We start from the raw sequence: 55,605 nt of genomic DNA, 5'->3' as shown, positions 1-55,605 counted from the left end.
TGCCGGCTTGGTGAAGGACGGCCGTGTCTATGGCCGCGGCGCCTGCGACATGAAAGGCGGGCTCGCGGCCTCGATCATCGCTGTCGAGGCGTTCATGGAGATCTATCCCGATTTCCCCGGCGCCATCGAGATTTCGGGCACTGCGGACGAGGAGTCCGGCGGGTTCGGTGGCGTCGCCCACCTGGCCAGGCTCGGCTATTTCTCCAAGCCGAAAGTCGATCATGTCATCATCCCGGAACCGCTGAACAAGGACCGTATCTGCCTTGGCCATCGCGGCGTGTGGTGGGCCGAGATCGAGACCAAGGGCGAGATCGCGCATGGCTCGATGCCGTTCCTCGGCGACAATGCGGTGCGCCACATGGGCGCTGTTCTGCAGGCCTTCGAGGACGAATTGTTCCCGGCCCTCGACCGCAAAATGACGCGCATGCCGGTGGTGCCTGAAGGGGCCCGGCGCTCGACCATGAACATCAACTCGATCCACGGCGGCCAGACCGAGGATTTCCGGCCGGGCCTGCCCTCGCCCAACGTGCCGGATGCCTGCCGGCTGACCATCGACCGCCGCTTCCTGCTGGAGGAGGATATCGGCACCGTCAAAGGCGAGGTCACTGATATCCTCGAGCGGCTGAAGCGCGAGCGCAAGAAATTCGACTACGAGTTCCGCGACCTGATGGAAGTGCTGCCGCTGATGACCGAGCGCGACGCGCCGGTGGTCAAGGCCGTTGCCAAGGGCATCATGGCGGTCTTCGACCGCGAACCAGACTATGTCATCTCGCCCGGCACCTACGACCAGAAGCACATCGCCCGCATCGGCCACCTCTATGATTGCATCGCCTACGGTCCAGGCATTCTCGACCTGGCTCACCGTCCGGACGAATGGGTGGGCATCGCCGACATGGTGGAAGCGGCCAAGGTGATGGCGATCGGCCTCAATGTGCTGTTGAGGGGGACGACGGACTGATTGACGCGACGGCGGGAAAAACATTTCCCCCGGCGCGGTACGGCAGCACGAAACGCAATTTACTACTGCGCGAAATCACGCTTCTATCCGCCGGGTTTGCGCAAATCTGAACAAATGGGAGTTCAGCGATGAAACTGTGGAAGACCATCCTGGCCGCGGCTGTGCTGTCGCTTGCCGCCGCCACGTCGGCCTTCGCCGCGCGCACCGATCTCACGCTCGGCATAGTGCTTGAGCCGCCGCATCTCGATCCGACCGCCGGCGCGGCCGCAGCCATTGGCGAAATCACCTATGCCAATGTCTTTGAAGGGCTAACGCGCATCGACGAGAACGGCCAGGTTCAGCCTAGTCTTGCCGAGAGCTGGACCGTCTCCGACGACGGCAAGGTCTACACGTTCAAGCTGCATTCCGGCGTGAAGTTCCACGATGGCTCGGCCTTCAGCGCCGAGGATGTGAAGTTCTCGCTGGACCGGGCGCGCGCCAAGGATTCGCTCAATCCGCAAAAGCCGCTGTTTGCCCACATCACCGATGTCACGGCCGTCGATCCGGCGACGGTCAAGGTCACGCTCGACGGTCCGCAGGGCGATTTCCTCTACGACATGGGTCAGGTTGCGGCGGTGATCGTGGGCAAGGGGTCGGCCGACGGCAACAAGGACAAGCCGATCGGCACCGGTCCGTTCAAGCTCGATCACTGGGCCAAGGGTTCCGAGATCACGCTCGTCAAGAACCCGGATTACTGGGGTACGCCCGCCGCGCTCGACAAGGCCACGTTCCGCATCGTTCCCGATGCCGCCGCGGCTGTCCCTGCCTTGCTCTCGGGCGACATCCAGGCCTTCGCCAACATGCCCGCGCAGGACGCGCTCGCGCAGGTCCAGTCCGATCCGCGCTTCAGCGTCGTGATCGGCTCGACCGAGGGCGAGACGATCCTGTCGATCAACAACAAGAAGCCGCCCTTCGACAAGCTTGCGGTGCGGCAGGCCCTCGCCTCGGCGATTGATCGCAGTGCCATCATCGAGGCGGCTTCGAACGGTCTTGGAAAGCCCATCGGCTCTCATTTCTCGCCAGGCGATGCGGGTTATGTCGACCTCACCGGCGTCTATCCGCACGATATCGCCAGGGCCAAGGCGTATCTGAAGGAAGCGGGGCTGGAGAACGGCTTCTCGGCTACGATCAAGCTGCCGCCAGTGCCCTATGCACGCGACGGCGGCCAGGTTATCCAGTCCGAACTGAAGGAAATCGGGGTCGACCTGCAGATCATTCCGGTCGAATGGGCGGAGTGGCTGAGCCAGGTCTTCACCAACAAGGACTACGACCTGACGATCGTTTCCCATGTCGAGCCAAATGACATCGATATCTACTCGCGGCCCGGCTACTATTTCCAGTACGACAATCCGAAATTCAACGACGTCATCAAGGAGCTCGGCGCCACGGTCGACAAGAACAAGAGGCTGGAGCTGCTAGGCGCGGCGCAGAAAATTCTCGCGCACGACGTTCCCGCCGTCTACCTGTTCGAGCTGCCGAAGATCGGCGTCTGGGACGCCAAGCTGCAGGGCATGTGGGCGAACTGGCCGATCGAGGCGGATGATCTGACAAAGGTGAAGTGGACGGATTGAGGCGATGCGATCGCCTGATCGCCTCCCATGACCGCCTACCTTCTGAAGCGCCTCATCATCGCGGCCCTCACCCTGCTGCTGGCCTCGATGGTGGTGTTTGCCGTCATGGAGATCCTGCCCGGAGATCCGGCGCGCCTGATGCTGGGGTTGAACGCCAGCGCCGATCAGGTCGAGTTGCTGCGCAACCAGATGGGGCTGAACGCGCCGCTGGTGCTGCGCTATCTGCACTGGGCGGGCGGGCTGCTCAGCCTCGATTTCGGCCGCTCCTACACTTATTCGGTGCCGGTCATCGACCTGATCCGCGAACGTGTGGTCGTCTCCCTGCCCTTGGCGGTGATCGCGCTGGCGCTGTCGACGGTCATAGCCATTCCGGTCGGCGTGTTTTCCGCCAGCCGGCAAGGCCGCGCCGGCGACACGCTTGCCATGGGAGTGGCCCAGCTCGGCGTCGCGGTGCCGAACTTCTGGTTCGCGCTCATGCTGATCTATCTCTTTGCAGTCTGGCTGCGGCTGGTGCCGGCCGGCGGCTTCCCCGGCTGGAACGCCGGCATCTGGCCGGCGCTGAAGTCGCTGCTCCTGCCGGCAATCGCGCTGGCGCTGCCGCAGGCCGCGATCCTCGCCCGTGTCGCCCGCTCGGCGCTGATCGAGGTGCTCAACGAGGACTACATCCGCACCGCCCGGGCCAAGGGCCTGCCCTATCGCACCGTGCTGTGGCGTCACGCGCTGCGCAACGCCTTGATCCCGGTGCTCACCATCCTCGGCCTGCAATTCGCCTTCCTGGTCGCAGGCACCATCATCATCGAGAACGTCTTCTACCTGCCCGGGCTCGGCCGGCTGGTGTTCCAGGCAATCACCCAGCGCGACCTGATCGTCGTCGAGGGCGTCGTCATGCTGCTGGTCGCCGCCGTCATCGTCATCAACCTCGTCGTCGATTTCTCCTACGCCATAGTCGATCCGCGCTTGCGAGGCCGGCAATGACGATGCGTGTCGAGATCCCTGAGGAAACGCTTGCCGGCGTGCTGGCAAAAGCCTTCGGCAACCGCTCGTTCCTGATCGGATTTGCCGTCACTGTGCTGGTGGTCGCGGTCGCGCTGCTTTCCTTCGCCTGGACGCCTTACGACGTCACGAAACTGGTGATCGCCGACAAGACGCTGGCGCCCTCATGGACACACTGGTTCGGCACCGACCATTTCGGTCGCGACATCCTGTCGATGATCATGGTCGGCGCCCGCAACTCGATTGCCGTGGCGCTGGTCGCCGTCGGCATCGGCATGGGCGTCGGCGTGCCGCTCGGCGCCTTCGCCGCGGCGCGCGGCGGCCTGGCCGACGAGGCGCTGATGCGCGTCAACGATCTCGTCTTCGCCTTCCCGGCGCTGCTCTCGGCAATCATGATCACCGCCATCTTCGGCCCCGGCGCTGTCAACGCCATCATCGCCATCGGCATCTTCAACATCCCGGTGTTTGCGCGCGTGGCGCGGGCGGGCGCGCTGGCGATCTGGCCACGCGAGTTCATCCTTGCAGCCCGCGCCGCCGGCAAGAACGCCGCGCAGATCACGATCGAGCACGTGCTGCCCAACATCGCCACGCTGCTTCTGGTGCAAGGCACCATCCAGTTCGCGCTCGGCATCCTCGCCGAGGCCGGGCTTTCCTATGTCGGTCTTGGCGCCCAGCCGCCAATGCCGAGCTGGGGCCGCATGCTGTTCGACGCGCAGACGCGCATGGTGACAGCACCGTGGATGGCGATTTTCCCAGGCATGGCGATCGTCGTCACCGTGCTCGGGCTGAACCTGCTCGGCGATGGCATCGCCGACATCCTCGATCCGAAATCGCGGCGGCGCCGATGAGCCTGCTCGAGATCGAGAACCTGTCGCTTTCGATCGGCGAGACACCGATCCTGAAAAGCATGGCGCTCACTGTCGCGGCCGGCGAGGTCGTTGGCCTAGTCGGCGAATCCGGCTCCGGCAAGTCGATGACGGCGCTGACCATCATGCGGCTGCTGCCGCATCTGGCGCGCGCCGAGGGTCGCGTCACCTTCGACGGCATCGACATCCTTGCCGCCAGCGAAGACCAGATGTGCGCTCTGCGCGGCGACGACATAGGCATGGTCTTCCAGGAGCCGATGACGGCGCTCAATCCGGTCAAGACGATCGGCGAGCAGGTTGCCGAAGGCATCCGCTGGCACACGAAAGCCGGCCGCGCCGAGGCCGAGGACCGCGCGCGGAAAATGCTCGACCGGGTCGGCCTGCCTGAAGCAAGATTCCCGCTGTCGCGCTACCCGCATGAACTGTCCGGCGGCCAGCGCCAGCGCGTCGTCATCGCCATTGCCTGCGCGCTGAAGCCGAAGCTGTTGATTGCCGACGAGCCGACCACCGCGCTCGATGTCGTGCTGCAGGGACAGATCCTCGACCTGTTGCGCGATCTGGTTAGCGAGAGCCGCATGGGCCTGCTGCTGATCTCGCACGATCTTGCGGTGGTGACCGAGATGGCCGACCGCCTGACCATCCTGCGCCATGGCGAAGTCATGGAGGCCGGCGACACCGCCCTCACCCTGTCGGAGCAACTCCACCCCTACACACGCCAACTGGCGCTGGCTTCCATGCATGTGCCGGCGCACCCGAAGCTTCATGCGGCTGGCTCGGCAAAACCGTTGCTCGAAGTCCAAGGCGTCACACGCGACTATCCAGGAGGCGCAAATCGCTGTTCCGGCCGGCGCAGCCGATCCGTGCCGTCGACGATGTTTCGCTGACCATCGAGCCTGCACAATCGGTGGCTCTCGTTGGCCGCTCCGGCTGCGGCAAGTCCACGCTCGCCCGCATCATCCTGGCGCTGGACAAGCCGACGGCGGGCGCAATCCGCTTTCGGGATGAGACCATCACCGGCAAGCCCGCGTCCGAGCTCAAACCGGCGCGGCGCGACATGCAGGTGGTGTTCCAGGATCCTTACGGTTCCTTCGATCCGCGCCAGAAGGTCGAAAAACTGGTGGCCGAGCCGCTGCATCTCCTCGAAAAACCGCCGTCCAAAAGCGAGCGGCGCGACATGGTCGCCCGTGCCCTGGGCGAAGTCGGCCTCGGTCCGCGCGACATGGACAAATACCCGCACGAGTTCTCGGGCGGCCAGCGCCAGCGCCTGTCGATTGCCCGCGCCATCATCACCCGGCCGAAGCTGGTCGTCGCCGACGAACCGGTCTCGGCGCTGGATGTGTCGATCCGCGCCCAGATCCTCGACCTCTTCGCCGAGCTCAACCAGAAGCTCGGCATCGCCTATCTGTTCATCACCCACGACCTGACCGTTGCCCGCGCCATGGCCGACGAAGTGCTGGTCATGCATGAAGGCAGGATCGTCGAACGCGGCAAGGCGAGTGAAGTGCTCGACCATCCGCGGTCCGAGGCGGCCAAGGCGCTGGTCAGCGCCGCTCCGGACCTGCATCGGGCAATCGCACGGCGCATGCAGGAGCAGGGTTAGCTTAGCCCTCCGGCTTCACCACATCGACCGGGCTGATATCGAGCAGGTCGAGCGTGCGGCGCAACAGCCGCACCTCGCTCTCGGCCAGCTTGGAGTCGGCCTTGGCGATCTCGGCCATATGCTGGGCCAGCAGCTTGCGCCGCTCGACATCGAGGTCGCGAAACAGCGCGATCGCCTGCGAGCCGTTGGTCTCGTAGCCGTAATCGTTGAGATACTCGATGACGCTGTCGATGCTGGCCTCGGCAATGCCGAATGCCTCCTTGCAGATGCGCCGAAAGACGACCATCTCGCTCTCCGAGACCGAGCCGTCGGCCAGGATCATCCGGAACAGCATCAGGAGTTCCGCCGACAACACAGGGTCGTCGGCGACCTTGCGCACGCCCGGGTCGCCGTCGAAGATCGAACGTATCTGGTCGAGCAGCGCCATGGCCATCAGCCTCCCCTTCGCGATTCCAGTTTGATTGTTAGCGTGGAATCGCTCTTGCGCAAACTGGGCGCGCGTGATGGAAGCTGCCGTTCCCCTCACCGCGACTTTTCGATGATCGACCTTACCCTGCAGACCGTCCTTTTTCTCGTCGCCGCCGCCTTCGCGGCGGGCTTTGTCGATTCGATTGCTGGCGGCGGCGGGTTGATCACCATCCCGGCTTTGCTTATCGCCGGCTATTCGCCGGTCGCAGCGCTTGGCACCAACAAATTGCAGGGCATGTTCGGCTCCGGCTCGGCGACCATCCACTATGCGGCGAAAGGCCAGGTCGATCTGCGACGCCAGCTGCCGTCCGCGACGCTGGCGCTCGCCGGCGGCGCCATCGGTGCGCTTTTGGCGACGGTCGTGCCCGGAGACTTCCTACGCGCCATCCTGCCGCTGCTCTTGATCGCGATTGCGCTTTATTTCGCGCTGAAGCCCAACATGGACGATGTCGATCGCGCCGAGCGGCTGTCGCCATTCCTGTTCGGCTTGGTCATCCCGTCGCTGGTCGGCTTCTATGACGGCGTGTTCGGTCCGGGCGCCGGCTCCTTCTATATGCTCGCCTTCGTTACCCTTGCCGGCTACGGCGTGCTTAAGAGCAACGGCGCACACCAAGCTGCTCAATTTCGCCTCCAACATCGGCGGCTTCATCGTCTTTGCCGCTGTCGGCGTCATCGACTGGAAGATCGGCCTGATGATGGGCGTGGCGCAGTTCATCGGCGCCCGCGTCGGCGCCGGCCTGGCGATCCGCATCGGCGCCAAACTGATCAAACCGCTGCTGGTCGTCGTGTGCCTGGCACTGGCGGTGAAGCTTTTGGCCGACCCGGCCAATCCCCTGCGTCAGCTCATTGGTGTGTGACCACGCTGCTGGTAGGATTGCCGCGTGCAGAATCATGTTGGAGGAGCAGACATGAACCTCAGTGCACCTACTCAGATCGTGTTCATTATTTCGTTGGTCATCGCCATCATCGGCGTTCTCGCTGCGCTTGGCGTTCTTGCCTTTATTCCGCTTGCCTCGGTGTGGATCGTCCTCATCGCTTACATTGTACTCGCCGCCGGCTGCCTGATGCGCGGCGCGTGAAGCCTTAAAATCCTGCAATTCGAAAGCGCCCGGTTCTGCCGGGCGCTTTTGATTTGAGGCCACGGTCTGCTAGATTCGCGCCATGTCCGACGAGACGGAGCGCCATCGACACGACAATCGCTCTCCCGCCCTCCATTTCGAAATGGTGCGGCGTGCGGCTCCCGCGTCGCTTGCGGGTATCGTCACCGATATCTGCGGCTATCGCGAGATCTGTCCCGGCCATTTCCGCATCGTCGAATATGCCTCGCTCACCGTGCCGCTGGTGATCAGCTTCGCCGAAGCCTTTGCCATCGGACTGGGTCGCGCTCCGGGCGACAATGACCGCTACGCCAGCTTCGCCGCCGGCCTTTATGCCGGCCCGGTCATGATCGAATCCTTCGGCGGCGCCTGCTGCGTCCAGGTCAATTTCACGCCGCTCGGCGCTCGGAAATTCTTCGGCCTGCCGATGAGCGAGTTGCGCGACCGGATGGTCGGCCTCGACGATGCGCTGGGTTCCGACGGTATCGCGCTGCGCGAAAGACTGGGCGAAGCGCCGGACTGGAACACCCGCTTTGCCATTGCCGAGGGTTTTGTCGCCAGCCGGCTGGCTCGGGCGAACGCGCTTTCGCCCGAGATCGCCTGGGCCTACCGGACCGTCATCGCGTCGGACGGGCGCACGCGCATCGCGGCGCTTGCCGGCGAGCTAGGCTGGAGCCGCAAACATCTGGCGGCAAAATTTTCCGACGCGATCGGCATCGGACCGAAAACGCTGTCGCGCATCGTGCGCTTCAACCGCGCGCTGTCGCTGTCGAAACAGCAGGATGGCGATTGGGCCGGCATCGCCGCCGATTGCGGCTATGCCGACCAGTCGCATCTGGTGCGCGAATTCCGCCAGTTTGCTGGTGAAACGCCGACCGCGCTCGCGGCATTGATGTAGGCCTCTGCCAGGTAACATTTCTTCAAGACGCTGGAATGGCCATGGGCGAGACTGGGTTCATCGACCCAAACAAGGAGATCGCCATGCCCACGGCCAAGGAAGCACCGCGCATTTACCCGGCACTGCGGTACAAAAACGCTGGCACCATGATCGACTGGCTCTGCGAGGCCTTCGGCTTCGAGGTCCGCGCCCGCTACGGCCAAGGCGACGTGATCCACCACGCCGAGCTCATTTTCGGTTCCTCGATGATCATGCTCGGCACGTCTCGCGACGACGATTACGGCAAGATGGTCGGCGATCCAGGCAGTGGTGGCGGCAAGTCGATCTACATCGCCGTCGATGACGCCGATACCGCCTATGCGCGTGCCAAGACTGCCGGCGCGACAATCATCCAGGAGCTGGTCGATCGCGATTACGGCAGCCGCGAGTTCATCTGCCGCGATCCGGAAGGCAATGTCTGGTCGTTCGGTACTTATTGGCCGAAAGCGGGTGAGAAAGCGTAGGCGGGACGCTCGAGGTTGGCGACAACTTCCGAACTTCGTCATCCACGGGCGGAGCAGGAGCGAAGCTCCGTCGCGCAGACCCGAGGATGACGATCCGAGGGGCGTTCTTCGCTAACCACAAACGTATGCCCTTCGACAGGCGAACCTACCGCGCCAGCCCGAAAATCGCGTCACAGTCGAGATGCGTTTCCAGCTCTGCCGCGATCTCGTCCAGCGCCTTTTCCACCTCGGCGCGATAGTCGATACCGCCGCCCTTGACGCCGAGGCTTTCAAGATACGCAGCCCGAAAAGCGTCGGCCGAAAACAACCCATGCAGATAGGTCCCCATGACCTTGCCGTCGGCCGAGATCGCGCCGTCCTCGAGACCATCGATGATGGCCGACGGCCGCGCGGTGTCGGGACCGGTGGTGCGGCCGAGGTGGATCTCATAGCCTTCGAGCGGCAGGTCGAACTGCACCGAGCGGGCGCTTGAGTTGCGCACCGTCTTTTCCGGCTCCATCACCGTTTCGATATCGAGCAGGCCGAGGCCTTCCGCCTCCCGCACGCTGCCCTCGATACCGTCAGGGTCGTGCACCGTGCGGCCAAGCATCTGGTAGCCGCCGCAGATGCCGACGACATGACCACCGCGCTTGCGGTGGGCGGCAAGATCGCGTTCCCAGCCATTCTCGCGGAATTTAATCAGGTCGCCGATCGTCGACTTCGAGCCGGGAATGATCACCAGCCCGGCATCCTCCGGCAGCCGCTTGCCCGGCGGCACGAACACCACCTCGACCTGGGGCTCGGCCTTGAGCGGATCGAGATCGTCGAAATTGGCAATGCGCGCCAGCATCGGCACGGCCACTTTCAGCGCCCGCGTCTCGCCTGACGCCAGGCGCTCGAGCACGACCGAATCCTCCGACGGCAGACGCGAAGCAGCCTTGAGCCACGGCACGACGCCGAAGCAGCGCCATCCGGTGAAGCTGCCGATCGCCTTGATGCCATCGTCGAACAGCGAGACATCGCCACGGAACTTGTTGATGAGATAGCCGGCGATCATGCGCCGGTCGTCTTCCGGCAGGATCAGATGGGTGCCGGCGACCGAAGCGATGACGCCGCCGCGATCGATGTCGCCGACCAGGATCACCGGCACGTTGGCGCGCGTGGCAAAACCCATATTGGCGATGTCGCGGGGACGCAGATTGATCTCGGCCGGCGATCCAGCGCCCTCGACGATGACGAGATCGGCGCCCTCGCCGACCTTCGCCCAGGAATCCAGAACGGCGTCCATCAGCCTGGTCTTCATCGCCTGATAGTCGCGCGCCCGCGCCTCGCCGAACACCTTGCCCTGCACGATCACCTGCGAACCGATATCGCTCTGCGGCTTGAGCAGCACCGGGTTCATGTGCACCATCGGACGAACGCCGCAGGCCAGCGCCTGCAGCCATTGTCCACGGCCGATCTCGCCGCCGCTGGAGCTGTTGTCGCCGTCAGCGACGGCGGCATTGTTCGACATGTTCTGCGGCTTGAACGGCCTGACATTCAGCCCGCGATTCCTCGCTGCTCGACACAAACCGGCGACCAGCACGGTCTTGCCGACATCGGAGCCAGTGCCTTGCAGCATGATCGCCTTGGCCATCAGCTCCTGCCCCCCGAGCCGATGGTCGACTTCTGCGCCAGCGGGCCGCCGCGCCAGATATAGAGCGCCATCAGCGGCTCCTTGCCGGTGCGCATGGCGTGGTTGACATTGGACGCGTGGTGGATCACCTCGCCGGCGGCGCGAAGCTGGAAGCCGCCCTCGCCCATGCGCCACGCGGTGCCGCCGGTCAGCGGGATATAGATCTCCTCGGCGATGTGATGATGGTCTGGATAGACGATATCGGCCCCAAGCATCAGCACACCGCCCGCGACCGCGTCATTGGCGAAATGCCCGCGCGTGCCGAACACCTCCAGCCAGCCGTAATTGTCGATAAAGCCCTGGCCGAAATCGGCGGCGCTATAGGTCTGGCCCCAGCAAAAGTCGTCGCGATTGTCGGCGACGAATTGCGTCAGTGGCTGGATTGCCGGCGGCGCAAGCTCGGCGATGCGGTCGAGATGGCGAAGACAGGCAAGACCATGCGGCTCAAGTGAACGTGCCGGCATGGCCCAGTCGATGCCGGCGACCGCATCCCTGACCACCGGGTCTTCAACGCCCTCGAGATAAATCCGGAATTTCTGGAGCAACGCATCGAAAATTGTCGGCACAAACGGCTCCGTTTATCATTCCATGCACAGCCGGTCCGCGGTCGGCCGGGTTGCGCGGCGGCATCATTGGTCTAGATTGAGCGGCGCGCAAAGCCAAGAACGATAAACGACAGGGAGCACGCCATGGACGCGGCAGTCGATGCGGGCACTGGCCAATTCGAACTCAACGAGGAACAACGCGCCATCCAGGAGATGGCCCAGGCCTTCGCCGCCGATCGCGTTGCTCCCAATGCCCTGGACTGGGACCGGGCAAAGCACTTCCCTGCCGATGTGATCCGCGAGACCGGCCCGCTCGGTCTGGGCGGCATCTACGTCCGTGACGATGTCGGCGGCTCGGCGCTCGGCAGGCTCGATGCCGTGCTGATCTTCGAGGCGCTGGCACATGCCGACCCCGCCTTTTCGTCCTTCATTTCGATCCACAACATGGCGGCCTCGATGATCGACCGCTTCGGCGGCGATGAGCAGCGGCAGCGCTTCCTGCCGAAGCTGACCTCGATGGAATGGCTGGCAAGCTACTGCCTGACCGAGCCTGGTTCCGGCTCGGATGCCGCGGCACTGAAGACGCGTGCGGTGAAAAGCGGCGGCGACTATGTCTTGAACGGCGCCAAGCAGTTCATCTCCGGCGCCGGTGACAGCGATCTTTATGTCGTCATGGCGCGCACCGGCGCCGACGGTCCGAAAGGCATATCCACCTTTGTCGTACCGAAGGACGCGCCTGGCCTCTCCTTCGGTGCCAACGAGCACAAGATGGGCTGGCACATGCAGTCGACGCGCCAGGTCATCTTCGAGGACTGCAAGGTGCCGGCGCAAAACCTGCTTTCAGGCGAAGGCGCCGGTTTCGGCATCGCCATGGCCGGGCTCGACGGCGGCCGCCTCAACATCGCCGCCTGTTCGCTGGGCGGCGCGCAATCGGCGCTCGACAAGGCGCTAGGCTATACGGGCGAGCGCAAGGCGTTCGGCTCGAGGCTCAACCAGTTCCAAGCGCTGCAATTCAGGCTGGCCGACATGGAGACCGAGCTGCAGGCGGCGCGCATCTTCCTCTACGCCGCCGCCTCGAAGCTCGACCGTAAGGCGCCGGACGCCGGCAAATGGTCGGCGATGGCCAAACGTTTCGTCACCGATATCGGCTTCGACGTCGCCAACCAGGCGCTGCAACTGCATGGCGGCTATGGCTATCTGCACGACTATGGCATCGAAAAGCTGGTGCGCGACCTGCGCGTCCACCAGATCCTCGAGGGCACCAACGAGATCATGCGCGTCATTATTGCGCGGTCGTTGATCGGGCGCTGACAGAAAACATTCGGGAGAAAACGATGGCAACCATCGCCTTCATAGGCCTCGGTAACATGGGCAATCCCATGGCCGCTAATCTGGTCAAGGCCGGACACGCTGTGAACGGGTTCGACCTTGTGCCGGAAAACCTTACTGTCGCCCGGGAGCATGGCGTGACGGTTATGGCCAATGCGTTGGCCGCGGTAAAAGAGGCCGACGTCGTCATTACCATGCTGCCCGCCGGCAAGCATGTGCTGTCGGTCTATGAAGACATCGCACCAAAAGCGAAGCCAGGTGCGCTGTTCATCGATTCCTCGACCATCGACGTCGAATCGGCCCGCAAGGCGCACGCCATTGCCGCCAAGCACGGCTTACCCTCGATCGACGCGCCCGTGTCCGGCGGCACTGGCGGCGCCACCGCCGGCACCCTCACCTTCATGGCCGGCGGCTCCGATGCGGCTTTTGCCGCCGCCGAGCCGATCCTGAAACCGATGGCCGGCCGCATCGTCCATTGCGGCGGCGATGGCGCTGGACAGGCGGCCAAGATCTGCAACAACATGATCCTCGGCATCTCGATGATCGGCGTCGCCGAAGCCTTCGTGCTTGCCGAAAAGCTCGGCCTGTCGCACCAGGCGCTGTTCGACGTTGCCTCCACCTCCTCCGGCCAGTGCTGGTCGTTGACCACCTACTGCCCGGTGCCCGGCCCCGTTCCGGCATCGCCGGCGAATCGCGACTACAAGCCCGGTTTTGCCGCGGCGCTGATGCTGAAGGACCTGAAATTGGCGCAGGAAGCAGCGCAAAGCGCCGGCGCGGTAACGCCCCTGGGCGCCGAGGCGACGCAGCTTTACGCGCTGTTCAACGCACAAGGCCATGCCGGCGTCGATTTTTCCGGGATTATTAATTTCCTGCGCGGTGACACGCGCTAAGCCGCTGCTTTCCAAAGGTATTTCGAAAATTAGCCGGCACGAAGCCGGCAAATTTAGATTTGCTTAAGGTCTCGATAACGCACCGGTAACGATGTGCCTATAAAACGGACTTCGAGGCGGACATCGCATCCGCCCGGCGCTCCGGATCAGGTCTCGCGTACCGGAGCCCGTTAGTTTCGCAAGTGCTTCGTCGCGAAACGCCATGCGTATCTGGCAAAGCCGCGTTCCCGTTGGGTGCGCGGTTTTTGCTTTTCCGGGAGCTATACTGCGCGGTCTTTCCAGTCGACTTCCCTAAGCCTTGCTGGATAAACGCCGGAAATTTGCCTTCACAGCGCGGCTGGCGGGCTTCAGCGCCGCACTGATCGACCGTTCCACCGCGATGCCGTTGAACAGCGATGGCGTGCGGCCTGAAAAAACCTCGGGCCAGAAGCGCGCCGCCGACTGCCACAGCGCCATCTGTGCCGCCAACGCGCCCTCGGCCACCGCGTTGGCTTTCTCCTGCACTGCGCGTGCAGTTTCAGGACTGTAGGCTCGGCCGGTTTCCGCGGCCATCAGCGGCAGGCGCATCATCGCCACCAACGGCGCCAGCATCAAGTCCTGGCCTATCGCGGCCACGTCCCGCGACCGCCGGCTCTTGCTTATCTTTGTCATGGAAATCCCCAATGCGGCCGGTATGGCCGGCCCCCGACACTAAGTGCGTCAAGGGTTATTCGTTCCCCGACATACCGGGAAAGTTGGACCGGGCGCCACGTAGCAACAGGCGCCCGGCCCTCTTTGTTTTATCGCTTGCGCAAATCCGCCTCGGCGAGATCGAGCGCCTTGGCGATGCGCTCGCAGGCCATGTCGATGGTGACGCGCGTCCAGATCAGCGGCGGCGACAGGATCATCGTGTCGCCGGTGGCGCGCAGCATCAGGCCTTGTGCGATCGCATGGTCGCGCACCACGACGGCAGCACTTCCCGACGGCAGGTAACGCTCCTTGGTCGCCTTGTCCTTGACGATCTCGATCGCGCCCATCAGGCCGATGGAGCGCACCTCTCCGACCAGCCTGTGGCCGGCAAGCTGCTCCTGCAGCGCCTGCGCAAAATAGGGACCGGTGTCGTTCTTGACGCGTTCGACCAGGCCTTCGCGCTCGATGATCTCGAGGTTCTTCAACGCCACCGCGCAGGCCACCGGATGACCCGAATAGGTGTAGCCGTGATAGAACTCGCCGCCCTTTTCCACCAAAGTCGCCGCGATGCGGTCGCCGACCAGCAGCGCCGACAGCGGCTGGTAGCCCGAGGTCAGCGCCTTGGCGGTGGTGATGGTGTCGGCCTCGACGCCGAAAGTCTGCGCCGCGAACCATTCGCCGGTGCGGCCATAGCCGGTGATGACCTCGTCCAGCATCAACAACACATCATATTTGCGGCAGATGCGCTCGACTTCCGGCCAATAGCTCATCGGCGGGATTTTCACGCCGCCGGCGCCCATCACCGGCTCGCCGATGAAGGCGGCGACCTTGTCGGCGCCGGCTTCGAGGATCGCGTCCTCGACGGCTTTTGCCGCGCGGATGCCGAAATCATGGTCGCTTTCGCCGGGCAGCGCGAGTTCATAGGCATAAGGCATCATCACATGGACGATGTTGGGCACGGCGCCGCCGAGCTGCTTGTGCATCGGCTCCATGCCGCCAAGCGACGTGCCGGCGACGGTCGAACCGTGATAGGCCGACTTGCGCGAGATAATGCGGTTCTTCTCGGGCTTGCCTTCCAAGGCCCAATAATGGCGGACCAGTCGCAGCGCCGTGTCGTTGGCTTCCGAGCCGGACGAGCCGTAAAACACCTGGCTGACATGCTTCGGCGCCAGCTCCGCCAGCTTCTTCGACAGAAGCACCGGCGTCGGCGTCGAGCATTTGAAGAAGGAGTTGTAGTAGGGCAGCTCCTTCATCTGCGCATAAGCGGCCTCGGCCAGCTCGTCGCGGCCATAGCCGACATTGACGCACCAAAGGCCCGCCATGCCGTCGAGGATTTCGGTGCCGTCGGCATCATAGATGAACGGGCCGTTGGCATGGGTGATGATGCGCGAGCCGGTCTCGCGCAATTCCTTGTGGTCGGTGAAAGGATGCAGGTGATGCGCGGCGTCGATCTGCTGAAGCTGCTTCAGCGAATAATTCTGATAAGTCATGGATTTTATCTTTCCTCTTGAATCAATCCGGCAGCGCCGGGAGCGGATTCGTCAGAGGAAGCGGGGCGGCGAATAGCCGATGCGGGCGCACAGCCGCAAAAGCTCCGCGCGCAGCGTGCGCGGCGACGGCGTCACCGCGACCCCAAAGGCGCCAGATGTGCTGATATAGACCATGACGGCAGCTTATGCCGCCTCAGGCCTAGAATTCAAGCCGTTCCGGTCAGCGCTCGCTGCAGGAACATGTAACGCATCGCCGTTTGCGCCGCCTGCGGGCGGCGGTCGCCGCGCCCGCCATGGCCTCCCTCCGTCTCTTCGTAGAGCAGCGTCCTGGCGTGGCCCATTTCCTGCAGCCGCGCCGCCATCTTGCGGGCATGGCCGGGATGGACGCGATCGTCGGCGGTCGAGGTCATCAGCAGCACCGGCGGATAGGCGGCATCCGAGACATGCTGATAAGGCGAATAGGCGCCAAGCCAGGCAGCCTCCTCCGGCTTCGCCGGGTCGCCATATTCGGCGATCCATGAAGCGCCGGGCGGCAGTTCGGTGTAGCGCAGCATGTCGAGCAGCGGCACGTCGATGATGACGGCGCCGAACAGTTCCGGGCGTTGCGTCAGCGACACGCCGGTCAGCAGGCCGCCATTCGAGCCGCCCTGGATGCCAAGCTGCGCCGCTGTCGTGATGCCGCGCCGCACCACGTCTTCGGCAACGGCCGCGAAGTCGTCATACGCATTCTGGCGTTTACCCTTCAGCGCCGCCTGGTGCCAGGCCGGCCCGAACTCCCCGCCGCCGCGGATGTTGGCCTGGACATAGGCATTGCCCCTGTCCAGCCACAGCCTGCCGCGAATGCCGGCATAGCCCGGCAGCAGCGGCACTTCGAAGCCGCCATAGCCATAGAGCAGCGCCGGCACCGGCTCCTTCTGGTCGCGCCGCCTGACGACGAAATACGGGATCATCGTGCCGTCCTTCGAGCGCGCCTCGAATTGCTCGGAAATGTAAGGCGAGGCGTCGAAGCGGGCCGGCTGCGACTTCACCGTGTTGAGCGTTTCGCCATTGTCATCAGACCAGATGATCGAGCTCGGCGTCAGGAAATCGGTGAAGGAGAAGGACACGCTCGAACCGAAATGCTCGGCATGGCTGATGCCGACATTGCCGTTGTCGGGCAATGCCACCGGCTTCAGCGACCAGCCCTTGGCCGTTCGGTCGCAGGCGATCACCTTGCCGCGCACATTGTCCATCAGGTTGATGAACAGGCGGTCCTGCGTGCGGGCGCTGCCGGCGATCGAAACCCGATGTGCCGGCTCCAGCACGGTTTCAACCGGCTCGAAGCTGCCGGTTTCGATCCAGCGGTCGAAATCGACGGAATAGAGCCCGTCCGGCAGACAATGCGTGCCGTCAGGCGCCGTCCACGGGCTGCGCACGCCGAAGATGAGCTGGCCCTTGAAGATTGCCGTATCGGTGGCGTCGTCGGGCAGCGGGATGCGCCTGTTCTCGCCCGATGGCAGCCGCAAGAAACTATGCGCTGTGAAGAAGTCGATCGTCCTGCCAAGCAGCACATGGCGCTTGTCGCCGTCGAACTCGACGCCGCCACCGACCGCGAGATCCTGCTTCTCGGCTTCGAAGATCGGCGTCGCGTCTTCGAGCTTCGTGCCGCGCGGCCAGAGCTTGATGACGCGCGGATAGCCCGATTGGGTCTTGTCGTCTTCCTCGAAGGCCGCCGAGACGATCACCGTGTCCTTGTCCAGCCAGGAAAAGCCCGACTTCGAGGCCGGTGCCCGAAAGCCGTCCTCGACGAAGGTTTTGGTCGCGATGTCGAACTCACGCATCTCGCTGGCGTCGCCGCCATCGGGCGACATGGAGAGCAGGCAGCGGTCGAAATCGGGATAGAGCCGGCTCGCGCCGCCGAACACCCACTTCACGCCCTCTTTTGCCGAGAGTTCATCGAAGTCGATGATCGTCTCCCAGTCGGGCTTGTCGGTCTTGTAGGAGGCGACCGTCGTGCGCCGCCACAATCCGAGAGCATTGGTCTTGTCCTGCCAGAAATTATAGACATAGCCGGCAAGTGCTGCCCCAACCGGCATGTTGTCCTCGGCCGTCATCAGATCGAGCGCGGTCTCGAATGTTGCCTGGTAGGAGGGATCGCCCTGCAATTCGCCGACCGTCAGCGCATTCTGGCGATGAACCCAGTCGAGCGCCTCCTTGCCGTTGCGGTCCTCCAGCCAGAGGAAGGGATCCTCCGCCGCCAACTGGGGCTGGGTTTTGCTCATCGTGCTGGTCATACGTATCTCCGGACTCAATTTGGCGGCTTAGCCTACATCGCGTCCGCTGCACGGATATTCAAGGGCGACGGATGAAGGCCTCTCGCTTACACGACCCGTCGGCGAAAGACCGTCGCCGCCGCCAGCACCGCGCAGATTGCGCCGAGCGTGAGCGGCAGGCCGGCCGTGCCGATGACGTCCATGGCGCTGCCGGTGAGCGGCGGCACGATGATGCCGCCGAGGCCCCACATCAGTGAAAAGGCGGCGTTGCCGGCAACCAGCGTCGAGCCGCTGAACCGTTCGCCGAGCTCGATGATCGACATCGTGTAGACGCCATAGGAGACTGCGCCCCAGATGAACAGGCAGGGCCAGATCAACGGCGTGTCGATCAGCACCGGCAAAAGCGCGCACCCCAGGATTGTCGCCGCAACGCAGCCGAAGCGCACTAGGCGTGCTGTCAGCCTTTCGGCGAGCAGGCCGAGCGGCACTTGCATAGCGATGTTGCCGGCAATCATCACCGACAGCAGCGCCGACATGCGCGCTTCCGGGATGCCATGGTGCGTCCCATAGACCGGAAGCAGGGACAATATGGCTTGCTCGAAACCGGCGGCGACGACGACCGCCGACATCAGCAGCCACGCCATCGGTATGAAAGCCAGAACCGAAACCTTGTGACCCGTCTCGTCGACCGTGGGCAGTCGTCGAACCACCATCGCCAGGCAGCAGCCGCAGAACAGAAAAGCGAAGATGCCGACCAGGAACGGCGCCCAGCCTTCGGTGCCGACGGCCAGAAGGCAGAGCGGGCCGGCGGCGAAGCCGGCCGAAATGATGGTCGAATAGAGACCCATGATCCGCCCGCGTCGCGACGGCGGCGCCAACGCGATCACCCAGGTCTCGCTCGAAACGTAAAGCGGGTTGGTCACCACGCCGGTCAGGAAACGTAGCGGGAACCAGAGATAGACGTCCTGCGTCCAGCCGATCAACGCCAGCACCAGCGCCGACAGCGCCGCACAGGTGAGCGCGGTGCGCCCTGCCCCGAAGCGGCGCGCCAGCCCCGGGATCAACGGCGATGACAGGATGAAGCCGATCGGCGTCATCGCCGCCGAAAGCCCAATGATGGCCGGCGATACGCCTTGACGTTGCAGGATGAAGCTCAAGAGCGGATAGGAAAGCCCTTGCGCGATGGCAAAAACGGAAACGGTCGCGATCACGCCGATGGTCGCGGCCCACTGCACCGTCTCGTCGCTGCTCTTCTGCGCAAGATCCATGATGCGACTTAGCGGGTCACCGCGCCTGCGGTAAGCCCCGCAGGCGAAAAGCGCTTGCTCCAGTCAGCTCCTGTCAGGCGTGGCGCCGTTGGCGCGAACGATAGAGCGCGAAGATCACCAGCGTCGCGTCGAGGCCGATGATCACGGCCGGCAGCCCGAGCGAGCCGATGCCTTGCATGAGCAGCCCCGCGCCGGGCGGGCCGACAATGCCGCCAACGCCCCACAGCAAGGCGAAGGCCGAATTGCCGGTGACCAGCAGCGTACCCTTGAAGCGGCTGCCGAGTTCGACCAGAGCCATCGTATAGACGCCGTAGCCGACCGCGCCCATCACCAGAAGCACGCCCCAGACAAGCGGCGTCCTGATCAGCAGCGGCAACAGCACGGCGCAGGCCGTTGTCGCGATCGCGCAGGCCAGGATCATCGGCCGGCCGCCAAATCGTTCGGCAAGCAGGCCAAGCGGGATCTGCAGCACGATGTTGCCGAGCGAAAGCATCATCACCAGCGCGGCAAGGGCCGCCTCCGGCAGGCCGTAGCCGGCGCCGAAGACAGGGCCCAGCGCATAAGTGCTCTGCTGGACGGCGGCAGACACCAGCACGGCCAAAAGCAGCGCCGGCGCCAGCTGGGCAAAACCAACGAGGCTGCCGGCGGGCTGGCCATCATCCTCGAACCCGATGAGCTTTGAGGAGACAAGCCGCAGAATGATGGCGCAGAGCAGGAAGCCGACGATGCCGACGCTGAACGGAGCCCAGCCTTCGGTGCCGAGCAGGGTCAGCGTGAACGGACCGGCGGCGTAGCCGGCGCCCATCAACGTGTTGAACACGCCCATGACGCGCCCGCGCCGCGACGGCGGCGCCAGCGACAGCGCCCAGACTTCGCCCAGCACATAGAGCGGGTTGATGACGATGCCGATGATGAACCGGATAAAATACCAGGCCACCCAGTTCTGCAGATAGAAGATGGCCAGGAAGCACAGCGCGCCGATCAGCGAGCAGCCGACCGCCAGGTTCCGCGCGCCGACCAGCCGCACTGCCGCCGGCACGAACGAGGCCGACAGGATGAGCCCGACCGGCATCATCGCTGCAGACAAGCCGATCAAACCCGGTGAAAACCCCTGCTTCTGCATCAGCAGCGTGAACAGCGGCGAGCTCAACCCTTGCGCCGCGCCGAACATGGCGAGTGCTGCCGTGACACCGGCAAGCGCTGCCCATTGTGGTGGTTCTTCGGCGGTCTCAGCGGAAGCGGTCATTGTGGCTCGCGGATCAATCCCCACCCATATCAACGGCGAAAGCCATGCGGATGCCTCAGCGGCGGCAATTCGGCAAGCCAGCAAAACTGCCGTTCCGGCATGTCGCTTCCCTCGTCCTAGTGGTCGCCGCCTCCGCAATGGCCGGACAGCCGCCGGTCCATTATGCCGGCGCATTATCGAAGCGTACGAGGCCTCCCATGACTGCCGCCCTGCAACCAGCCGAACCGCCTTTGGCAACCGACCGCGCCCGCCGTGGCGGCCGCGCCGGAAAGCGCGCCGGCGGCTCGGCCGCCTTCGAACAGCCGGCTTTCCGGCAGCTGAGGAACCCGCTGACGCCGACCAAGCTGGTTTCCGACGACGAGCTGGAATCGATCCACCTCGCCTCGCTGCGCGTGCTGCGGGAAATCGGCGTCGACGTCCTGCATGACGAGGCCCGCCGCATCATGAAGGCGCATGGCGCCGACGTGACCGAGGGCTCAGAGCGGGTGCGCTTCGACAGCGACATGATCCTCGATCTGATCTCGAACTGCCCATCGGAATTCACGCTGCATGCCCGCAACCCGGCGCACAATCTGCGCTTCGGCGGCAACAATGTGATCCTGTCGATGATGGCCTCGGCGCCGAACTGCTCCGATCTCGACCGCGGTCGCCGCCCCGGCAACCAGGCCGACTACCGCAACTTCCTGCGCCTGGCGCAGATGCACAACATCCTGAACTGCACCGGCGGCTATCCCGTCGAGCCGACCGATATCCACCCCTCGGTTCGCCATCTCGAATGCATCCGCGATCTCGCCACGCTGACCGACAAGGTCTTCCACATCTATTCGCTCGGCAAGGAACGTAACGTCGACGGCATCGAGATCACCCGCATCGCGCGCGGCATCAGCCATGAGCAGATGCTGGAAGAGCCGTCCGTCTTCACCATCATCAACACCAATTCGCCGCTCAAGCTCGACGTGCCGATGATGGAAGGCATCATCCAGATGTCGAGCAAGGGCCAGGTCGTCATCGTCACGCCCTTCACGCTGTCGGGCGCCATGGCACCGGTGACCATCGCCGGCGCACTGGTGCAGCAGAATGCCGAGGCGCTGTCGGGCATTGCCTTCGCGCAAATGGTGAAAAAGGGCGCGCCCGTCGGCTATGGCGGCTTCACCTCCAATGTCGACATGAAATCGGGATCACCGGCCTTCGGCACGCCCGAATACATGAAGGCGCAGCTTGTCGGAGGCCAGCTCGCCCGCCGCTACAACATCCCCTACCGCACCTCCAACACCTGCGCCGCCAACACGGTCGACGCGCAGGCGGCGTATGAAAGCGTGTTCTCGCTGTGGGGCGCCATCCAGGGCGGCGGCAATTTGATGATGCACGGCGCCGGCTGGCTCGAAGGCGGCCTGCGCTGCTCTTATGAGAAGACCATCCTGGACATCGACCTGCTGCAGATGGTGGCCGAATTCCTCACCCCGCTCGACCTTTCCGAAGAGGCGCTCGGCTTCAACGCCATCCAGTCGGTCGGCCCCGGCGGCCACTTCTTCGGCACCCAGCACACGCAGGACCGCTACAAGACCGCCTTCTACTCGCCGATCCTGTCCGACTGGCGCAATTTCGAGACCTGGGCGGAAGCCGGCTCGCCGACCGCGCTGGAAAAGGCCAACAAGGTCTGGAAGGAACGGCTGGCATCCTATGACGAGCCCTACATGGATCCGGCGATCCGCGAGGAGCTCAACGACTTCGTCCAGAAGCGCACGGCCGAAGGCGGCGCGCCGACCGACTTCTGATAATGTTGGCGATGAGCAGTCGACCCCCACTCCGTCGAGCTTCGCTTGACACCTCTCCCCTATCGACGGGGGAGAGGAAGGGCGTGAACTTAGCCAGGCGGGCTCCTTTCCTCTCCCTCCGGAGGGGAGGTGGCGCCGCGAAGCGGCGACGGAGTGGGGGAAGCCGCTGGTCAAACACGCGGTCGCCGCAAAACGGGCACAACAAAGCCGGCGCGCAATCTTCGACAATCAGGCAATCAGGCGGCTTCGATGAGCGGTCGACCCCCACTCCGTCAACCTTCGCTTGACACCTCTCCCCCGATCGACGGGGAGAGGAAGGGCGCGAACTTATGCAGGCTGGCTCCCTTCCTCTCCCTCCGGAGGGGAGAGGTGGCGCCGCGAAGCGGCGACGGAGTGGGGGAAGCCGCTGGTCAAACACGCAGTCGCCGCAAAACGGGCACAACAAAGCGAGCGCGCAACCTTCGACAATCAGGCAATCAGGCGGCTTCGATGAACGGTCGACCCCCACTCCGTCAACCTTCGCTTGACACCTCTCCCCCGATCGACGGGGGAGAGGAAGGGCGCGAACTTATGCAGGCTGGCTCCCTTCCTCTCCCTCCGGAGGGGAGAGTGGCGCCGCGAAGCGGCGACGGAGTGGGGGAAGGCGCTCACGAAACGCGTAGCCGCCGCAGAACGGGAACAACGAAGCGAGCGCGGAACCTTCGGCAATCAGGCAACCAAGCGGAAGCGTTGCTTTGGCTCGAACTGAAGGCACGCAAGCTTGGTGGCCATCGATTTACGCGCCAGTTTTCCATCGGCCCGTTTTTTGCCGACTTCGCTTGCCGCGAGCGTTGGCTCGTCGTGGAAATCGACGGCCATCAACACGCCGACAGTTCATATGACCGCCGCCGCGACGACTTCATGCAGTCTCAGGGCTATTCGATCATGCGTGTCTGGAACCATGACGTTCTGAAACATCGTACTTCCGTCTGTGAAACCATCCTTGCCGCGCTCGATGGCAGGCTGGCCGAAAACATCGCGGCATCTGATCTCCGCTTTGTTTTCACACCCAAATCACTCGATTCAGTATTTTCAAAAACGGACCTATCTTCATGAAATCCCATGTAAAAGCGGTTGTCATCGGCGGCGGCGTCGTTGGCTGCTCGGTGCTCTATCACCTGGCCAAGGCCGGCTGGACCGACATCATGCTGATCGAGCGTTCGGAGCTCACCTCCGGCTCGTCCTGGCATGCGGCGGGCGGCTTCCACACGCTGAACGGCGACCCGAACGTCGCCAAGCTGCAGGCCTATACCGTGCAGCTCTACAAGGAAATCGAGGAGATTTCCGGACAGTCCTGCTCGCTGCACCTCACCGGCGGCGTCATGATGGCCGATACGCCCGAGCGCATGGACTTCCTGCGGCTGGCGCACGCCAAGGGCCGCTATCTCGGCATGGACACCGAGCTGATCACGCCGTCGGAAGCCAAGGCGATGTTCCCGCTGATGGACGAGACGAACTTCGTGGGCGCCATGTGGGATCCGGTCGAGGGCCATCTCGACCCTTCGGGCACCACCATCGCCTACTCCAAGGCGGCTAAGAAACTCGGCGCCGAGATCGTGCTGCGCAACCGCGTCGTCGATCTCACCCAGCAGCCGGACGGCACTTGGAACGTCGTCACCGAGCAAGGCACCGTCCACGCCGAGCATGTCGTCAACTGCGGCGGCCTATGGGCGCGCGAGATCGGCCGCATGGTCGGCGTCGAGCTGCCGGTGCTGGCCATGGAGCACATGTACCTGCTCACCGAGCCAATGCCGGAGGTCGAGGAATTCAACAAGTCGACCGGCCGCGAGATGATCGGCGTGCTCGACTTCAAGGGCGAGATCTACACCCGCCAGGAGCGCAACGGCATCCTGCTCGGCACTTATGAGAAGGCTTGCAAGCCGTGGTCGCCGGTCAACACGCCATGGGATTTCGGCCACGAACTCCTGCCGCCCGACATCGACCGCATCGCGCCGTCGCTGGAAATCGGTTTCAAGCATTTCCCCGGTATCGAGAAGGCCGGCATCAAGCAGATCATCAACGGCCCCTTCACCTTCGCGCTCGACGGCAACCCGCTGGTCGGTCCGGTGCAGGGCCTGACCAATTTCTGGTGCGCCTGCGCCGTCATGGCCGGCTTCAGCCAGGGCGGCGGCGTCGGCCTGGCACTGTCAAACTGGATGGTGCATGGCGATCCGGGCTTCGACGTCTGGGGCATGGACGTCGCCCGCTTCGGCGAATGGGCCGGCCTGCGCTACACCAACGCCAAGGTGCGCGAAAACTATTCGCGCCGCTTCTCGATCCGCTTCCCGAACGAGGAACTGCCGGCCGCGCGTCCGGCGCAGACGACACCGCTCTACGACACAATGCTCGCCAACAATGCCGTCATGGGCGATAGCTGGGGTCTGGAGACGCCGCTCTGGTTCGCGCCGAAGGGCAAGGAGCCCAAGGACATCGTCTCCTTCCACCGTTCCAACGATTTCGGTCCGATCGGCGAGGAAGTGCGCGCCACGCGCGAACGCGTCGGCGTCACCGAGATCGCCAACTTCGCCAAATACGAAGTGTCGGGACCGGCGGCCGAGGATTTCCTCAACCGGCTGATGACCAACCGCATGCCCAAGGTCGGCCGCATCGTGTTGACCCCGATGGTCAACGAGTTCGGCAAGCTGATCGGCGACTTCACCATCGCCAAGGCCGGCGAAGACCGCTTCATGATCTGGGGCTCGTCAGCGGCGCAGAAGTACCACATGCGCTGGTTCGAGAAGCACCTGCCGAAGGACGGTTCTGTGCGCATCCACCGCTTCGACCAGACGCTGGTCGGCCTGTCGATCGCCGGTCCGAAATCGCGTGACCTGTTGCAGAAGCTGGTCGATGTCGACGTCTCGACCAAGGCCTTCCGCTTCATGGATTTCCGCGAGATGGCGGTCGGCGGCGCACCCTGCCTGGTCAACCGCATCACCTATACCGGCGATCTCGGCTATGAGATCTGGATGGCGCCGGCCTATGAGCGCCTGGTCTACAAGGCGATCAAGGACGCCGGTGAAGAGTTCGGCCTGGTCGATTTCGGCATGCGCGCGCTGCTGTCGATGCGCCTCGAAAAGAACTTCCCGACCTGGTTCCGTGAGCTGCGCCCGATCTACGGCCCGTTCGAAGGCTCGATGGACCGCTTCATCAAGCTCGAGAAGAACGATTTTATCGGCCGCGAAGCCGCCGCCAAAGAACAGACGGAAGGTCCGAAACTGCGCCGCGTTTCCTTCATAGTCGATGCGACCGATGCCGACGTGATGGGCGACGAGCCGATCTGGGCCAAGGTCGGCAAGGACTATGGCACGGTGGAAAAGCCGCATGGCTACGGCGCGCCGCGCTTCGATATGGCGGGCAAGGAAGTGCGCGGCTCCAAGGCCGCCGAAGGCGCGTCCGCCGTGCGCGGCATCGTCGACGGTGAGTGGCGCGTGGTCGGCTGGGTGACGTCGGGCGGCTATGCGCATTACGTCCAGAAGTCGATGGCGCAAGGCTACGTGCCGGCAGCCCTTGCCGAGGACGAAAGTGCCGGACTGTTCGAGATCGAGATCCTCGGACATCGGCGTCCGGCCCGCATCAATGTCGAGGCGCCCTTCGACCCGAGCGGCGAGAAGATGCGGAGCTGAAGTTCGATCGTGGACAGCGCAGCGCCAAAGGGCGGCTTCGGCCGCCACCGCAAGATCATGCCGTTCGAACCCGGCTCGATCGAGGCGTTGCGCGAGGCTTCGCGTGAGAAGGCCGCCGCGCTCAACCAGCATGTGCTTGGCTATGGTGAGCAGGCGCAAGCCGAGTGGGCCGCGGTAGGCATAGCCGCGCCCGATCTTCCGGCGATGCGAAAATACCGGCTGCGGCGCATCCGCGCCGAGCTGAAGCGCCGCGGCTATGCCGGCGCCCTGCTCTACGACCCGGTCAACATCCGCTACGCCACCGACTCGACGAACATGCAGCTGTGGGTCGCGCACAACCCGACCCGGCATTGTTTCGTCGCCACCGAAGGGCCTGTGGTGCTGTTCGACTATTTCTCCTGCGAGCATCTGTCCGATCATTCCGGCGTCGTCGACGAGGTACGGCCGGCGGTATCGTGGATGTATCTCTACAGCGGCGAGCTGACCGAGCAGAAGGTCCGCCGCTGGGCCGCCGGCATCGCCGATCTGGTCAGGGAACATGGCGGCAACAGCCGCATCGCCGTCGACCACATCAATCCGGAAGGCGTCGAGGAACTCGCCCGTCTTGGCGTCTCCATCGGCAATGGCGAAGCCGTCATGGAGAACGCGCGGCTGATCAAGTCGCCGGACGAAATCCTGGCCATGCGTCGTTCGATCGTCGCCTGCGAGGCGGCGATGGGCGAGATGGAAGCCGTGCTGAAGCCGGGCATCTCCGAGAACGAATTGTGGGCCGAACTGCATCGCGGCAACATCGCGCGCGGCGGCGAATGGATCGAGACCCGGCTGCTGGCGTCAGGTCCGCGCACCAATCCATGGTTCCAGGAATGCTCCTCGCGGGTGATCGAGAACGGCGACCTTGTCGCTTTCGACACCGACCTGATCGGCCCTTACGGTTTTTGCGCCGACCTTTCACGCACCTGGCTGTGCGGAGACAAGCAACCGTCCAACGAGCAGCGCGACCTGTTCCGCATCGCCGCCGACCAGATCGCGCACAACACCGAGCTGATGCAGCCTGGCGTCTCGTTCCGCGATCTTGTCGAACGCTCCGTCGTGCCGCCGGGTGACTGCTTCCCTACCCGCTACGGCGTGCTTTATCACGGCGTTGGTCTGGCCGACGAATACCCGACGCTGCCGCATGCCAGCGACTGGACAACCGACACGCCGGACGGCGTGCTGGAACCCGGCATGGTGCTGTGCGTGGAAAGCTATATCGGCAGGCTGGGTGGACGCGAGGGTGTCAAGATCGAAGAGCAGATCCTGATCACCGAAACCGGCAACGAGCAGCTTTCAACCTACCCGCTGGATGCGAGGCTGCTCGGCTAATCCGGCCAAGGCCTCGCGCATTGCCCGTACGGTCTTATCCGGCGTCGTCCTGGCGGTGATATAGGGCAGGCCTTTGCGCCGCGCCGCCCAGCCGACGACCACGACCTTGCGCGCCGCCGGCTCGAAACGCTGCGCCAGCGCCCAGCTTTCGCAGTCGATCGCGGCGACATCCGCTTTGCCCTCGGCGACGGCGACGATCGAACCGCGATGGCCGCCGCTTTCGCTGCGCGATGAAAAGATGTCGAGGCTCTCACCCACCGCTAGAAGGTCGCGCGTCAGCGCAATGATGCCGGACATGGAATCGAGACTGTTGAAGGTGAAGCGCTTGCCACGGATGAGATCGAGCGGCAGCGACGCCTTGCCGTCCGCGGGCGAGCGAACCTCCGGCCCCTCGCCTGTCCGCATCACCAGCGCGCTCGAATAGAGTTCGCCCTGCCCGCCCTCATAAGCGTCATAGCTCGGCTGGCCGACCACCTGCACATGGTCGGCCAGGCCGAGCTCCATCGGCCCCCAGCAGGTCTGCGCAAACAGCAGCGCCGGATGCAGCCATAATTTGTGGAAGTCGAGTTCGTCCGGAGGCAATGTCGCCGGGTCCGGAGCAATGATCTTTCCCTCGGCATCGTGGATGCCGCCGGGCACAGCCGGCAGGTCACCGTTGCGACGCACGATCGTCTGCGGCGCTTCGATACCTTTTTGCCGGAAGGCATCGCGCAGCAGCGCCCATTGTGCGTCGACCTCGCCGCGCATTTCGGGCCAGTCATACATCGGCAGAGCCGCAATCAATTCACTCATGCCGACACTCAATCATCATGTCTGGAGAAAGGATCGCAAAAACGCGGCGTCCAATCAGAATTGGCCGACACGGGGTCCCGGGGATGTCCGGGACTACTCCTTGGGCGGCTCGGCCGGCACCGGCGCGCTGCCGAGCCCACTGATGCTGCGCGCCCTGACGCGCGGCTTGAAAGCCCGGCCTGGCTCCGGTGTGCGTCGCAACGCCGGATGCACGATCGGCTCCTTCGCCTTGAAGGCATACGCCTTGAGCAGCGCGAAATAGTTCGGATAGGCATAGCCATTGTTCATCCGCAGCCACTCGTCGCGACGGTCGCGAAACAGCTTCGGCAGCCTGTACCAGGCGACCGTCGGGGTCTTGTGGTGGACGAAGTGCAGATTGTTGTTCAGGAACAGGAACGACAGCGGCGAGCGCTCGACGATCACCGTGCGCCCTTCCGGATGCTCGGACCATTGATGCTCGGCGTAGGTGCGAGATCGAGATCAGCGACTGGCCGAGCCACACCGGCACCAGAAGGTAGAGCCAAAGCGGCATGCCAAAACCGAACTGGACGACCGGCAGCACAAAAGCGAGACCGATCGCATGCAGCAGCCAGGCCTTGCGGATCGCCTTGTCGCCGGCAATCACATGCTTGGCGTCGTCGATAAAGAAGCCGATGCAGGACAGCCACGGGCCGAGCACCAGCCGGCCAATCATCGTGTTGTTGACCTTGAGCAGGAACTTCATCCACGACGGCATTTCCTCGTGCATCCAGAGCGCCTGGTAATAGCTCTCGGGATCGTCGAGCGGATCGGTCAGCCGCTCATCGGCATGATGGCGAAGGTGAATGGTCTTGAAGCGGCGGAAGGGCCAGGTGAGGCCGACCGGCAGGAAAACGAAAGCCTCATTGACCAGGGCGTTGCGCGTCGGATGGCCATGCAGCACTTCGTGCATGATCGATGACTGCAGCGCCAGCGTCAGGGCCATAACGGCCAGCGTGAGGATGGGATAGGATGGCCAAAGGAAAAAGCCGGAGGCGAACCATGTGCCGTAGCAGAAGAGAGCGAGGACCACGGTCGGCCACTCGATGGCCGGCTTGTTGCTTCGACGGATGCTCTTGCCTGCACTGCTTGTCATGCTATCGACCACTGCCCCTCAGTCGCCGGAACCCCAACTGGTTCCTGACAACATAATGTCAGGAGAAACGATTCCACTCAACGCGACAAAGTGCACAAAATGTTGCGATTGCGCATTTTTGGCCGCATATGTTGTACATTGTGAACAACCTTAGGGATTTATTTACGCCTGAGACGTCTTTCTACCTCATCTCGGCGCAAATTTATCCTCCTCGCAGCGGGAGCAAGGCCATGGACAAACGTGACCTGTCGACAATCTTCCGGGAGCGCCTGAAGCTCCTCCTGACACGGTCCGATCTCAACCAGTCAGGGTTCGCGACAGCGGTCGGCATCGACCGCTCGGCGCTATCGCAGCTTTTGTCCGGCGCCTCGACCCGCCTGCCCCGCGCCGAAACGCTGCTCAACATCGCCGCCGAGTTCAAGGTCTCGCTCGACTGGCTGCTTGGCCTCAGCCAGGACGAAGGCGTCACCGGCGAAATCCGCGAGAGCCTGGAGATCGAGGAAGCGCCGGACGGTTTCGACCGCACGCTGCTGGCCAAGTGGTTCGCCGAGGCCGCCGGCACCAAGATCCGCTACGTGCCGGCCGGCATCCCCGATCTTCTGCGCACCCACGCGTTGGTCGACTACGAGGCCAACATCACCAACAGGAGCCGTCTGCAGCAGGCCAGCGAGACGCAATACCGCATCGAGTACAACCGGCGTCCGGAGACCGACATGGAGGTCTGCATGCCGCGCCACACGCTGGAGATCTTCGCGCGCGGTCTCGGCGTCTGGGACCGGTTTCCAGAGGCTGATCGGCGGCAGCAGCTTGATCACATGGCGACGCTGCTTGACGATCTCTACCCGACCTTCCGTCTGTTCCTCTATGACGGCCGCATGCGCTACTCCATCCCGCTGACCATCTTCGGCCCCTTCCGCGCCGCCATCTATGTTGGCGACATGTATGTCGTGCTGAACGCCACGCAGCCGGTCCAGGCACTGACCCAGCATTTCGATAATCTGATCCGTGCCGCCGACATCAACCCCCATGAGGCAGCAAGCTTTGCGCGCAAGCTGGCCGGCATGTCGTTCCCGTCAGGCACTGTCTGACCGCCGCCGTCGCTGCCATGCTGGCAGGACCGGCCCGTGCAAGGGCCGGATGTTCATCGTTTCAGGGAAATCCATGCAAGACAAAGGTCGCATCGTCGTTCCTCCGCAGTCAGGCCGCGCCATACGCGTCAAGCGCGGCGATCTCATCCGCGTCATCGACCCCAAGGGCCAGCAGGTCTCCGACCTCTGGGCCTTCTCGACCGGGGAAAAACTCGACTGGCTGAGCACCTCGCAGACACGCGACATCGTCGAGCGGCTGTTCCCGAAGCCGGGCGATCATTTCTACAGCGCCGCCGGCAAGATCATGCTGACGCTGATCGAGGACGCTTCGCCTGGACCACATGACATGCTCTACCCGGCCTGCGACAGCGCGCTTTACGAGCGGGCCGGCTTGCCGAACCACGCGAACTGCCGCGACAATCTGATGAAGGCTCTTGCCGGCGAAGGTATCGAGTTGCCCTTCGCGCCCGACCCGGTCGATCTGTTCCAGAACTCCCTGCCGCAGCGGGACGGCACGCTCGTGGTCGAGGCCTCGATCAATCCGCCCGGCGGCTATGTCACCGTGCGCGCCGAGCAGGACCTCCTGCTCGTCGTCACCGCTTGCTCGGTCGACCACCACCCGACCAATGGCGATGCCTGCACCGAGATCGAGGTCGAGATCATTCCGGCTGCGTAAAGCAGGCGAATGCGGTTGCAAATTCGTTGACTGGACATAAAGACTTCTTTATATCCTTATTCCAATTCCGGACACGAAAGCTATAGCCATGACCGCGACCAATCCGATCGATGCGCTGCTTGCCGAAAAGGGCGTGCTTCTGGCCGACGGCGCCACCGGCACCAATCTGTTCGCCATGGGTCTGGAAGCCGGCGAAGCGCCGGAGCTGCTCAACGATACCGCGCCGGACACCATCACCAGCCTGCACGAAAATTTCGTCGATGCCGGCGCCGACATCATCCTCACCAACTCCTTCGGCGGCACCCGCCACCGCCTGAAGCTGCATCATGCGCAGGACCGTGTTTTCGAACTGAACAAGCGCGCCGCCGAAATCGCCCGCGATGTCGCCGACAAGGCCGGCCGCAAGGTGATCGTCGCCGGCTCGGTCGGCCCGACGGGCGAGTTGCTGGTGCCGCTCGGCGCCATGACCTATGACGAGGCGGTCGACGCCTTTGTCGAACAGATCGAAGGCCTGAAGGCGGGCGGCGCCGAAGTCGCCTGGATCGAAACCATGTCGGCGCCCGACGAAATCCGCGCTGCCGCCGAAGCCGCGATCCGAGTCGGCCTGCCCTACACCTACACCGGCTCCTTCGACACCGCCGGCCGCACCATGATGGGGCTGCTGCCGAAGGATATCCATGGCGTCGTCGATGGGCTGTCGCAGGCGCCGCTCGGCGTCGGCGCCAATTGCGGCGTCGGTGCTTCCGACATCCTGGCTTCGCTGCTCGACATGACCGAGGCCAAGCCGGAAGCGACCGTCATCGTCAAAGGCAATTGCGGCATTCCCGAATTCCGCGGCACCGAAATCCATTATTCCGGCACGCCGGAATTGATGGCCGACTATGTCAGGCTGGCGGTCGATGGCGGCGCAAGGATCGTCGGCGGCTGCTGCGGCACGTCGTTCGCTCATCTCGCCGCCATGCGCAAGGCGCTGGACGCGCATACCAAGGCTGACCGCCCGACCGTCGAGACGATCGTCGAGCGCATCGGCCCGATGCGCAACAAGGTAGCGACGGCAAATATCGCCGAGACCAGCGAGGCGCGTCGCGAGCGCCGGCGCGGCCGCGCCTGATAGCGGGTTTCTACTTGCTGTTTTCGGCGTAGCGCGACAGCGCGGTGTTGAGATCGGCGCCATTGTCGGCGCTCATCGTCACCAATGCGCCCGACGAACGCGGATCGCTGATCTGCTCCAGCATCGAATGGAAGCGGTCATTGTTCAGCGCCGAGAGCGCCGTGTTGCGGGCCGCGTCGACGTCATTCCTGATGCGCGTGGATTCCGCCGACGGCGCGGCCTCTCTGCGTATCGGCGCGTTCGCCGCCGTTGAATTCGCGTTCCCGGTCGTCGTGATATGCACTGCTATGCCCTCAAACCCTGTCAGCAGTGACTAACAGGGGGTCATTGCGATCAGGTTCCGGAAAAGCCGCGCAATTTAACGATCGCAGAGAGGCCGGCGGGATTCTTCCGCCGGCCTCTCGCTCGATGCAAAAAGCTTTATTTGGCAGCGCCCAGCGATGAAGCCAGCCGTACCAGCGACAGGAACTCGGCCCTGTAGCCGAACGGATCGGCGCCACGCGCCGCGTTGGCGATCTCGGCGATCCGGTCGTAACCGAAATTCGCCGTCTGGTCCTCGTCACGCAGCTTCTGGCCGAAAGCCGCGACAGCAACCGAGAAGCGTTGGTCGGTGCCGGCCTGGTCGAAGGACGCCACCTCGTTGGCGGCCGTCACCGGCGTGGTGATCAGCTTCGAGACATTCTCGTCCGGCAGCTTGTAGCGGATCTTGACGAAGGCATATTCGCCGGCATTGGCAATGCCGCCATTGTCGACCTTGGCCTGGCCGTAGCGCAACGGATCGACCTGCTCGCCGCCGCTGCCTTTCGGCGTGATCTCGTAGATCGCCGTCACCGCATGGCCCGAGCCGATATCGCCGGCGTCGACGCGGTCGTTGTTGAAGTCCTCGCGATTGAGCGCACGGGTCTCGTAGCCGACCAGCCGATACTCCGACACCATAGCGGGGTTGAACTCGACCTGGATCTTGACGTCCTTGGCGATGGTGAACAGCGTCGAGGACGCATCGTCGACCAGCACCTTCTGCGCCTCGGCCAGCGTGTCGATATAAGCGGCCGTGCCGTTGCCGTTCTGGGCGATGGTCTGCATCATCTGGTCGTTGAGGTTGTCGCGGCCGAAGCCGAACACCGACAGGAACACGCCGGTCTTGCGCTCTGTCTCGATGAGACGCTTGAGATCGTCGTCATCGGTCTGGCCGACATTGAAATCGCCATCGGTGGCCAGCATCACCCGGTTGACGCCGTCCTTGACGAAGGATTGTTGGGCAAGCTTGTAGGCCTCGCGAATGCCTTCCTCGCCGGCTGTCGAACCCCCCGGCTCGAGATTGTCGATGGCGGACAAAATCTTCTGCTTGTCCGACGCCTTGGTCGGCATCAACACCGTGCCGGCATTGCCCGCATAGGTGACGATCGAGACGGTGTCGTCGGCCTTGAGCTTGTTGACCAGCAGCCGAAAGGCCGACTTCAGCAGCGGCAGCTTGTCCGGCTCGTCCATCGAGCCTGAGACGTCGATCAGGAAGACCAGATTGGCCTTCGGCTGCTCGGCCGGCTTCACGTCGAAACCTTTGATCGCGACATGCATGAGCTTGGTGTGCTCATTCCACGGCGTCGGCATGACGGTGACCGTCGAGTTGAACGGCGTCTTGGCCGAATCCGGACCCTTCCAGTCATAGGGGAAGTAATTGACCATCTCCTCGACGCGGACCGTATCGGGGTCCGGCAGGGCGCCTTCCTTCAGCGAACGGCGCACGAAGGAATAGGACGCCGTATCGACATCGATCGAGAAGGTCGAGACCGGATCCTGCGCGGTTTCATGCACCGGGTTGGTCTTGAAGGTCTCGATGCGGCTGCGGTTTTCCTCCTGCGGCTGCATCTGGTCGGACGGCATGGGTGCGGGCTCAACCATCAGCTTGGAATTGACCATTGCAGGAGGAGGCGCCGGCGTCGCAGCAGCCTGCCCTGCCGGCGCCTGGTCGGCCCTCGCAGCTTCATCTTGTGATTGTGACTTGAAGTTCATGACCACCCTGGGACGCGACCCGTCCTTGCCGCCGGCCGCAAGCTGACCGCTCTGCAGTGAGGCGGGTGGCGGAGCGGGCAAAGCCTCGGGCGCGACCTCCTGCTTGAGCAGGCTGTCGACTTCCGTCGCCGGCTTGGGTGGCGTTGCCACCTGTGAATTGGCCGGGGCCCCGGCGTCGGTCTTCTTCTCCTTGGCGGGCGCCGCCGCCAGGGGCTCGTTGATCGCCGGCTGCTCCGGCGCGGACTTCTGCGCCGCAGGCTTCGGCGCGACGGGCTTGTCTGCAGTCGTTTCGGTGATCTTGCCGTTGTCGACGATGACCGGCGGCTGCTCTTTCAACATCTCGAAAGCGGCATATCCAGCAATAGGCAGCGCGACCAGCGCGGTGATGGCCGGCGTGGCAATGAGTTTCCGTTGCATGATTTCTCTCCAGAGCTTGTGTGCTCGCTCCGTGAGACGAAGGCCTGTCGCCGATCCTTGGGCGGCAGTTGAAATATTTTCGTCGAGGTCGAAAGCCTGCATGGCGGCAGAGAACGCGCGCGCCTTCGCTTCGCTACCCGGCGCCGGCACTGCGAGATCACGCAGCCTTTCGAGTTCGTTGTCGTCGACCATGGTCACACTTCCCCGGCTGAGCGCATCAGCACTTTCAGCCGTTTCTTCGCTTCATGGATGTGCCAGGAAACAGTCGTCTCCGAGATCGCCATCACCTCCGCCGCCGCCGCGTGATTCAACCCTTCGCCATAGACCAGCAGCACAGCGTCGCGTTGCTTGTCGGGCAGCATCCGCACCGCCGCCCACAACGCCTCGGCCGGGTCCTGGACCTCTGCCGCTCCTTCGCCGGAAATCAGCGCATAGGCGCCATAGGCATCGATCTTGGCGGTGTCGCGGGCGCGCTTGCGCATCATGTCGCGCGCCGCGTTCAGCGTCATGGCATAGAGCCAGGTCGTGAACGCGCCGCTGCCCTGATAGTCGCGGATCGCGCAGCCGAGCCGCACGCAGACGTCCTGGGCGATGTCCTCGGCGTCGGCTTTGCGGCCGCACCAGCGATAGGCGGCACGATAGACAAAGCCATAGTGTCTTTCGAGCAACGTGCCGAAAGCCCCTTTGTCTCCGCCCCTCGCCCGCCCGATCAGTTCGGCATCGGAGGCATCGCTGTCGTCCAGCATCATCGCCATCATTTGCCCGTTGGACGAAGGCTAGTGGCTAATCCTTGGGGCGATGCAAAGATTTTTCTGCGCGTGGCGCCGGCCTAGCCGAGTGTCTCGGCAAAAAACGTCGCCACCCGCTTCCAGTGACGTTCGGCTCCAGCTTCATCGTAGGAGCTGTGGTCGGGCACGCACCAGCCATGACCGGACCCGACATAGTTCTCGATGACGTGGTCGACCTCGGCCACGCGCAACGCCTCCGCCAACCGCGCCGACTGCTCCGGCGGGAAGCTGCGATCGACGCCAGCGACGCCGACATAGAGGCGGGCCCTGATCGACGCCGCCTTGCGGTGCGGACTGTCCGCCGCGTCGCTTGCCAGGTTGCCGCCATGAAAGCTGGCGGCGGCAACGATGCGGTCGGAATAGGTGGCCGCCGCGTTGAGCGCCCGCGCGCCGCCCATGCAATAGCCGACGACACCGATCGGGCCGTCGATGCCTTCCGCGGCGAGCGCATCGAGAAAGGCGGCGCTGTCGCTGATGGTCATCTCCTGCGTCGTGCCGGTCACCAGCGCCATCAACTCGGTCTTTGTCTTCTCCACCGTGAAGGCGGTCTTGGCATCGAACGGCCCATAAGGCGCATTGCGATAGAAGAGATCGGGCACCAGCACGGCATAATTGTCGCTGGCGAGGCGCTCGGCCATCTCGGCAAGCACCGGCCGCGGTCCGAACGCATCCATATAGAGGATGACGCCAGCCTTGGCCGTGGTGGACGGCCGGAAAAGCCCGGCTTTCGCGGTGCCGTCACGGGTCTTGATCTGAAGGTCCTGCTTGGTCATCGCCTGCTCCGTTATGAGATGGGCGATACATATCGGTGCAAATGACGAGGGCAAGACATCAGCTCGGCCGAGCAGTCAACATTTCGTGCAGGCCTGGGCGAGCATCGGCGAGCCTAACTCTCGACGCGCACTGTCCTCGCGCCGACTTGCAGCGCCCGACCGGCGCCGAAGCCCATGACGGCGACGCCAAGCCCGAGCGCCACGAACAGGAAGGCGGTTTCCGAGAAACTGCCGGTCCAGCCGCGGATCAGGCCAACCAGCAGCGGGCCGAACGCGGCAAGCACATAGCCGACGCCTTGCGCCATCCCCGAAAGATGCGCCGCGACATGCGAATCCGGCGAACGCAGCACGATCAGGGTCATGGCCGCCGCGATCAGGCCGCCTTGCCCGATGCCTTGCAGAACCGCCCAGTAAAGCACGGTCGAGACCGGTGCGAACAATATCCCGAGGAAGGCAACGACCGCGATGGTGACGAGCGCGACGTTGATGACGCGCTGGTCCTTCAGCCGCATCGCAATGGATGGCACGCCAAGACAGGTGATGACCTGCGCCATCACCGACACTGACGCGATGGCGCCGGCCGTGGCCGCATCGAAGCCGCGCTCGCGCAGGATCGGCGCCAGCCAGCCGAAGATGCAATAGGCAAGCGCCGACTGCAGGCCCATGAACAGCGTGACCTGCCAGGCCAGGCGGTCACGCCAGAGCCCGACGACGCGAAAGCCGCTATGGCTGGCCTGCCGCCGGCTGCCCAGCGCCTGCGGGATCCAGATCAACAGCACCAGCAGTGTCGGCACCGCCCAGGCCGCGAGCGCGCCGGACCATGAGCCGGTGACGAGGCGCTCGATCGGCAGCGTGAACCCGGACGCGGCGGCCGAGCTGGCGCAAAGGGCCATGGTGTAAAGCCCGGTCATGACAGCAGCGCGATCGGCAAAATCACGCTTCACCAGCCCCGGCAGCAAAACGTTGCCAATGGCGATGGCGCCGCCGGCAACGAAGGTGGCGACAAACAGCAACGGAACGGATACGAACCAGCGCAGGCCCGTCCCCAGCGCCAGCAGCGCAAGCGCGCCAAGCAAGGTGCGCTCGGCCCCATAGCGCTGGGCGAGCTGCGGTGCGAAGGGCGCAAACAGGCCCAGGCACAGCACGGGCAGCGTCGTCAGCAGGCTGGCGCCCGTTGTCGACAGCCCGGTTGCCTGCATCACCTCGGGCAACAGCACCGACAGGCTGGAAAACAGGAAGCGCAGGCTGAAGGCGATCAGCACAAGGCTCGCGCCAAGCACGATGCGCGCGGTGCGGCTGCGCGATTCAGGCGGCAGCGGCTGCGGCACGCTATCGGCCTCGGCATCGATGAGGTCCAGCCCCGCGACCACCTCGGCCTTCGGGTCTGATAGACGAAAAATCTGGTTCATTGGGAAAGTTGGGCAAGCACAGGCGCCATGAAAGCGTGCACAGCGGCGACCGCACCGTCGGGGTCGTTCGCGGCGATGGCCTCGACGATTGCCCCGTGTGCTTGCTGGTCCGGTTCGGGCAATTCGCCATCGATGGTGGCATGGATGGTTTCAGCGATGGCGGCGGTGAAGAAGTCGTAGAGTTCCATCATCGCCTTGTTGCCGGACGCCGCGACGACCGACTTGTGGAAGGCAAGATCGCGCCGGATGAAGGCTTCGCTGCCGCCATCGGCAACGGTGCCGCGCTCGGCAAGCAATCGGCGCATGCGGTCGAGATCGGCGGGCGTGTGGCGGAGGGCGGCCAGGCGTGCCGCTTCGAGGTCGAGCGCGGCCCGCGCCTCCCATTGGTCGCGCAAGCCGGTGCGCTTGACGCGGTCGAGCGCGGCCGAGGAATCGACCGTCGAGCGCAGATACGTGCCAGAACCCTGGCGCGTATCCAGCAACCCTTGCGAGACAAGCACCCGCACCGCTTCACGCACCGTGCCGCGGCTGACCGACAGAAGGTCGGCAAGCGAAGCCTCGTTGGGAATGCGCGCGCCAACGCCCCAACGGCCGCTGAGGATTTCAGCGCGCAGGCTTTGCGTGGCGCTGTCGGTAAGATTGGTGCGGGTGGCGGGTTGCATCGGACTATTCATCAAGTCATCAGATGACTTGATGAATAGTCTTGCTTCCTCCGCCGTCAAGGCGCCTTCCGGGGACGAAGTCGTTTCAAACGGCGCCAGAGCCGTATTGATCAGCCGGAGAGACGCGCAAAGCTGGCCATGTGAAAAGCCTGGACCTCCGGCGGATAGCGATAGGCTGTGCCGTAAGGACAGGCATTGCGGTCAAGGCAACCGCTGCCGCGGCAAGGTCCGCCATTCGCACCCCGCACATACGCCAGGCAGGATTGATGGGCAAAGCCGTCCCGCGAATAGGCGTCGACCGGACAGGATTTCAGGCAAGGTTTATCGAAGCACGCGTCGCAAAGATGGGGAGCCGCATGAGGTTCGTCGAGCGCAAGCTCGTCCTCGAACAGCAATGCGCCGCGATAGGCGTGCCACAGCCCATAGGTCGGATGCATGAGGATGCCGAGCGGTGACGGCTTCAACCCTTCGGCCCGCATCGCCCATTGCTGGAACGGCAAATACGGCCTGTCGGAGGGCGACACGGCGCGCGCGCCGAATTCCGTCGCGACAGCGCCGATCACCTCGCGCGACCACGTATCGAGCGGATTGGCGATCGCCTCCGGCTGCTTTTCCCGCCAACGCAGGAAATGCTGCCAGGGTGCCGCGCCCGCTTGGCCCACCAGCAGGACCGATTTTGCGCGGGCACCCGACGGGCCAATCGGTGGATCCTCGCCACCGGAAAAATTGAAGCCGCCGCGAAGGATCAGACCGTGCGCTGCAAGCACGGCCGGGATCCCGTCGATCCGGCTGCCGGCACGCGTCATCCCTTCTTGTCCGGATCGGAGAATGCGCTCCGCCAGACTTCCTTGTGGATGATGTTGGCGACTTTAGCCCCGCCTGACTCGGGCTCCTTTCAAGTGAAGGCGTCGGGCATCGACCCCTTCTTCTTGGCGATGAAGTCCTTGAGCGCCTCGTCGATGGACGGGTCGAGGAACGGCGCCTCATAGCTTTCCAGCCAGCGGCGGGCGAGATCGTTGGCGCGCTGAGGCGCGGTCTTTTCGCCTTCGGCAAGCCACTGCTCGTAGGAATTGTTGTCGGCAATGTTGGAGCGGTAGAAGGCAGTCTGGAAGTTGGCCTGGGTGTGGTCGCAGCCGAGATAGTGGCTGCCCGGGCCGACCTGGCGGATGGCATCCATGGCCTGGCCGTTTTCCGACAGATCGACGCCTTCGGCGAACTTCTGCTGCATGCCGAGCTGGTCGATATCCATCATGAATTTTTCATAGCAGGAGGCGAGACCACCCTCGAGCCAGCCGGCCGAATGCAGCACGAAATTGGTGCCGGCAAGGATGGTCGAGTTGAGCGTGTTGGCGCTCTCATAGGCCGCCTGCGCATCCGGCACCTTGGAGGCGCAGAGCGAACCGCCTGTGCGGAACGGCAGACCGAGGCGGCGTGCAAGCTGGGCAGCACCGTAGGACACCAGCGACGGCTCCGGCGTGCCGAAGGTCGGGGCGCCCGACTGCATCGAGATCGACGAGGCGAAGGTGCCGAACAGCACCGGAGCGCCGGGACGGATCAGCTGCGTGAACGAGGCGCCGGCCAGCACTTCGGCCAGCACCTGCGTCAGCGTGCCGGCAACCGTCACCGGGCTCATCGCGCCGGCCAGGATGAACGGCGTGACGATGCAGGCCTGGTTGTGGCGCGAATAGACCTTCAGCGCGCCGAGCATGGTCTCGTCGAACACCATCGGCGAGTTGGCGTTGATCAGGCTGGTCAGCACGGTGTTGTTTTCGACGAAATCGTCGCCGAAAACGATCTTGGCCATGGCGACCGTATCTTCGGCCCGTTCCGGCGCGGTGACCGAACCCATGAACGGCTTGTCGGAATATTTGATGTGGCTGTAGACCATGTCGAGGTGGCGCTTGTTGACCGGCACGTCGACCGGCTCGCAGACCGTGCCGCCCGAATGGTGGATCGACGGCGCCATATAGGCGAGCTTCACGAAATTCTGGAAATCCTCGATCGTGGCATAGCGGCGGTTGCCGTCGAGGTCGCGCACGAAGGGCGGGCCATAGACCGGCGCGAACACCGTGGCATTGCCGCCGATCTGCACCGAACGCTCAGGGTTGCGCGCATGCTGGGTGTAGATGGGCGGCGCGGTCTTCAGCAGCGAGCGGCACAGACCCTTGGGGAAGTGCACGCGCTCGCCCTTGACGTCGGCGCCGGCCTCTTTCCACAACTGCAGGGCTTCTGCGTCATCGCGAAAAATGATGCCGATCTCTTCCAGCACCGTGTCGGTGTTCTTCTCGATCAGCGCCAGGCCTTCCTCGTTGAGGACCTCATAGACGTTGATCTTGCGCTTGATATAGGTGAGCTGGGTGCCTGGACCGCCGCCGGCGCGCGCCGCGCGCCTTGCAGCAGCGCCGCCACTGGCGCCACGCCCGCGTCGCGCATTGGACGCTTCCTGGTCGACTGCCGCGTTCTCGCTCATGATCGTGCTTCCTATAAACCTGGCCCGAATTGGCTTGCGGCGCCTCGCCGCCGCGTCTTGCCGGATCGTAGCCATGCACCCTATTCGAAACGGCCAGCCAGCGCCAACGCCTGTCGCAAAATCGACAAGAAAAGCGCTAATTTTTCAGTCGCTTTCCTTTTGCGGGAAGTCGCAAATCAGCTATGGATGCACGGCCCTCGCGGGTTAGGTATTGGCGCATCGATTTTTAAGCTGCCGCAGTCAGTCCAAGCGGCAAGGAGCCCGAGAAAAATGTCCGACGACGAGATCATCCTCTCCGAGCTTTCCGACGACGAACTCGTGCAGCAAATGCACGACGACCTCTATGACGGCCTGAAGGAAGAGATCGAGGAAGGCACCCGCATCCTGCTCGATCGCGGCTGGGTGCCTTACAAGGTGCTGACCGAAGCGCTGGTCGAAGGCATGCGCATCGTCGGCGAGGATTTCCGCGACGGCATCCTGTTCGTTCCCGAAGTGCTGCTCTCGGCCAACGCCATGAAGGCCGGCATGTTCATCCTGCGCCCGCTGCTTGCCGCCACCGGCGCGCCCAAGCAGGGCAAGATGGTGATCGGCACCGTCAAGGGCGACATCCACGACATCGGCAAGAACCTCGTCGGCATGATGATGGAAGGCGCCGGCTTCGACGTCATCGACCTCGGCATCAACAATGCGGTCGAGAAATATCTCGACGCCATCGAGCAGCACCAGCCCGACATCATCGGCATGTCGGCGCTGCTCACCACCACCATGCCCTATATGAAGGTCGTCATCGACACGATGAAGGAAAAGGGCATCCGCGACGACTATGTCGTGCTGGTCGGCGGCGCGCCGCTGAACGAGGAATTCGGCAAAGCCGTCGGCGCCGACGCCTATTGCCGCGACGCGGCCGTCGCTGTCGAGACCGCCAAGGACTACATGAAGCGCAAGCATAACGTGCGCGCTTCGGCCTGACCCAAGGCATCAGGTTGAATTGAAAAAGCCGCGCCTTGCAGCGCGGCTTTTTTGTTCCCAGATGATGGGATCAGGCTGACGATCAGTTGGCGACAGTGTCTTTGACCGCCCTTGCCGTCGATTTGACATCCTTGCCGACGCCCCGAATGGTGTTGGCGCAGGCCGTAAGGGCCAAGGCACAGGCAAGAATGGCAATTGGTGCGATGCGCAGCAGTTTCATGGACGGTGTCTCCCTCGACAGATAAATTAGCCCCGCAGCGAAAGCCGGCTCGACTTGGTCAAGACGCGAAAAACGAAACCGAATCAGACAGACAGGCTGCTCGTCATCGCCTGCGGGATGATTGCGCGCGAGGTATTGGCCGTCAAGGAACAGCTCGGGCTGGATCACCTTGAACTGACATGTTTGCCGGCGGAGTTCCATTTCTATCCCGACCGCATCGCGCCCGCCATGGACAAGGCGATCGAGAAGGCCAAGGCGGAGGGCTACCAGCACATTTTTATCGGCTACGCCGATTGCGGCACAGGTGGATTGCTCGATCGCGTGATCGAAAAGCACGGCGTCGAACGCATGGCCGGCCCGCACTGCTTTGCCTTCTACCAGGGCATGGATGCCTACGCGAAAATCGCCGACGACGACATGATGTCGTTCTACATGACCGATTTCCTGTGCCGCCAGTTCGAGGCGTTCTTCATCAAGCCCCTCGGCCTCGACCGGCATCCGGAACTGATCAAGGACTATTTCGGCAATTACAAGAAGCTGATCTATCTCGCCCAGACCGACGATCCGGAGCTCGACAAGGTCGCCGAGAAAGCCGCCGCCATGCTCGGCCTCGCGTATGAGCGCCGCTCGACCGGCTATGGTGATTTGACGGACGAGTTGGCACGGGTGTCCGCCAGCGCCGCTTGACGGTCAGGCCCCGGCTTCGAGCGCGGCAAGCACATCGGCAAAGCTCGTCTTGCAGACGAAGCCCAATCGTTCTCTTACCTTCGACGGGTCGTAGACGCGATCGATGGACGAAAACATCGTCCAGCCCTTTTTGGCATAGAGCCGCGGATAGTCCGGGAAATACCGCGCGACGACCGACCGCGCGTCGGCGATCAGGTCGGCACAATCCTGTGGCCGGAACGGCGTCGGCGCCGAGACGATGAAAGTGTCGAAGCCGAGTTGCGGCGCGTTTTCAAGCGCAGCGACATGCGCCTCGGCCGCGTCCTCGACGGTCAGCCGGCGGAACAGAAATTCATTCGCCTTGGTGTTGGCGTCCGACTGATCGATCGCATGCGCCATGTCATCGGCCTCGGGGAAGAAGCGCGCGGTGCGCAGTATGACGACCGGCAGCCCATGCTCGATATGGTAGAGGCGGCACAGATGCTCGGCGGAAAGCTTCGTCACGCCGTAGATGTTGCGCGGCTCCGGCGACATCTCCTCGGTTAGCCAGGCCGCCTTGCGCGCGCCGCCCTGGAAGCCGGCGCGGATCGCCTGCGAGATCATCAGCGATGTCGTCGAGGTGAAGACGAAACGATCGACGCCACACGCCACGGCCGCGTCGAGCAGGTTCAGCGTACCCTGCACATTGGTCGCCACGAAATCGGAATTCTCGGAATGTTCGATGTTCGGCTTATGCAGCGCACCACTGTGGATGATGGCTTCGATGCGATTGTCGTGGACCGCGCTGAAGACAAGATCGCGGTCCGCGATCGAACCGACAAGTTGCATGCGCGCCGATGGAACCGGATCGAGACCGACCACCTCATGGCCGAGCGTTTCCAGCCGTGGCCCGAGCGTACTACCCAGCCATCCGGACGATCCCGTGAGCAATATCCGCATCGATCAAACCGCTTTTTCCGAACTGCTGCTGTTAAGCACGGATGACAGACGACCGCGAACCGGTAAGTTGTACGCCAGCGACGAAAAGAAACTGTTCCAGCCATCGATTTGAGGAAACGTGTTGATGACCCCTCGCCTTTTGCTGGCCGCCCTCGGCATCATCGCTTTCGCCCTGCCGGCGCATGCCGACGGCGCGGTGCAGAAGCTGATCACCGCTACCGACAAGGCGCGGCTCGACAAATACGGCGAAACCCGCAAGGCAGCCCTCGATGAAGCGAGGGCCGGCGATCCCGCCGATGTCAAACAGCTGGATGAACTGCTCGCCAGGCCGTTGGTCGCCTTCTCCGACAAGGATCTCACCGGCAACTGGAAATGCCGTACAATCAAGGCGGGCGGCTTGAGTCCGCTGGTCATCTATGGCTGGTTCAAGTGCAAGGTCACCGACGACGGCTCGGGTTGGAAGCTGGAGAAGACCTCCGGCTCGCAGCGCACCACCGGCCGTTTCTTCGACGACGGCGAAAAGCGCTCCGTCTATCTTGGCGCGGCCTCCGTCAACGCCGACAAAGCCAAGCCCTATGGCAGCGGACCCGAAAGCGACCAGGTCGGCTATGCCTTCCGCAACGGTGCCACCGAATGGCGCATCGAATTCCCGGCGCCCTATTACGAATCGAAACTCGACATCATGGAGTTCAAGCGCTGAGCGCGGGCCCGCATGCCTCATTGAGGGTTACGGCACACCAAGGATTAACCCGCGCCCCATAACATCCGCCCGGTTTTCAGAGCGGGTGCTTGCCATGGCAGAGTCGGTATCCAGGACACGGCCGATCGTGGTCGTCACCGAAGGTGGCCCGCATATCTGGGCCATCGTCAACACGCTTGCCGACCGCGTCGGCCCCGTCAGCGTCGTCCTCGAAGCCCCTGAATCCAAGAAACATTTGCTGCTTGGCCGCGCCCGCCGCCAGGGTTGGGTCTCGGCCATCGGCCAGCTTGGCACCATGGTGCTGACCAGGCTTGGCAAGCGAGCCCTGGCCGGCCACGCCGCGCGTATGATTGCCGAAGAAAAACTCGACACCGAACCGCGACAGGGCCAGACGATCATCCATGTGCCGTCCGCCAACGGGCAGGAATGCCTCGAGGCGATCGCAAGGATCAAACCAGGCGTCGTGCTGCTCGCCGGTTGCCGGCTGCTGTCGAAAGGCACGCTGGCAAAGATGCCTTGCCCGGTACTCAACTATCATGCCGGCATCGCCCCCAAATATCGTGGCATGAATGGCGGCTATTGGGCGCTGGCGTCGGGTGATGCCCAGAATTTCGGCACCACCGTGCATTTGGTCGATGCCGGCGTCGACACGGGCGGCGTGCTGAAGCAGGCGCGCGGCGTTTCCAAACCCGGCGATACCATCGCCAGCTATGCGCTGCGCCAGGCGGCGTTTTCGCGCGATATCTGCGTCGAAGCGGTCCGCGATGCGCTGGACGGCAGACTGGCCACGATCGACCCCGCCCTGCCGTCCCGGCAATGGTATCATCCCACGGTCTGGTTCTACCTCTGGACCGGCCTCACCAAACGGGTCTGGTAACATTGTCAGTCGAGTGATCTGTATGCTATTGTCATACAGAAAGTGAGATTTACGATGTCCAACATGGCCCCTCTCAGCGTCCGCGTCACCCTGGACGAACGCGAAATACTTGAGGCCGCCGCAAGTCAGGCCAACACAAACCTGAGTGATTTCATCCGCCGCAAGGCTGTTGAAGCTGCCGAAATGGAGGTGCTGACCGGGCGTATCGTGGCTATCCCGGCAGCCGACTGGGAACGGTTCGAGGCTTGGGCGAAATCGGCGCCGAAAGCGCTGCCTGGTCTGCGAAGGCTCGCTGCGTCACGGCCTGTATGGCAGGACTGACCTCGCCTCGACCGCTTGCGGCGGATGACGACAGAGACGCTTTCGATTGCGGTCGCGAGTCGCTTAACAATTGGCTTCGCCGCCACGCCTGGCGCAATCAGCAAGATGGGGCCTCACGCACCAGCATCATCTGCGATTCCGCGAGCGGTCTCATTGCCGCCTACGTTGCGCTGAGCGCCGGCCAGATCGAGCGAGCCTACCTGCCGAAATCGGCACAACGCAATCGCCCCGATCCCATTCCGATTGTGCTGCTCGGCCAACTGGCCGTGGATATCCGCTTTCAAGGTCGCGGCTGCGGACGCTCACTTCTCCTCTTCGCGCTTCGGGCTGCCGTTCGATTCTCCACTGAGATCGGCTGCTTCGGGGTCCTCACCCACCCACTCGATGACGCTGTGAGGAATTTCTATCGCGGCTTCGATTTCGAAGACCTGCCATTCGATCCCAAACGAAGCATGATCGTGCGTATCGTCGACTTGAGGGAAAGCGGCTTCGGATACGAATAAGCACGCTCCAAAGGCGTGTGACGAAGCGGATCTGGGTGCTCTGTCAATCTCCCTCGCCTTGCGACCTTTGACAGCGTCGCTTTTGAAGGCGCGCGCGTCGTCCCATAACAAGCAGCCTGATGGCGCATGCGGCAATGCTCCATGACTTCGAGGAGTTGAGAATTCATGGCCGATCTGATCGTCGTCTACTGGCGCGACATCCCCGCCCAGGTCATCGTCAAGAGGGGCCGGCAGAACGCCAAGCGTGAATTGCCGCTGCGCTTCACCGAGGCGATCGACATGTGCGCCATGCGCACCGGCGCCGGCGGTACCGACGACTATCTGGCCGAATGGCGCAAGGCCGATCCGGTTCCAGTCAGCGACGATCTCGAAGCCGAAGTCGAAAAGGCTTTTCAGGACCTCGACACGAAATATGACCGCGAGCGGCTGGTCGCCCTCGTCAAGGCGGGCGGAAAAGAAAATGTCTGATACCAGTCCTCCCAAAGACGGCCCGGCGGTCACCCAGGCCACACAGGTCAAGAAGGCAGCGCCGAAATCCGACTACAAGCCGGCCGACGTGTCGCCGCAGCGGCGCGTGCAGCGTTCGTTTGCAATCAGATTATGGTCCGTCCGGCACTCGCGATTGCTCGAATGGTTCTATGCGCGTTTTGCCGACACCTTCCTGCTGCTCCACCCGCTTTGGAAAGGCCTTGGCTACGGACGCGTCGAGGCGCCGATCAAGTTCGTCGAGAAACGCGTCAAAGGTTTCATGTTCGACTGCCGCATGTGCGGCCAGTGCATCCTGTCCTCGACCGGCATGTCGTGCCCGATGAACTGCCCCAAGCAGTTGCGCAACGGCCCGTGCGGCGGCGTGCGCGCCAACGGCAATTGCGAGGTCGAGCCCGATATGCCCTGCGTCTGGGTCAAGGCCTGGGAAGGCTCGCAGAACATGGTCAACTCGGACAAGATCCTGACCGTGCAGAAGCCGGTCGACCAGTCGTTGCGCGAAACCTCGGCCTGGCTGCGCGTCACCGCGCAGGCGGCGGCAGCCCGTGAAGCCGCGGCCGCCCCCAAGTCCGGAGCGGCCGTATGACCTCCCGTCAGCGCGACGAGAACCCGGCCGGCATCCACCTGCCGCTCGATCCCCTGCCCAGCCATTCCTCGCGCGGGCGGCTGGAGCGTGTGCTGCGTCGCGGTGAATTCGCGGTCACCACCGAACTCAACCCACCCGACAGCGCCGATCCGGAAGACGTCTACAACCGCGCCAAGATCTTCGATGGCTGGGTCGACGCCATCAACGCCGTGGATGCCTCGGGCGCCAATTGCCACATGTCCTCGGTCGGCATCTGCGCGCTTCTGACCCGCATGGGCTATGCGCCGATCATGCAGATCGCCTGCCGCGACAAGAACCGCATCGCCATCCAGGGCGACGTGCTCGGCGGGGCCGCCATGGGTGTCGCCAACATGCTGTGCCTGACCGGCGACGGCGTGCAGGCCGGCGACCAGCCGGGCGCCAAGCCGGTGTTCGACCTCGATTCCATGTCGCTGCTCGAAACCATCCGCATCATGCGTGACAACGGCAAGTTCCTGTCCGGCCGCAAGCTGACGACGCCGCCGCAGGTCTTCCTGGGTGCGGCCGTCAACCCGTTTGCGCCACCCTTCGACTTCCGTCCGATCCATCTCGGCAAGAAGATCGCCGCCGGTGCGCAATTCGTGCAGACGCAATATTGCTTCGACGTGCCGATGTTCAAAACCTTCATGCAGAAAGCGCGGGACCTGGGGCATACGGAAAAGGTCTTCGTGCTCTGCGGCGTCGGACCGCTCGCTTCGGCCAAGACGGCCAAGTGGATCCGCTCCAATGTGCCCGGCATCCACATTCCGGACGCTATCATCAAGCGCCTGGAGGGCGCGCAGGACCAGAAGAAGGAAGGCAAGCAGCTCTGCACCGACATCATCAACGAGGTGAAGGAAATCCCGGGCGTTGCCGGCATCCATGTGATGGCCTACCGCCAGGAGGAGTATGTCGCCGAGATCGTCGATGAATCCGGCGTGCTGAAGGGCCGGCAGCCATGGAAGCGCGAGATCCGTCGCGACGACCAGATGGTCGCCGACCGGCTCGACCACATACTGCATGACGAGATTACCGAAACGCAGGTGGACATGGTAAAGACCGCGCACTGAAAACGCGGCCGATCACCAAGCCCCTGGAACGAAACCAGACACGGTATAAAGAAGCACTTTATATCAAGGCGGAGAGACTTCATGACCCGGACCATCGTCGCCTCGGCGACACGCGAGATCATTATCGGCTTCGACCAGCCCTTCTGCGTGATTGGCGAGCGCATCAACCCGACCGGTCGCAGGAAGCTGGCCGCCGAGATGATCGCCGGCAATTTCGAGACGGTCATCAAGGACGCGCTGGAACAGGCCGCCTGCGGCGCCACCATGCTCGACGTCAACGCCGGCGTGACTTCGGTCAATCCGAACGAGACCGAGCCGGGCCTCCTGGTGCAGACGCTGGAGATCGTGCAGGGCCTGGTCGACCTGCCGCTGTCGATCGACTCTTCGGTCACCGCCGCGATCGAGGCAGCGCTGAAGGTCGCCAAGGGCCGCCCGCTAGTCAACTCCGTCACCGGCGAGGAAGAAAAGCTCGAGGCGATCCTGCCGCTGGTCAAGAAATACAACGTGCCGGTGGTGGCCATCTCCAATGACGAGACCGGTATCTCGATGGATCCGGATGTGCGCTTCGCCGTCGCCAAGAAGATCGTCGAGCGCTGCGCCGATTTCGGCATCCCCGCCCATGACGTCGTCGTCGACCCGCTGGTCATGCCGATCGGCGCGCTGGGCGATGCCGGCCGTCAGGTGTTCGCGCTGCTGCGCCGCCTGCGTGAAGAGCTCAAGGTCAACACCACCTGCGGCCTCTCCAACATCTCGTTCGGCCTGCCGCACCGCCACGGCATCAACGCCGCTTTCATTCCGATGGTGATCGGCGCCGGCATGACCTCGGCCATCATGAACCCGGTCCGTCCGCAGGAGATGGAAGCCGTGCGCGGCGCCAATGTGCTCAACGGCACCGACGAGAACTGCACCAACTGGATCAGGACCTACAAGGACTACAAGCCGGCCGAAGGCGGCCAGGCTGTCGCGGCGCCGACACAGGTCAATGCGCCGGGCGAAGGCGCCGTCAACGGCGGTCGTCGCCGTGGCGGCCGTGAAGCTCGGATGGGACGGGGTTGAGTCACAACACAGGCGACACGATATGATGACGAGAGATGGTGGGAGGAACGGGGTTCGAACCCGCACTGGACGCCTTCTCAGGACGTTACCTCTTCCAATTGGGCTATCCTCCCTTGGTGCGAGCGGAGGAGTCGAACCCACACTAACCGCAGTCTGAGTGCGGTGCCTCTACCAGTTGGGCTACGCTCGCGGAGAAATTGGTGCGGGTTATGGGATTCGAACCCATACTTGACGGATTTTAAGTCCGCTGCCTCTGCCGGTTGGGCCAAACCCGCGCTTCAGGCGGGCGAGTATCGGGATGAAAGAATGCCGTTACCCGCACGCCTTAGGCGAGCAGGAGTAGTCGCTCCGAGCGAAACACAACAGAATGTGTCGAGGCATTGTTCATAGTCTTGCTAATGCAGCGATCGCCGAGGATTGTCAAGTTCGAGCGATCTAGGAAGTAAAGTCTGGAAAGCATGAATTCGCCTGCCAACATCACCGACCCCCTCGTGCTGTTCATGCCGTCTGGCAAGCGCGGGCGGTTCCCTGTAGGCACGCCGGTGCTCGATGCCGCGCGCCAGCTTGGCGTCTATGTCGAGAGCGTGCGGCGGCCGCGCCACGTGCGGGCGCTGCCAGATCGAGGTGCAGGAAGGCAATTTCGCCAAGCACAAGATCGTCTCGTCCAACGACCACATCTCGCCCAAGGGCGCCAAGGAAGAGCGCTACGAGCGCGTCCGCGGCCTGCCCGAACGGCGCCGCCTGTCCTGCTCGGCGCAGATCCTCGGCGATCTCGTCATCGACGTGCCGCAGGACACGGTCATCAATGCCCAGACCATCCGCAAGGATGCCGACACCAGGGTCATCGCGCGCGATGCGGCGATCCGCATGTGCTACGTCGAGATCGAAGAGCCCGACATGCACAAGCCGCTCGGCGATCTCGACCGGCTGAAGATCGCCTTGATGAAGGACTGGGGCCTCAAGAACCTCGAATTCGATTTCTACCTGCTGCCGCAGGTGCAGGGCATCCTGCGCAAGGGCAACTGGACCGCCACCGCCGCCATCCACAAGGATGCCGACAGCGACATCGCGCGCGTCATCGCGCTGTGGCCCGGCCTGAAGAACGAGGCCTATGGGCTCGCCTGCGACATCGGCTCGACCACCATCGCCATGCATCTGGTGTCGCTGCTTTCGGGCCGCGTCGCCGCCTCCTCCGGCACCTCCAACCCGCAGATCCGCTTCGGCGAGGATCTGATGAGCCGCGTTTCCTACGTGATGATGAACCCGGACGGCCGCGAGGGCATGACGGTTGCAGTGCGCGAGGCGATTTCCGGCCTCGTCGACAAGGTCTGCGCCGAAGGCAATGTCCAGCGCAACGACATCCTGGACAGCGTCTTCGTCGGCAATCCGATCATGCATCATCTGTTCCTCGGCATCGATCCGACCGAGCTTGGCGGCGCGCCCTTCGCGCTCGCCGTCTCCGGCGCGGTCCGCATCAAGGCCTCCGATATCGGCCTCAAGCTCAACCAGGGCGCCCGCCTCTATATGCTGCCTTGCATTGCCGGCCATGTCGGCGCCGACGCCGCCGCCGTCACGCTGTCGGAAGGTCCGCATCGCCAGGAAGAGATGATGCTGATCGTCGACGTCGGCACCAATGCCGAAATCGTGCTCGGCAACTCCACCCGCGTCGTCGCCGCCTCCTCGCCCACCGGCCCGGCCTTCGAGGGCGCCGAGATTTCCGGCGGCCAGCGCGCCGCGCCCGGCGCCATCGAACGCGTGCGCATCGATCCCGACACGCTGGAGCCGAAATACCGCGTCATCGGCTCGGAACTCTGGTCCGACGAACCGGGCTTCCTCGACAGCGTGCAGGCGACCGGCGTCACCGGCATTTGCGGCTCGGGCATCATCGAGATCGTGGCCGAGATGTACCTCTCCGGCATCATCTCCGAGGATGGCGTCGTCGACGGGTCGCTTGCCGCGCGTTCGCCGCGCGTCGTCGCCAATGGCCGCACCTTCTCTTACGTGCTTAAGGAAGGCGAACCGAAGATCACCATCACCCAGACCGACGTGCGCGCCATCCAGCTCGCCAAGGCAGCACTTTATGCCGGCACCAAGCTTCTGATGGAAAAGCAGAACACCGAGCATGTCGACCGCATCCATTTCGCCGGCGCCTTCGGCTCCTTCATCGATCCGAAATACGCCATGGTGCTGGGTCTGATCCCCGACTGCGACCTCGACAAGGTCTCGGCCGTCGGCAACGCCGCCGGCGCCGGCGCACGCATGGCGCTGCTCAACCGCGGCTACCGCCGCGAGATCGAGGACACGGTCAGCCATATCGAGAAGATCGAGACTGCACTTGAGCCCAAATTCCAGGAGCATTTCGTCTACGCCATGGCGTTGCCCAACAAGGTCGATCCATTCCCGAAACTCTCGGCGGCGGTGAAGCTGCCGCCGCGCAAGACCGTCAGCGAGGATGGTGTTGCCGGTGACGCTGCGCCACGGCGGCGTTCGCGCGAAGGCCACGCGGCGCGGCGCAGCCGCGAGTAGCCAAGGCGCTTCGGCAGGCACCTCCAATTTCATTTGCATGCAAATGTTTCCGGATCGAACCGATCTGGAAACCGAAACGCTGTTTTCGCGAAATGCAGCCGATACATGCGTGAGCCATTTAACGGACATCGAAAGGCGGCCAGGAATAATCCTCGGCCGCCGCGGCTCTTCAAGGGAGATAAAAATGTCGATGTTCGGAAATCTCGGCCGCTTCGGCGCCACCATCAAGCAGGCTCATGCACGCAACAAGGCGATCCGCGCGTTGAACAGCCTGCCGGCGCATGTCCAGAAGGATATCGGCTGGCCGGGCGCGCCGTCGAGCGACCCGCAGTCGGCCCTTCATTCGCTGCTTCTGGGCACGCCGCGCTGATGACCTTCGCCGACAAATGCAAGCTGCTCGGCAAGCGCCGGGGTCAAGAAAAGGCTCCGGCTGCAAGCGACAACAAGCTGCGCGTCGTGCTTTTGCCGGGGCGGCGCTGAGAACTGGCATTATCGGATCGCGCCGATATGCCAGTGCCAAAACCTTGACATTTTTAACTGAGGTACAATCTTCGGAAAGCGGGAGAATTTCTCTTAGTCGGCTCTGCCGGGGTCCGTGTATCCGCATGCCCAGTTTGAAAAGTCACGTCGTCTCATTCGTCCTCAGGCACAGCCGCAAGAGGGCCTTTTCCAGCCCGGAGAACCTGCGGCGCTGGATCGCCTACGCCCGCAAGACCGAGGACTACCACCCGCCGGCTTTGCTGAGGGCTCGGCTGGACATCACCGAAACCGACATCGACGGCTTTCCCGTCTACGAAATCGCGCCGAAAGCAGGCGAACGCCGCCGCATCCTCTACCTGCATGGCGGCGCCTATGTCTTCCAGATCACCTCCTATCACTGGGGGCTGATCGCCGAGATGGCCGAGCGGCTGGGCTTCGGCATCACGGTTCCGATCTATCCGATCGCGCCTGAGCACAATTTCCATGACATGTTCGGCATGGTCGGCGACGTCTACCGGCGCATGCTCGAAGAAACGGATGCCGAGGACATCGTCTTCATGGGCGATTCCGCCGGCGGCAACATGGCCGTTGTGCTGACCATGATGGCCGCCGAGGAAGGCCTGCCCCTGCCGTCGCGCCATGTGCTCATCTCGCCCGGCCTCGACGTTTCGCTTGCCAATCCCGAAGTCTTCGAGGCCGAGCGGCAAGATCCGTGGCTGGGTATTCCGGGTGGGCTGGAAGCGGTGCGGCTCTACAGCGCCGGCTTCGACCGCAATGACTGGCACATCAGCCCACTCTACGGCGACCTCTCGGTGCTGCCGAAGACGCTGTTGCTGACCGGTTCGCGCGATATGCTGACACCAGATAATCTCATTTTCGCCGAACGGGCGCGCGCCGCCGGCGTCGAGGTCGACGTGGTCTATGAGGAAGGCATGTTCCACGTCTGGCCGCTGATCGAAATGCCGGAAGCGCGCCGTGCCCGCGACAGCATGGTCGATTTCCTGGCCGGTGAGTCGAAGGCAATGCGCTCGAAGGCCAGAGGCTGGTGGTTGCAAGGTGAGGCCGCGACCTGATCGACCGCGCCATGGCTGTGCGACACGCTTCAGCCCTGGTCGTACTCCCTGCGTGAAGCTTCGATCGCCGGCCGGTTTTTCTGCCCCCATGCCGACAGCGCCTCAAGCGGCAGGATCAGCGAGTGGCCCATTTCGGTCAGCTCGTATTCCACCTTAGGTGGAATAGTCGGATAAGCTGTCCGTTTCAACAGCCCGTCCCGCTCCAGCCCGCGAAGCGTCAGCGTGAGCATACGGTGGGACACGCCGCCGATCAGCCGCATCAGCGCGTTGAAGCGCATCGGACCGCGCGACAATGCGCCGACCACCATGATGGTCCACTTGTCGCCGATCCTGTCGAGAACCTGGCCGATTGCCCGGCACTCCGCGTGCGGATCGGGATCCGCCATTTCTGGCGCGCTCGTTTGCGTGGAAGCTCGCGACATTTGCCTGTCCTTCAACACGAACATCGATGTTCGCGACGCACACAATTGTGCATTCTTGCGCCGATTTCCAGTCTCCATCATATCACAACGAACAAAATGTTCGTACCAACCCAACGATGGAGAACACCATGAAGATTGGCATTGGCGGCGTCAGCGGCAAACTTGGCAAAGCTGTTCTAAACGAACTTGTCAGACGTGGATCGCCAGACGCCATTGTCGCAATTTCACGTACGCCCGAGACGGTCACGGCAGCCACAGAAACCCGCCTCGGCGACTATGACCGTCCCGACACTCTGGCGACCGCCTATGCCGGTGTTGACCGGCTCCTGATTATCCCGACGTCCGATTTGCGGCCCGGTCGACGCGCCGCGCAAAACCTGACGGCCATCGATGCAGCCGTTGCAGCCGGCGTCAGTCACATCGTGTTCATGTCGATGGCAGGCACTCGCGAGGAGTTGGAGCCCGCCATCGGCGCATCCTACTGGGCAGGCGAACAGAGGCTCATCCAAACGGCCGCAAGATGGACGATCCTGCGCATGAACTACTACGCTGAATCGCTGGTGCAGGAAGCACAGATGTCGTTCGGCCTGGGCATGCTGACTGGACTTGCCGAAAACCGCGTCGCATTCGTTTCGCGCGACGATGTCGCCGCTGCGGCGGCCGGCATCCTGATCGGCGACAACCATGTCGGTGCGATATACAATGCTACCGGCCCTGCCAGCATCTCGGGGGCCGAGCGCGCCGCCATGATCGCCGAAGCTTCGGGCAAGCCGATGAGTTTCGCTGTCATCGCCGACGAGCAACTCCGTAGCGGCCTTGCCCAAGCCGGTATGCCGCTGGACGTCATCAACGCGATTTCCAGCATTCAGGCAGGATTTGCGTCCGGCGGCATGAACATTGTCACCGGCGATGTCGAGAAACTGTCGGGCCGCCCGCCAACGCCACTTAGGGACATTCTGGAAACCGCATTCTGAACGCAAAGCGCGATCAAGCCAACAGAGCCCGCCCAGGAATGCCTGGACGGACTCTGTCAAGCAGGATTGGTTAAGCGGGGTTCAGAACTTGCCGGTTTCGCGGAACAGTTCGAACGTCGCGCGCATGTGGTCGGCAACGGCTTGCACGGGCGCGCTGGCGTCCGGCGCCACCACCATGGCAAGGTTGTAGGTGCCGATATCCGGCATGCCGTCCTTCGGGCTGAGCGAGACCATGTCGTCACCCAGGAAGGATTTCGGCAGCGGCGCCACTGCAAGGTCGGCCATGATAGCGGCGCGTTGGCCAGCGGTATGGGCGCTCATATAGGCGATGCGGTAGTTGCGCCCCTCGCGGCCGAGCGCTTCCAGCGCGCCGGCCCGCCAGCTGCAGCCCTCTTCCCATAGCGATACCGGCAGCGGTTCGCGCAGATGCGCGCAGCCACCCTTGGCGCCAGCCCACACGATCGGTTCGGTAAGCAGCACCTCGGCGCCGATCGCGCTGGTCTTGTAGGAGTTGGTGAGCAGCGTGATGTCGAGAGCGCGATCGTCCATGCGCCGGCGCAGATTGATGCTCTGGTCGATGGTGACGTCGACGGCGATCGACGGATGCGACTGCGCGAAACGCTTCAAGACATGCGGCAGCACGCGCTCGCCGTAGTCGTCCGGCGAACCCAGGCGGACCACGCCGACAATGTCGGGAATGATGAACTTCGACACCACCTCGCGGTTGATCGACAGCAGCCGGCGGGCATAGCCGAGCAGCATTTCGCCATCCGTGGTCAGCGTCACCGAACGCGCGTCGCGGGCAAAGACCGAGCGGCCGAGAATATCCTCGAGCTTCTTGATCTGCATGGAGACGGCCGACGGCGTGCGGAACACCGCGGTTGCGGCGGTGGTGAAGCTGCCGGTCTCGGCAATCGCCACAAAGGTGCGCAGAACGTCGAGGTCGAGCAGCGGCAAAGGATGATTAAGCGGGGCGTTCATCGGAGCCAGCCTTCAATTTTTCTGATGCAAACGATCATTCCATTTCGTTTGATTGAACATCACTTCGGGCTCATAGTCAACTCGACCGATGCAGGATGCTGCCAAAAGCAGCCATCAAACGACCACGACACAGACCTGCAATCGACATGAAATGAAGCTGAAACATACCTGACTTAACGCATTGCCGGGCGCCTCCCTGCCCGAATCAAGGAGAAAGACAATGTCCATCCTCTCGTCCATCGGCCGTCTCGCGACCGAATTCAGCGCGGCCCGCGCCCGCTACCAGACCGAAC

General features: G+C 63.5%; 52 protein-coding genes, 3 tRNA genes and 4 pseudogenes (2 of these 59 cut by a window edge). 33 read left to right on the top strand and 26 right to left on the bottom strand.

Annotated features, from left to right (window positions below):
* The 5 genes and pseudogenes from ACVDG8_RS32875 to ACVDG8_RS32855 form a co-directional block, all read left to right on the top strand.
* Window positions 1-958: the 3' portion of an acetylornithine deacetylase/succinyl-diaminopimelate desuccinylase family protein gene (locus ACVDG8_RS32875; protein WP_447252189.1), read on the top strand. Its footprint begins 320 nt before the window's first position; the window shows 958 of its 1,278 coding nt (coding positions 321-1,278); the start codon falls outside the window, past its left edge; the stop codon is at window positions 956-958.
* A gap of 128 nt (window positions 959-1,086) precedes the next feature.
* Window positions 1,087-2,568 carry an ABC transporter substrate-binding protein gene (locus tag ACVDG8_RS32870; protein WP_447252188.1) on the top strand — a complete coding sequence of 494 codons (1,482 nt, stop codon included), beginning with the start codon at window positions 1,087-1,089 and terminating at the stop codon, window positions 2,566-2,568.
* Window positions 2,569-2,595: 27 nt separating this feature from the next.
* On the top strand, window positions 2,596-3,543 hold the full coding sequence (locus ACVDG8_RS32865; RefSeq protein WP_447252187.1) for an ABC transporter permease: 948 nt from the start codon (window positions 2,596-2,598) through the stop codon (window positions 3,541-3,543).
* On the top strand, window positions 3,540-4,409 hold the full coding sequence (locus tag ACVDG8_RS32860; RefSeq protein WP_447252186.1) for an ABC transporter permease: 870 nt from the start codon (window positions 3,540-3,542) through the stop codon (window positions 4,407-4,409). Before ACVDG8_RS32865 ends, ACVDG8_RS32860 begins: the two co-directional genes overlap by 4 nt.
* A pseudogene (locus ACVDG8_RS32855) lies at window positions 4,406-6,027 on the top strand (ABC transporter ATP-binding protein). Before ACVDG8_RS32860 ends, ACVDG8_RS32855 begins: the two are co-directional and overlap by 4 nt.
* Before the next feature lies 1 nt (window position 6,028).
* Here ACVDG8_RS32855 and ACVDG8_RS32850 read toward each other — a convergent pair.
* The gene (locus ACVDG8_RS32850; protein WP_447252184.1) at window positions 6,029-6,460 is read right to left on the bottom strand and encodes a TerB family tellurite resistance protein; all 432 of its coding nucleotides are present in this window, start codon (window positions 6,458-6,460) and stop codon (window positions 6,029-6,031) included.
* 105 nt (window positions 6,461-6,565) lie between these two features.
* Between ACVDG8_RS32850 and ACVDG8_RS32845 the strand changes: the two are divergent.
* The 4 genes and pseudogenes from ACVDG8_RS32845 to ACVDG8_RS32830 all read left to right on the top strand — a co-directional run bounded on the left by ACVDG8_RS32845 (window position 6,566) and on the right by ACVDG8_RS32830 (window position 8,993).
* Window positions 6,566-7,352, top strand: a pseudogene (locus ACVDG8_RS32845) (TSUP family transporter).
* Window positions 7,353-7,403: 51 nt separating this feature from the next.
* Window positions 7,404-7,574: a hypothetical protein gene (locus ACVDG8_RS32840; RefSeq protein WP_447252182.1), complete on the top strand. Its 171-nt coding sequence runs from the start codon at window positions 7,404-7,406 to the stop codon at window positions 7,572-7,574.
* 82 nt (window positions 7,575-7,656) lie between these two features.
* Window positions 7,657-8,490: a helix-turn-helix domain-containing protein gene (locus ACVDG8_RS32835; RefSeq protein ID WP_447252181.1), complete on the top strand. Its 834-nt coding sequence runs from the start codon at window positions 7,657-7,659 to the stop codon at window positions 8,488-8,490.
* A gap of 83 nt (window positions 8,491-8,573) precedes the next feature.
* Complete coding sequence (locus ACVDG8_RS32830; RefSeq protein ID WP_447257158.1) at window positions 8,574-8,993, top strand: VOC family protein; 420 nt, start codon at window positions 8,574-8,576, stop codon at window positions 8,991-8,993.
* Window positions 8,994-9,138: 145 nt separating this feature from the next.
* Here ACVDG8_RS32830 and ACVDG8_RS32825 read toward each other — a convergent pair whose 3' ends face one another.
* Together ACVDG8_RS32825 and ACVDG8_RS32820 are read right to left on the bottom strand one after the other, a co-directional pair.
* On the bottom strand, window positions 9,139-10,608 hold the full coding sequence (locus ACVDG8_RS32825; RefSeq protein ID WP_447252180.1) for a cobyric acid synthase: 1,470 nt from the start codon (window positions 10,606-10,608) through the stop codon (window positions 9,139-9,141).
* Window positions 10,608-11,213: a dimethylsulfonioproprionate lyase family protein gene (locus tag ACVDG8_RS32820; RefSeq protein WP_447252179.1), complete on the bottom strand. Its 606-nt coding sequence runs from the start codon at window positions 11,211-11,213 to the stop codon at window positions 10,608-10,610. Before ACVDG8_RS32820 ends, ACVDG8_RS32825 begins: the two co-directional genes overlap by 1 nt.
* Window positions 11,214-11,336: 123 nt before the next feature.
* Between ACVDG8_RS32820 and ACVDG8_RS32815 the strand changes: the two genes are divergently transcribed.
* Both ACVDG8_RS32815 and mmsB read left to right on the top strand, forming a co-directional pair.
* On the top strand, window positions 11,337-12,503 hold the full coding sequence (locus ACVDG8_RS32815) for an isobutyryl-CoA dehydrogenase (protein ID WP_447252178.1): 1,167 nt from the start codon (window positions 11,337-11,339) through the stop codon (window positions 12,501-12,503).
* 23 nt (window positions 12,504-12,526) lie between these two features.
* Complete coding sequence (gene mmsB / locus ACVDG8_RS32810; protein ID WP_447252177.1) at window positions 12,527-13,411, top strand: 3-hydroxyisobutyrate dehydrogenase; 885 nt, start codon at window positions 12,527-12,529, stop codon at window positions 13,409-13,411.
* Between the two features lie 291 nt (window positions 13,412-13,702).
* On the opposite strand, the gene ACVDG8_RS32805 is transcribed toward mmsB, so the two are convergent.
* From ACVDG8_RS32805 to ACVDG8_RS32780, 6 genes are all read right to left on the bottom strand, one after another.
* Entirely contained in the window at window positions 13,703-14,002 is a 300-nt protein-coding gene (locus ACVDG8_RS32805) for a hypothetical protein (protein WP_447252176.1), read from the bottom strand.
* A gap of 188 nt (window positions 14,003-14,190) precedes the next feature.
* Window positions 14,191-15,570 carry an aspartate aminotransferase family protein gene (locus ACVDG8_RS32800; protein WP_447252175.1) on the bottom strand — a complete coding sequence of 460 codons (1,380 nt, stop codon included), beginning with the start codon at window positions 15,568-15,570 and terminating at the stop codon, window positions 14,191-14,193.
* 51 nt (window positions 15,571-15,621) lie between these two features.
* Entirely contained in the window at window positions 15,622-15,744 is a 123-nt protein-coding gene (locus tag ACVDG8_RS32795) for a capsid protein (RefSeq protein WP_447252174.1), read from the bottom strand.
* 32 nt (window positions 15,745-15,776) lie between these two features.
* Entirely contained in the window at window positions 15,777-17,843 is a 2,067-nt protein-coding gene (locus ACVDG8_RS32790; protein ID WP_447252173.1) for a prolyl oligopeptidase family serine peptidase, read from the bottom strand.
* 86 nt (window positions 17,844-17,929) lie between these two features.
* Window positions 17,930-19,090, bottom strand: coding sequence for an MFS transporter (locus ACVDG8_RS32785; RefSeq protein WP_447252172.1), 1,161 nt, complete (start codon window positions 19,088-19,090; stop codon window positions 17,930-17,932).
* 73 nt (window positions 19,091-19,163) lie between these two features.
* Window positions 19,164-20,336, bottom strand: a complete 1,173-nt coding sequence (locus tag ACVDG8_RS32780; RefSeq protein WP_447252171.1) for an MFS transporter — start codon at window positions 20,334-20,336, stop codon at window positions 19,164-19,166.
* A 197-nt stretch (window positions 20,337-20,533) separates the two neighbouring features.
* Between ACVDG8_RS32780 and ACVDG8_RS32775 the strand changes: the two genes are divergently transcribed.
* The 4 genes from ACVDG8_RS32775 (at window position 20,534) to ACVDG8_RS32760 (ending at window position 27,135) form a co-directional block, all read left to right on the top strand.
* Window positions 20,534-22,111 (top strand): trimethylamine methyltransferase family protein, encoded by a 1,578-nt coding sequence (locus ACVDG8_RS32775; RefSeq protein WP_447252170.1) that lies wholly within the window; start codon window positions 20,534-20,536, stop codon window positions 22,109-22,111.
* A 609-nt stretch (window positions 22,112-22,720) separates the two neighbouring features.
* Entirely contained in the window at window positions 22,721-23,206 is a 486-nt protein-coding gene (locus ACVDG8_RS32770) for an endonuclease domain-containing protein (protein ID WP_447252169.1), read from the top strand.
* Complete coding sequence (locus ACVDG8_RS32765; RefSeq protein WP_447252168.1) at window positions 23,203-25,773, top strand: GcvT family protein; 2,571 nt, start codon at window positions 23,203-23,205, stop codon at window positions 25,771-25,773. Before ACVDG8_RS32770 ends, ACVDG8_RS32765 begins: the two co-directional genes overlap by 4 nt.
* 9 nt (window positions 25,774-25,782) lie before the next feature.
* Window positions 25,783-27,135, top strand: coding sequence for a M24 family metallopeptidase (locus tag ACVDG8_RS32760; protein ID WP_447252167.1), 1,353 nt, complete (start codon window positions 25,783-25,785; stop codon window positions 27,133-27,135).
* Here the strand turns inward: ACVDG8_RS32760 and ACVDG8_RS32755 are convergent.
* Both ACVDG8_RS32755 and ACVDG8_RS32750 read right to left on the bottom strand, forming a co-directional pair.
* A complete protein-coding gene (locus tag ACVDG8_RS32755) occupies window positions 27,100-27,927 on the bottom strand; it encodes a phosphate/phosphite/phosphonate ABC transporter substrate-binding protein (RefSeq protein ID WP_447252166.1) in 828 nt (275 codons plus the stop codon). The two genes, ACVDG8_RS32760 and ACVDG8_RS32755, sit on opposite strands and share 36 nt — an antisense overlap.
* A gap of 93 nt (window positions 27,928-28,020) precedes the next feature.
* Window positions 28,021-29,041: pseudogene (locus ACVDG8_RS32750) on the bottom strand (fatty acid desaturase).
* A gap of 230 nt (window positions 29,042-29,271) precedes the next feature.
* On the opposite strand from ACVDG8_RS32750, the gene ACVDG8_RS32745 reads away from it, so the two are divergent.
* The 3 genes from ACVDG8_RS32745 to bmt all read left to right on the top strand — a co-directional run bounded on the left by ACVDG8_RS32745 (window position 29,272) and on the right by bmt (window position 31,916).
* The gene (locus ACVDG8_RS32745; RefSeq protein ID WP_447252165.1) at window positions 29,272-30,129 is read left to right on the top strand and encodes a helix-turn-helix domain-containing protein; all 858 of its coding nucleotides are present in this window, start codon (window positions 29,272-29,274) and stop codon (window positions 30,127-30,129) included.
* A gap of 73 nt (window positions 30,130-30,202) precedes the next feature.
* Window positions 30,203-30,805, top strand: a complete 603-nt coding sequence (locus ACVDG8_RS32740; protein WP_447252164.1) for a DUF1989 domain-containing protein — start codon at window positions 30,203-30,205, stop codon at window positions 30,803-30,805.
* An 88-nt stretch (window positions 30,806-30,893) separates the two neighbouring features.
* The gene (gene bmt, locus ACVDG8_RS32735; protein ID WP_447252163.1) at window positions 30,894-31,916 is read left to right on the top strand and encodes a betaine--homocysteine S-methyltransferase; all 1,023 of its coding nucleotides are present in this window, start codon (window positions 30,894-30,896) and stop codon (window positions 31,914-31,916) included.
* A gap of 10 nt (window positions 31,917-31,926) precedes the next feature.
* Here the strand turns inward: bmt and ACVDG8_RS32730 are convergent, their stop codons facing one another.
* From ACVDG8_RS32730 to ACVDG8_RS32695, 8 genes are all read right to left on the bottom strand, one after another.
* Window positions 31,927-32,199, bottom strand: a complete 273-nt coding sequence (locus tag ACVDG8_RS32730; protein ID WP_447252162.1) for a hypothetical protein — start codon at window positions 32,197-32,199, stop codon at window positions 31,927-31,929.
* A 137-nt stretch (window positions 32,200-32,336) separates the two neighbouring features.
* On the bottom strand, window positions 32,337-34,535 hold the full coding sequence (locus ACVDG8_RS32725) for a YfbK domain-containing protein (protein WP_447252161.1): 2,199 nt from the start codon (window positions 34,533-34,535) through the stop codon (window positions 32,337-32,339).
* 2 nt (window positions 34,536-34,537) lie between these two features.
* A complete protein-coding gene (locus tag ACVDG8_RS32720) occupies window positions 34,538-35,098 on the bottom strand; it encodes an RNA polymerase sigma factor (RefSeq protein WP_447252160.1) in 561 nt (186 codons plus the stop codon).
* 74 nt (window positions 35,099-35,172) lie between these two features.
* Entirely contained in the window at window positions 35,173-35,904 is a 732-nt protein-coding gene (locus ACVDG8_RS32715) for a dienelactone hydrolase family protein (protein WP_447252159.1), read from the bottom strand.
* Between the two features lie 113 nt (window positions 35,905-36,017).
* Window positions 36,018-37,313, bottom strand: a complete 1,296-nt coding sequence (locus tag ACVDG8_RS32710; RefSeq protein WP_447252158.1) for a CynX/NimT family MFS transporter — start codon at window positions 37,311-37,313, stop codon at window positions 36,018-36,020.
* Window positions 37,310-37,975 carry a FadR/GntR family transcriptional regulator gene (locus tag ACVDG8_RS32705; RefSeq protein WP_447252157.1) on the bottom strand — a complete coding sequence of 222 codons (666 nt, stop codon included), beginning with the start codon at window positions 37,973-37,975 and terminating at the stop codon, window positions 37,310-37,312. Before ACVDG8_RS32705 ends, ACVDG8_RS32710 begins: the two co-directional genes overlap by 4 nt.
* Window positions 37,976-38,085: 110 nt before the next feature.
* A complete protein-coding gene (locus tag ACVDG8_RS32700; RefSeq protein ID WP_447252156.1) occupies window positions 38,086-38,781 on the bottom strand; it encodes a hypothetical protein in 696 nt (231 codons plus the stop codon).
* Window positions 38,782-38,870: 89 nt separating this feature from the next.
* Window positions 38,871-40,445 carry a trimethylamine methyltransferase family protein gene (locus ACVDG8_RS32695; protein WP_447252155.1) on the bottom strand — a complete coding sequence of 525 codons (1,575 nt, stop codon included), beginning with the start codon at window positions 40,443-40,445 and terminating at the stop codon, window positions 38,871-38,873.
* 270 nt (window positions 40,446-40,715) lie between these two features.
* On the opposite strand from ACVDG8_RS32695, the gene ACVDG8_RS32690 reads away from it, so the two are divergent.
* Complete coding sequence (locus ACVDG8_RS32690) at window positions 40,716-41,414, top strand: corrinoid protein (RefSeq protein WP_447252154.1); 699 nt, start codon at window positions 40,716-40,718, stop codon at window positions 41,412-41,414.
* Between the two features lie 82 nt (window positions 41,415-41,496).
* On the opposite strand, the gene ACVDG8_RS32685 is transcribed toward ACVDG8_RS32690, so the two are convergent.
* A complete protein-coding gene (locus tag ACVDG8_RS32685) occupies window positions 41,497-41,634 on the bottom strand; it encodes an entericidin A/B family lipoprotein (RefSeq protein WP_019858698.1) in 138 nt (45 codons plus the stop codon).
* Between the two features lie 54 nt (window positions 41,635-41,688).
* Here ACVDG8_RS32685 and ACVDG8_RS32680 point away from each other — a divergent pair, with 54 nt between their 5' ends.
* On the top strand, window positions 41,689-42,321 hold the full coding sequence (locus ACVDG8_RS32680; protein ID WP_447252153.1) for a DUF1638 domain-containing protein: 633 nt from the start codon (window positions 41,689-41,691) through the stop codon (window positions 42,319-42,321).
* 3 nt (window positions 42,322-42,324) lie between these two features.
* Here ACVDG8_RS32680 and ACVDG8_RS32675 read toward each other — a convergent pair whose 3' ends face one another.
* Complete coding sequence (locus ACVDG8_RS32675) at window positions 42,325-43,239, bottom strand: NAD-dependent epimerase/dehydratase family protein (RefSeq protein WP_447252152.1); 915 nt, start codon at window positions 43,237-43,239, stop codon at window positions 42,325-42,327.
* 124 nt (window positions 43,240-43,363) lie between these two features.
* On the opposite strand from ACVDG8_RS32675, the gene ACVDG8_RS32670 reads away from it, so the two are divergent.
* The 8 genes from ACVDG8_RS32670 (at window position 43,364) to ACVDG8_RS32635 (ending at window position 48,856) form a co-directional block, all read left to right on the top strand.
* Entirely contained in the window at window positions 43,364-43,939 is a 576-nt protein-coding gene (locus tag ACVDG8_RS32670; protein WP_455707389.1) for a DUF4893 domain-containing protein, read from the top strand.
* A gap of 94 nt (window positions 43,940-44,033) precedes the next feature.
* Complete coding sequence (locus ACVDG8_RS32665) at window positions 44,034-44,816, top strand: formyl transferase (RefSeq protein ID WP_447252151.1); 783 nt, start codon at window positions 44,034-44,036, stop codon at window positions 44,814-44,816.
* Window positions 44,817-44,870: 54 nt separating this feature from the next.
* Window positions 44,871-45,137 (top strand): type II toxin-antitoxin system TacA family antitoxin, encoded by a 267-nt coding sequence (locus ACVDG8_RS32660; protein ID WP_455707388.1) that lies wholly within the window; start codon window positions 44,871-44,873, stop codon window positions 45,135-45,137.
* Window positions 45,125-45,640 carry a GNAT family N-acetyltransferase gene (locus ACVDG8_RS32655; protein WP_447252149.1) on the top strand — a complete coding sequence of 172 codons (516 nt, stop codon included), beginning with the start codon at window positions 45,125-45,127 and terminating at the stop codon, window positions 45,638-45,640. The genes ACVDG8_RS32660 and ACVDG8_RS32655 overlap by 13 nt, the downstream gene beginning before the upstream one ends.
* 165 nt (window positions 45,641-45,805) lie before the next feature.
* On the top strand, window positions 45,806-46,108 hold the full coding sequence (locus ACVDG8_RS32650) for a virulence factor (protein ID WP_447252148.1): 303 nt from the start codon (window positions 45,806-45,808) through the stop codon (window positions 46,106-46,108).
* Window positions 46,101-46,712: a methylenetetrahydrofolate reductase C-terminal domain-containing protein gene (locus ACVDG8_RS32645; protein WP_455707387.1), complete on the top strand. Its 612-nt coding sequence runs from the start codon at window positions 46,101-46,103 to the stop codon at window positions 46,710-46,712. The genes ACVDG8_RS32650 and ACVDG8_RS32645 overlap by 8 nt, the downstream gene beginning before the upstream one ends.
* Window positions 46,709-47,800, top strand: coding sequence for a methylenetetrahydrofolate reductase (locus ACVDG8_RS32640; protein WP_447252147.1), 1,092 nt, complete (start codon window positions 46,709-46,711; stop codon window positions 47,798-47,800). The genes ACVDG8_RS32645 and ACVDG8_RS32640 overlap by 4 nt, the downstream gene beginning before the upstream one ends.
* 81 nt (window positions 47,801-47,881) lie before the next feature.
* Window positions 47,882-48,856 carry a methyltetrahydrofolate cobalamin methyltransferase gene (locus tag ACVDG8_RS32635; protein ID WP_447252146.1) on the top strand — a complete coding sequence of 325 codons (975 nt, stop codon included), beginning with the start codon at window positions 47,882-47,884 and terminating at the stop codon, window positions 48,854-48,856.
* A 36-nt stretch (window positions 48,857-48,892) separates the two neighbouring features.
* Here ACVDG8_RS32635 and ACVDG8_RS32630 read toward each other — a convergent pair.
* From ACVDG8_RS32630 to ACVDG8_RS32620, 3 genes are all read right to left on the bottom strand, one after another.
* Window positions 48,893-48,969: transfer RNA gene (locus ACVDG8_RS32630), tRNA-Leu, on the bottom strand.
* Window position 48,970: 1 nt separating this feature from the next.
* Window positions 48,971-49,046, bottom strand: a tRNA-Leu gene (locus tag ACVDG8_RS32625).
* Window positions 49,047-49,054: 8 nt separating this feature from the next.
* Window positions 49,055-49,131, bottom strand: a tRNA-Leu gene (locus ACVDG8_RS32620).
* Between the two features lie 183 nt (window positions 49,132-49,314).
* Here ACVDG8_RS32620 and ACVDG8_RS32615 point away from each other — a divergent pair.
* The 3 genes and pseudogenes from ACVDG8_RS32615 (at window position 49,315) to ACVDG8_RS32605 (ending at window position 52,935) form a co-directional block, all read left to right on the top strand.
* Window positions 49,315-51,382 (top strand): annotated as a pseudogene (locus tag ACVDG8_RS32615) (ASKHA domain-containing protein).
* Between the two features lie 184 nt (window positions 51,383-51,566).
* Window positions 51,567-51,752 carry a hypothetical protein gene (locus tag ACVDG8_RS32610; protein WP_447252144.1) on the top strand — a complete coding sequence of 62 codons (186 nt, stop codon included), beginning with the start codon at window positions 51,567-51,569 and terminating at the stop codon, window positions 51,750-51,752.
* Window positions 51,753-51,987: 235 nt separating this feature from the next.
* Window positions 51,988-52,935: an alpha/beta hydrolase gene (locus ACVDG8_RS32605; RefSeq protein WP_447252143.1), complete on the top strand. Its 948-nt coding sequence runs from the start codon at window positions 51,988-51,990 to the stop codon at window positions 52,933-52,935.
* Window positions 52,936-52,964: 29 nt separating this feature from the next.
* On the opposite strand, the gene ACVDG8_RS32600 is transcribed toward ACVDG8_RS32605, so the two are convergent.
* Window positions 52,965-53,357: a winged helix-turn-helix transcriptional regulator gene (locus ACVDG8_RS32600; RefSeq protein ID WP_455707386.1), complete on the bottom strand. Its 393-nt coding sequence runs from the start codon at window positions 53,355-53,357 to the stop codon at window positions 52,965-52,967.
* A 26-nt stretch (window positions 53,358-53,383) separates the two neighbouring features.
* Between ACVDG8_RS32600 and ACVDG8_RS32595 the strand changes: the two genes are divergently transcribed.
* Window positions 53,384-54,331, top strand: a complete 948-nt coding sequence (locus ACVDG8_RS32595; RefSeq protein ID WP_447252141.1) for an SDR family oxidoreductase — start codon at window positions 53,384-53,386, stop codon at window positions 54,329-54,331.
* 81 nt (window positions 54,332-54,412) lie between these two features.
* Here ACVDG8_RS32595 and ACVDG8_RS32590 read toward each other — a convergent pair whose 3' ends face one another.
* Window positions 54,413-55,312 (bottom strand): LysR substrate-binding domain-containing protein, encoded by a 900-nt coding sequence (locus ACVDG8_RS32590; protein WP_447252140.1) that lies wholly within the window; start codon window positions 55,310-55,312, stop codon window positions 54,413-54,415.
* Window positions 55,313-55,532: 220 nt separating this feature from the next.
* Here ACVDG8_RS32590 and ACVDG8_RS32585 point away from each other — a divergent pair, with 220 nt between their 5' ends.
* Window positions 55,533-55,605, top strand: the beginning of a protein-coding gene (locus tag ACVDG8_RS32585; protein ID WP_371013481.1) for a hypothetical protein. The gene runs 113 nt beyond the window's last position; 73 of the gene's 186 nt are visible here — the first part of the coding sequence; the start codon lies at window positions 55,533-55,535; its stop codon lies off the right edge, out of view.

It is taken from the genome of Mesorhizobium sp. ORM8.1 (genome assembly GCF_053005525.2).
Note: the sequence above shows the minus strand (reverse complement) of the source record. Positions and strands in the feature narration are given on the sequence as shown.

Excerpts from the sequence above, each read along its gene's own strand:
- ACVDG8_RS32870 (WP_447252188.1), top strand. The coding sequence starts at position 1,087 with ATGAAACTGTGGAAGACCATCCTGGCCGCGGCTGTGCTGTCGCTTGCC.
- ACVDG8_RS32865 (WP_447252187.1), top strand. The coding sequence starts at position 2,596 with ATGACCGCCTACCTTCTGAAGCGCCTCATCATCGCGGCCCTCACCCTG.
- ACVDG8_RS32860 (WP_447252186.1), top strand. The coding sequence starts at position 3,540 with ATGACGATGCGTGTCGAGATCCCTGAGGAAACGCTTGCCGGCGTGCTG.
- ACVDG8_RS32850 (WP_447252184.1), bottom strand. The coding sequence starts at position 6,460 with ATGGCCATGGCGCTGCTCGACCAGATACGTTCGATCTTCGACGGCGAC.
- ACVDG8_RS32840 (WP_447252182.1), top strand. The coding sequence starts at position 7,404 with ATGAACCTCAGTGCACCTACTCAGATCGTGTTCATTATTTCGTTGGTC.
- ACVDG8_RS32835 (WP_447252181.1), top strand. The coding sequence starts at position 7,657 with ATGTCCGACGAGACGGAGCGCCATCGACACGACAATCGCTCTCCCGCC.
- ACVDG8_RS32830 (WP_447257158.1), top strand. The coding sequence starts at position 8,574 with ATGCCCACGGCCAAGGAAGCACCGCGCATTTACCCGGCACTGCGGTAC.
- ACVDG8_RS32825 (WP_447252180.1), bottom strand. The coding sequence starts at position 10,608 with ATGGCCAAGGCGATCATGCTGCAAGGCACTGGCTCCGATGTCGGCAAG.
- ACVDG8_RS32815 (WP_447252178.1), top strand. The coding sequence starts at position 11,337 with ATGGACGCGGCAGTCGATGCGGGCACTGGCCAATTCGAACTCAACGAG.
- mmsB (WP_447252177.1), top strand. The coding sequence starts at position 12,527 with ATGGCAACCATCGCCTTCATAGGCCTCGGTAACATGGGCAATCCCATG.
- ACVDG8_RS32805 (WP_447252176.1), bottom strand. The coding sequence starts at position 14,002 with ATGCTGGCGCCGTTGGTGGCGATGATGCGCCTGCCGCTGATGGCCGCG.
- ACVDG8_RS32800 (WP_447252175.1), bottom strand. The coding sequence starts at position 15,570 with ATGACTTATCAGAATTATTCGCTGAAGCAGCTTCAGCAGATCGACGCC.
- ACVDG8_RS32795 (WP_447252174.1), bottom strand. The coding sequence starts at position 15,744 with ATGGTCTATATCAGCACATCTGGCGCCTTTGGGGTCGCGGTGACGCCG.
- ACVDG8_RS32790 (WP_447252173.1), bottom strand. The coding sequence starts at position 17,843 with ATGACCAGCACGATGAGCAAAACCCAGCCCCAGTTGGCGGCGGAGGAT.
- ACVDG8_RS32785 (WP_447252172.1), bottom strand. The coding sequence starts at position 19,090 with ATGGATCTTGCGCAGAAGAGCAGCGACGAGACGGTGCAGTGGGCCGCG.
- ACVDG8_RS32780 (WP_447252171.1), bottom strand. The coding sequence starts at position 20,336 with ATGACCGCTTCCGCTGAGACCGCCGAAGAACCACCACAATGGGCAGCG.
- ACVDG8_RS32775 (WP_447252170.1), top strand. The coding sequence starts at position 20,534 with ATGACTGCCGCCCTGCAACCAGCCGAACCGCCTTTGGCAACCGACCGC.
- ACVDG8_RS32765 (WP_447252168.1), top strand. The coding sequence starts at position 23,203 with ATGAAATCCCATGTAAAAGCGGTTGTCATCGGCGGCGGCGTCGTTGGC.
- ACVDG8_RS32755 (WP_447252166.1), bottom strand. The coding sequence starts at position 27,927 with ATGAGTGAATTGATTGCGGCTCTGCCGATGTATGACTGGCCCGAAATG.
- ACVDG8_RS32745 (WP_447252165.1), top strand. The coding sequence starts at position 29,272 with ATGGACAAACGTGACCTGTCGACAATCTTCCGGGAGCGCCTGAAGCTC.
- ACVDG8_RS32740 (WP_447252164.1), top strand. The coding sequence starts at position 30,203 with ATGCAAGACAAAGGTCGCATCGTCGTTCCTCCGCAGTCAGGCCGCGCC.
- bmt (WP_447252163.1), top strand. The coding sequence starts at position 30,894 with ATGACCGCGACCAATCCGATCGATGCGCTGCTTGCCGAAAAGGGCGTG.
- ACVDG8_RS32725 (WP_447252161.1), bottom strand. The coding sequence starts at position 34,535 with ATGGTCGACGACAACGAACTCGAAAGGCTGCGTGATCTCGCAGTGCCG.
- ACVDG8_RS32720 (WP_447252160.1), bottom strand. The coding sequence starts at position 35,098 with ATGGCGATGATGCTGGACGACAGCGATGCCTCCGATGCCGAACTGATC.
- ACVDG8_RS32715 (WP_447252159.1), bottom strand. The coding sequence starts at position 35,904 with ATGACCAAGCAGGACCTTCAGATCAAGACCCGTGACGGCACCGCGAAA.
- ACVDG8_RS32710 (WP_447252158.1), bottom strand. The coding sequence starts at position 37,313 with ATGAACCAGATTTTTCGTCTATCAGACCCGAAGGCCGAGGTGGTCGCG.
- ACVDG8_RS32705 (WP_447252157.1), bottom strand. The coding sequence starts at position 37,975 with ATGCAACCCGCCACCCGCACCAATCTTACCGACAGCGCCACGCAAAGC.
- ACVDG8_RS32700 (WP_447252156.1), bottom strand. The coding sequence starts at position 38,781 with ATGACGCGTGCCGGCAGCCGGATCGACGGGATCCCGGCCGTGCTTGCA.
- ACVDG8_RS32695 (WP_447252155.1), bottom strand. The coding sequence starts at position 40,445 with ATGAGCGAGAACGCGGCAGTCGACCAGGAAGCGTCCAATGCGCGACGC.
- ACVDG8_RS32690 (WP_447252154.1), top strand. The coding sequence starts at position 40,716 with ATGTCCGACGACGAGATCATCCTCTCCGAGCTTTCCGACGACGAACTC.
- ACVDG8_RS32685 (WP_019858698.1), bottom strand. The coding sequence starts at position 41,634 with ATGAAACTGCTGCGCATCGCACCAATTGCCATTCTTGCCTGTGCCTTG.
- ACVDG8_RS32675 (WP_447252152.1), bottom strand. The coding sequence starts at position 43,239 with ATGCGGATATTGCTCACGGGATCGTCCGGATGGCTGGGTAGTACGCTC.
- ACVDG8_RS32670 (WP_455707389.1), top strand. The coding sequence starts at position 43,364 with ATGACCCCTCGCCTTTTGCTGGCCGCCCTCGGCATCATCGCTTTCGCC.
- ACVDG8_RS32665 (WP_447252151.1), top strand. The coding sequence starts at position 44,034 with ATGGCAGAGTCGGTATCCAGGACACGGCCGATCGTGGTCGTCACCGAA.
- ACVDG8_RS32660 (WP_455707388.1), top strand. The coding sequence starts at position 44,871 with ATGTCCAACATGGCCCCTCTCAGCGTCCGCGTCACCCTGGACGAACGC.
- ACVDG8_RS32655 (WP_447252149.1), top strand. The coding sequence starts at position 45,125 with ATGGCAGGACTGACCTCGCCTCGACCGCTTGCGGCGGATGACGACAGA.
- ACVDG8_RS32650 (WP_447252148.1), top strand. The coding sequence starts at position 45,806 with ATGGCCGATCTGATCGTCGTCTACTGGCGCGACATCCCCGCCCAGGTC.
- ACVDG8_RS32645 (WP_455707387.1), top strand. The coding sequence starts at position 46,101 with ATGTCTGATACCAGTCCTCCCAAAGACGGCCCGGCGGTCACCCAGGCC.
- ACVDG8_RS32640 (WP_447252147.1), top strand. The coding sequence starts at position 46,709 with ATGACCTCCCGTCAGCGCGACGAGAACCCGGCCGGCATCCACCTGCCG.
- ACVDG8_RS32635 (WP_447252146.1), top strand. The coding sequence starts at position 47,882 with ATGACCCGGACCATCGTCGCCTCGGCGACACGCGAGATCATTATCGGC.
- ACVDG8_RS32610 (WP_447252144.1), top strand. The coding sequence starts at position 51,567 with ATGTCGATGTTCGGAAATCTCGGCCGCTTCGGCGCCACCATCAAGCAG.
- ACVDG8_RS32605 (WP_447252143.1), top strand. The coding sequence starts at position 51,988 with ATGCCCAGTTTGAAAAGTCACGTCGTCTCATTCGTCCTCAGGCACAGC.
- ACVDG8_RS32600 (WP_455707386.1), bottom strand. The coding sequence starts at position 53,357 with ATGTCGCGAGCTTCCACGCAAACGAGCGCGCCAGAAATGGCGGATCCC.
- ACVDG8_RS32595 (WP_447252141.1), top strand. The coding sequence starts at position 53,384 with ATGTTCGCGACGCACACAATTGTGCATTCTTGCGCCGATTTCCAGTCT.
- ACVDG8_RS32590 (WP_447252140.1), bottom strand. The coding sequence starts at position 55,312 with ATGAACGCCCCGCTTAATCATCCTTTGCCGCTGCTCGACCTCGACGTT.